The 57223-nt window shown below is 63.8% G+C and carries 47 protein-coding genes and 1 riboswitch (2 of these 48 running past the window's edge); of the genes, 26 read left to right on the forward strand and 21 right to left on the reverse strand.

What is annotated here, in order from left to right; genetic code table 11:
* Together BLP76_RS07690 and BLP76_RS07695 are read left to right on the forward strand one after the other, a co-directional pair.
* Positions 1-1914 carry the 3' portion of a xanthine dehydrogenase family protein molybdopterin-binding subunit gene (locus BLP76_RS07690; protein ID WP_092811209.1) on the forward strand. The gene continues 408 nt to the left of window position 1, outside the view, so 1914 of the gene's 2322 nt are visible here — the last part of the coding sequence; its start codon lies beyond the left edge, outside the window; its stop codon occupies positions 1912-1914.
* A 63-nt stretch (positions 1915-1977) separates the two neighbouring features.
* Complete coding sequence (locus tag BLP76_RS07695) at positions 1978-2904, forward strand: DMT family transporter (RefSeq protein WP_244514494.1); 927 nt, start codon at positions 1978-1980, stop codon at positions 2902-2904.
* An 11-nt stretch (positions 2905-2915) separates the two neighbouring features.
* Here the strand turns inward: BLP76_RS07695 and BLP76_RS07700 are convergent, their stop codons facing one another.
* Entirely contained in the window at positions 2916-3152 is a 237-nt protein-coding gene (locus tag BLP76_RS07700) for an Lrp/AsnC ligand binding domain-containing protein (protein ID WP_092811211.1), read from the reverse strand.
* A 98-nt stretch (positions 3153-3250) separates the two neighbouring features.
* Positions 3251-3361: riboswitch (TPP riboswitch) on the forward strand.
* 55 nt (positions 3362-3416) lie between these two features.
* Between BLP76_RS07700 and thiM the strand changes: the two genes are divergently transcribed.
* The 4 genes from thiM to BLP76_RS07720 are packed head-to-tail and all read left to right on the forward strand — an operon-like array spanning position 3417 to position 6773.
* A complete protein-coding gene (thiM, locus tag BLP76_RS07705; RefSeq protein WP_200170521.1) occupies positions 3417-4238 on the forward strand; it encodes a hydroxyethylthiazole kinase in 822 nt (273 codons plus the stop codon).
* On the forward strand, positions 4235-4888 hold the full coding sequence (gene thiE, locus BLP76_RS07710; protein WP_420867614.1) for a thiamine phosphate synthase: 654 nt from the start codon (positions 4235-4237) through the stop codon (positions 4886-4888). The genes thiM and thiE overlap by 4 nt, the downstream gene beginning before the upstream one ends.
* The gene (gene thiD, locus BLP76_RS07715; RefSeq protein ID WP_092811215.1) at positions 4885-5691 is read left to right on the forward strand and encodes a bifunctional hydroxymethylpyrimidine kinase/phosphomethylpyrimidine kinase; all 807 of its coding nucleotides are present in this window, start codon (positions 4885-4887) and stop codon (positions 5689-5691) included. The genes thiE and thiD overlap by 4 nt, the downstream gene beginning before the upstream one ends.
* Complete coding sequence (locus BLP76_RS07720) at positions 5688-6773, forward strand: TRAP transporter substrate-binding protein (RefSeq protein WP_244514495.1); 1086 nt, start codon at positions 5688-5690, stop codon at positions 6771-6773. Before thiD ends, BLP76_RS07720 begins: the two co-directional genes overlap by 4 nt.
* 7 nt (positions 6774-6780) lie before the next feature.
* Here BLP76_RS07720 and BLP76_RS18770 read toward each other — a convergent pair whose 3' ends face one another.
* From BLP76_RS18770 to BLP76_RS18565, 3 genes are read right to left on the reverse strand one after another with little or no spacing between them, the layout of a single operon-like run.
* Complete coding sequence (locus tag BLP76_RS18770; RefSeq protein ID WP_164879583.1) at positions 6781-6930, reverse strand: hypothetical protein; 150 nt, start codon at positions 6928-6930, stop codon at positions 6781-6783.
* A gap of 7 nt (positions 6931-6937) precedes the next feature.
* A complete protein-coding gene (locus BLP76_RS07725) occupies positions 6938-8140 on the reverse strand; it encodes a YeeE/YedE family protein (RefSeq protein ID WP_092811219.1) in 1203 nt (400 codons plus the stop codon).
* Between the two features lie 38 nt (positions 8141-8178).
* Positions 8179-9180 (reverse strand): sulfurtransferase, encoded by a 1002-nt coding sequence (locus tag BLP76_RS18565; protein ID WP_170130447.1) that lies wholly within the window; start codon positions 9178-9180, stop codon positions 8179-8181.
* Between the two features lie 497 nt (positions 9181-9677).
* Between BLP76_RS18565 and BLP76_RS07735 the strand changes: the two genes are divergently transcribed.
* Positions 9678-10943, forward strand: coding sequence for an OmpP1/FadL family transporter (locus BLP76_RS07735; protein ID WP_170130448.1), 1266 nt, complete (start codon positions 9678-9680; stop codon positions 10941-10943).
* A gap of 175 nt (positions 10944-11118) precedes the next feature.
* On the opposite strand, the gene BLP76_RS07740 is transcribed toward BLP76_RS07735, so the two are convergent.
* Positions 11119-11895: an SDR family oxidoreductase gene (locus tag BLP76_RS07740; RefSeq protein WP_092811223.1), complete on the reverse strand. Its 777-nt coding sequence runs from the start codon at positions 11893-11895 to the stop codon at positions 11119-11121.
* A 150-nt stretch (positions 11896-12045) separates the two neighbouring features.
* Between BLP76_RS07740 and BLP76_RS07745 the strand changes: the two genes are divergently transcribed.
* The 3 genes from BLP76_RS07745 to BLP76_RS07755 all read left to right on the forward strand — a co-directional run bounded on the left by BLP76_RS07745 (position 12046) and on the right by BLP76_RS07755 (position 14940).
* The gene (locus tag BLP76_RS07745; protein WP_092811405.1) at positions 12046-12846 is read left to right on the forward strand and encodes a UDP-2,3-diacylglucosamine diphosphatase; all 801 of its coding nucleotides are present in this window, start codon (positions 12046-12048) and stop codon (positions 12844-12846) included.
* A 10-nt stretch (positions 12847-12856) separates the two neighbouring features.
* Positions 12857-13879: a glycosyltransferase family 4 protein gene (locus tag BLP76_RS07750; protein WP_092811225.1), complete on the forward strand. Its 1023-nt coding sequence runs from the start codon at positions 12857-12859 to the stop codon at positions 13877-13879.
* Positions 13880-13950: 71 nt separating this feature from the next.
* Positions 13951-14940: a threonine ammonia-lyase gene (locus BLP76_RS07755; RefSeq protein WP_092811227.1), complete on the forward strand. Its 990-nt coding sequence runs from the start codon at positions 13951-13953 to the stop codon at positions 14938-14940.
* Here BLP76_RS07755 and BLP76_RS07760 read toward each other — a convergent pair.
* The gene (locus BLP76_RS07760) at positions 14937-15365 is read right to left on the reverse strand and encodes a hypothetical protein (RefSeq protein WP_092811229.1); all 429 of its coding nucleotides are present in this window, start codon (positions 15363-15365) and stop codon (positions 14937-14939) included. The two genes, BLP76_RS07755 and BLP76_RS07760, sit on opposite strands and share 4 nt — an antisense overlap.
* Before the next feature lie 44 nt (positions 15366-15409).
* Here BLP76_RS07760 and BLP76_RS07765 point away from each other — a divergent pair, with 44 nt between their 5' ends.
* A complete protein-coding gene (locus tag BLP76_RS07765; protein ID WP_092811231.1) occupies positions 15410-16591 on the forward strand; it encodes an MFS transporter in 1182 nt (393 codons plus the stop codon).
* Positions 16592-16618: 27 nt separating this feature from the next.
* Here BLP76_RS07765 and dgcA read toward each other — a convergent pair whose 3' ends face one another.
* Complete coding sequence (gene dgcA, locus BLP76_RS07770; protein WP_092811233.1) at positions 16619-17593, reverse strand: N-acetyl-D-Glu racemase DgcA; 975 nt, start codon at positions 17591-17593, stop codon at positions 16619-16621.
* Complete coding sequence (dgcN, locus tag BLP76_RS07775) at positions 17590-18597, reverse strand: N-acetyltransferase DgcN (protein ID WP_092811235.1); 1008 nt, start codon at positions 18595-18597, stop codon at positions 17590-17592. Before dgcN ends, dgcA begins: the two co-directional genes overlap by 4 nt.
* A 124-nt stretch (positions 18598-18721) precedes the next feature.
* Between dgcN and BLP76_RS07780 the strand changes: the two genes are divergently transcribed.
* From BLP76_RS07780 to map, 5 genes are all read left to right on the forward strand, one after another.
* Positions 18722-19849, forward strand: coding sequence for an ABC transporter permease (locus BLP76_RS07780; RefSeq protein WP_092811237.1), 1128 nt, complete (start codon positions 18722-18724; stop codon positions 19847-19849).
* 7 nt (positions 19850-19856) lie between these two features.
* Positions 19857-20678: an ABC transporter ATP-binding protein gene (locus tag BLP76_RS07785; RefSeq protein WP_092811239.1), complete on the forward strand. Its 822-nt coding sequence runs from the start codon at positions 19857-19859 to the stop codon at positions 20676-20678.
* A 2-nt stretch (positions 20679-20680) separates the two neighbouring features.
* A complete protein-coding gene (locus tag BLP76_RS07790; RefSeq protein ID WP_092811241.1) occupies positions 20681-22543 on the forward strand; it encodes an MlaD family protein in 1863 nt (620 codons plus the stop codon).
* Positions 22543-23226: an ABC-type transport auxiliary lipoprotein family protein gene (locus BLP76_RS07795; RefSeq protein ID WP_244514496.1), complete on the forward strand. Its 684-nt coding sequence runs from the start codon at positions 22543-22545 to the stop codon at positions 23224-23226. Before BLP76_RS07790 ends, BLP76_RS07795 begins: the two co-directional genes overlap by 1 nt.
* Positions 23227-23306: 80 nt before the next feature.
* Positions 23307-24056 carry a type I methionyl aminopeptidase gene (gene map / locus BLP76_RS07800; RefSeq protein WP_092811243.1) on the forward strand — a complete coding sequence of 250 codons (750 nt, stop codon included), beginning with the start codon at positions 23307-23309 and terminating at the stop codon, positions 24054-24056.
* 192 nt (positions 24057-24248) lie between these two features.
* On the opposite strand, the gene BLP76_RS07805 is transcribed toward map, so the two are convergent.
* Positions 24249-30635 carry an apolipoprotein A-IV repeat region-like domain-containing protein gene (locus BLP76_RS07805; protein ID WP_170130449.1) on the reverse strand — a complete coding sequence of 2129 codons (6387 nt, stop codon included), beginning with the start codon at positions 30633-30635 and terminating at the stop codon, positions 24249-24251.
* 412 nt (positions 30636-31047) lie between these two features.
* On the opposite strand from BLP76_RS07805, the gene BLP76_RS07810 reads away from it, so the two are divergent.
* From BLP76_RS07810 to BLP76_RS07820, 3 genes are all read left to right on the forward strand, one after another.
* The gene (locus BLP76_RS07810) at positions 31048-31365 is read left to right on the forward strand and encodes an Hpt domain-containing protein (RefSeq protein ID WP_092811247.1); all 318 of its coding nucleotides are present in this window, start codon (positions 31048-31050) and stop codon (positions 31363-31365) included.
* 97 nt (positions 31366-31462) lie between these two features.
* Positions 31463-31783, forward strand: coding sequence for a 2Fe-2S iron-sulfur cluster-binding protein (locus BLP76_RS07815; RefSeq protein ID WP_092811249.1), 321 nt, complete (start codon positions 31463-31465; stop codon positions 31781-31783).
* Positions 31780-32808 (forward strand): NAD(P)/FAD-dependent oxidoreductase, encoded by a 1029-nt coding sequence (locus BLP76_RS07820; RefSeq protein WP_092811251.1) that lies wholly within the window; start codon positions 31780-31782, stop codon positions 32806-32808. Before BLP76_RS07815 ends, BLP76_RS07820 begins: the two co-directional genes overlap by 4 nt.
* A 140-nt stretch (positions 32809-32948) precedes the next feature.
* Here BLP76_RS07820 and BLP76_RS07825 read toward each other — a convergent pair whose 3' ends face one another.
* The 7 genes from BLP76_RS07825 to BLP76_RS07850 form a co-directional block, all read right to left on the reverse strand.
* The gene (locus BLP76_RS07825; protein ID WP_170130450.1) at positions 32949-34166 is read right to left on the reverse strand and encodes a GNAT family N-acetyltransferase; all 1218 of its coding nucleotides are present in this window, start codon (positions 34164-34166) and stop codon (positions 32949-32951) included.
* A gap of 73 nt (positions 34167-34239) precedes the next feature.
* Positions 34240-34818, reverse strand: coding sequence for a hypothetical protein (locus BLP76_RS18775; protein WP_170130451.1), 579 nt, complete (start codon positions 34816-34818; stop codon positions 34240-34242).
* 59 nt (positions 34819-34877) lie between these two features.
* Positions 34878-35927, reverse strand: a complete 1050-nt coding sequence (locus tag BLP76_RS07830) for a YcjF family protein (RefSeq protein WP_092811255.1) — start codon at positions 35925-35927, stop codon at positions 34878-34880.
* Positions 35924-37420, reverse strand: coding sequence for a YcjX family GTP-binding protein (locus BLP76_RS07835; protein ID WP_170130452.1), 1497 nt, complete (start codon positions 37418-37420; stop codon positions 35924-35926). The genes BLP76_RS07830 and BLP76_RS07835 overlap by 4 nt, the downstream gene beginning before the upstream one ends.
* 64 nt (positions 37421-37484) lie before the next feature.
* Complete coding sequence (locus BLP76_RS07840; protein ID WP_170130453.1) at positions 37485-37991, reverse strand: SixA phosphatase family protein; 507 nt, start codon at positions 37989-37991, stop codon at positions 37485-37487.
* 71 nt (positions 37992-38062) lie between these two features.
* Positions 38063-38950 carry a COG3904 family protein gene (locus BLP76_RS07845; protein ID WP_092811261.1) on the reverse strand — a complete coding sequence of 296 codons (888 nt, stop codon included), beginning with the start codon at positions 38948-38950 and terminating at the stop codon, positions 38063-38065.
* Entirely contained in the window at positions 38937-40271 is a 1335-nt protein-coding gene (locus BLP76_RS07850) for a hypothetical protein (RefSeq protein ID WP_092811263.1), read from the reverse strand. Before BLP76_RS07850 ends, BLP76_RS07845 begins: the two co-directional genes overlap by 14 nt.
* A gap of 294 nt (positions 40272-40565) precedes the next feature.
* On the opposite strand from BLP76_RS07850, the gene BLP76_RS07855 reads away from it, so the two are divergent.
* The gene (locus BLP76_RS07855; RefSeq protein WP_092811265.1) at positions 40566-41903 is read left to right on the forward strand and encodes an NAD(P)/FAD-dependent oxidoreductase; all 1338 of its coding nucleotides are present in this window, start codon (positions 40566-40568) and stop codon (positions 41901-41903) included.
* Between the two features lie 5 nt (positions 41904-41908).
* On the opposite strand, the gene BLP76_RS07860 is transcribed toward BLP76_RS07855, so the two are convergent.
* Positions 41909-42286, reverse strand: a complete 378-nt coding sequence (locus BLP76_RS07860; RefSeq protein WP_139163719.1) for a hypothetical protein — start codon at positions 42284-42286, stop codon at positions 41909-41911.
* Between the two features lie 195 nt (positions 42287-42481).
* On the opposite strand from BLP76_RS07860, the gene dksA reads away from it, so the two are divergent.
* On the forward strand, positions 42482-42898 hold the full coding sequence (dksA, locus tag BLP76_RS07865) for an RNA polymerase-binding protein DksA (protein WP_092811269.1): 417 nt from the start codon (positions 42482-42484) through the stop codon (positions 42896-42898).
* Positions 42899-43040: 142 nt separating this feature from the next.
* Here the strand turns inward: dksA and BLP76_RS07870 are convergent, their stop codons facing one another.
* Entirely contained in the window at positions 43041-45002 is a 1962-nt protein-coding gene (locus tag BLP76_RS07870; protein WP_092811271.1) for a flagellar biosynthetic protein FliO, read from the reverse strand.
* A 201-nt stretch (positions 45003-45203) separates the two neighbouring features.
* On the opposite strand from BLP76_RS07870, the gene cckA reads away from it, so the two are divergent.
* The 4 genes from cckA (at position 45204) to alaS (ending at position 53025) form a co-directional block, all read left to right on the forward strand.
* A complete protein-coding gene (gene cckA / locus BLP76_RS07875) occupies positions 45204-47705 on the forward strand; it encodes a cell cycle histidine kinase CckA (protein ID WP_092811409.1) in 2502 nt (833 codons plus the stop codon).
* A gap of 121 nt (positions 47706-47826) precedes the next feature.
* Positions 47827-48480, forward strand: coding sequence for a carbonic anhydrase (locus BLP76_RS07880; RefSeq protein ID WP_092811273.1), 654 nt, complete (start codon positions 47827-47829; stop codon positions 48478-48480).
* Positions 48481-48606: 126 nt separating this feature from the next.
* The gene (gene recA, locus BLP76_RS07885) at positions 48607-49695 is read left to right on the forward strand and encodes a recombinase RecA (protein ID WP_092811275.1); all 1089 of its coding nucleotides are present in this window, start codon (positions 48607-48609) and stop codon (positions 49693-49695) included.
* 660 nt (positions 49696-50355) lie between these two features.
* Positions 50356-53025 (forward strand): alanine--tRNA ligase, encoded by a 2670-nt coding sequence (alaS, locus tag BLP76_RS07890; protein WP_092811411.1) that lies wholly within the window; start codon positions 50356-50358, stop codon positions 53023-53025.
* Positions 53026-53125: 100 nt separating this feature from the next.
* Here the strand turns inward: alaS and BLP76_RS07895 are convergent, their stop codons facing one another.
* The 3 genes from BLP76_RS07895 to BLP76_RS07905 all read right to left on the reverse strand — a co-directional run bounded on the left by BLP76_RS07895 (position 53126) and on the right by BLP76_RS07905 (position 56178).
* Positions 53126-53827 carry a Crp/Fnr family transcriptional regulator gene (locus tag BLP76_RS07895; protein WP_092811277.1) on the reverse strand — a complete coding sequence of 234 codons (702 nt, stop codon included), beginning with the start codon at positions 53825-53827 and terminating at the stop codon, positions 53126-53128.
* A 150-nt stretch (positions 53828-53977) separates the two neighbouring features.
* Positions 53978-55243 carry an NnrS family protein gene (locus BLP76_RS07900; protein ID WP_092811279.1) on the reverse strand — a complete coding sequence of 422 codons (1266 nt, stop codon included), beginning with the start codon at positions 55241-55243 and terminating at the stop codon, positions 53978-53980.
* Positions 55244-55368: 125 nt separating this feature from the next.
* On the reverse strand, positions 55369-56178 hold the full coding sequence (locus BLP76_RS07905; protein ID WP_092811281.1) for an AraC family transcriptional regulator: 810 nt from the start codon (positions 56176-56178) through the stop codon (positions 55369-55371).
* Between the two features lie 133 nt (positions 56179-56311).
* Between BLP76_RS07905 and BLP76_RS07910 the strand changes: the two genes are divergently transcribed.
* Positions 56312-57223: the 5' portion of an MFS transporter gene (locus BLP76_RS07910; RefSeq protein ID WP_092811283.1), read on the forward strand. 333 nt of this gene lie beyond the right edge of the window; the window shows 912 of its 1245 coding nt (coding positions 1-912); it begins with the start codon at positions 56312-56314; the stop codon falls past the right edge of the window.

Below are 57223 nucleotides of genomic sequence, written 5' to 3' on the forward strand. Positions count from 1 at the left end.
TACGAACCTCTCCCGGTCGCGGTCGGGACGGATCGGCTGCTCGAGGCCGATACACCGCTCGTATGGCCGGAGCACGGGACGAACCTTGCTTTCGAGTATGAGGTGGGAGACGCGGCCGCGACGGATGAAGCTTTCGCCAAGGCCGACAAGGTCGCCAGGCTCCGCCTCGTCAACAACCGCCTCGTCTGCAACTATATCGAGCCGCGCGCGATCGTCGCCGAATACGATCCGGGGCAAGAGCGCTGGACGCTGACGGTCGGCTCGCAGGGCGTGCACGGCCTGCGCAAGGCGATCTCCAAAGCGATGCAGGTGGATCCGTCGCGTTTTCGTGTCGTGACGCCGGAGGTCGGCGGCGGCTTCGGCCCAAAAATCTTCGCTTACCGGGAATATCCGCTCGCGGCCAAAGCGGCCGCAGTGCTCGGTCAGCCTGTGCGCTGGGTTTGCGATCGCAACGAGCATTTTCAGTCGGATGCGCAAGGCCGCGACAATATCGCGGAGGCGGCGATGGCGATCGATCAAGACGGCCGCATCCTCGCCATGAAGGTCGATCTCACGGCCAATATGGGCGCCTATCTCTCGCAGTTCGGGCCGTATATTCCGTGGGTCGGGGTCTCGATGACGACTGGGCTTTATGACATCGACATCGCCCATGTGAGCGTCAAAGGCGTCTATTCGAACACCGTGCCGGTCGATGCCTACCGCGGTGCAGGGCGCCCCGAAGCGGCGTTTCTGTTGGAGCGGCTGATCGACGAGGCCGCGCGTGTGGCGGGCCTTGCTCCAGACGAAATCCGGCGGCGCAACTTCATCCGGCCGGAGCAATTGCCGTATGAGACTGTCACCGGACGGCTGTATGATACAGGCGAATTTGCCGGGCACCTGGAACGGGCGCTGGAGGCCTCTGACTACGGTGGCTTCGAGGCGCGGGCGGCAGAAAGCAAGGCGCGCGGACGGCTCAGGGGCATCGGGATGGCGAGCTATGTCGAGGCCTGCGCCTTTGCCGGCTCCGAGCCGGCGAAGGTCGTGCTTGAAGACGACGGCCATGTCGCGCTTTTCATCGGCACGCAGGCGACCGGGCAGGGACACCGCACGGCCTATGCCCAGTTCGTGGCCGAGCGGCTCGGCCTCGATCTCGGTCAGATCCGGGTCCATCAGGGCGACACCGATGCGTTGGAGAGCGGCGGTGGCACGGGCGGCTCACGCTCCATCCCGCTCGGGGGTCCGTCCGTGCGGATCGCATCGGACAATCTTGCGGAAAAGCTCAAGGAGCTGGCGGCCGATGCGCTGGAAGCGGCTGCGGGCGATATCGAGCTCTCCGCCGGAGAGGCGCGGATCGTCGGGACCGACCGGGTGATTTCTTTCGCCGATCTCGCTGCCAAAGCGGGCGACTGCGCCGAGGTGACGGCGATCGGAGAGTTCAAACAGGCGGAAGCGACCTATCCGAACGGCACGCATGTCTGCGAATTGGAAATCGACCCCGAGACTGGCAGCACCCGTATCGAACGCTACACCATCGTCGACGATTTCGGCGTGAGCGTGAATCCGATGCTGCTCGAGGGTCAGGTGCATGGCGGTGTGGCGCAGAGCATCGGCCAGGTGCTTCTGGAGAACACGGTCTATGACGAAGACGGACAGCTTCTGACGGCGAGCTTCAGCGATTACGCCATGCCGCGCGCCTGGGACACGGTTTCCTTCCATTTCGAGACGCGCAACGTGCGTTCCACGCACAACGCCCTCGGCATCAAAGGTGCGGGCGAGGCGGGAACGATCGGTGCGACGCCCGCCGTCATGAACGCCGTTGTCGATGCGCTTTATCGAGAGTACGGCATCCGGCATCTCGACCTGCCGGCGACACCGCTGCGGGTGTGGAATGCCATTCAAGCCGCAAAGGCGGCGCTCCCCGGACAACGAGGCTAGGGTGACCAAAGACGAAGCGGACTGCCGGCTTAAAGCGCGGCAGGGCCGAGGCGGTGGGCAATCGTGACCACAGCGACCCGCGCCATCATTCTCAAGGTCAGCTCGACCATTGCCTTCGCGCTGATGCTTTCCTGCATCAAGCTCGTCGGCGAGCGCGTGCCGACTGGCGAGATCGTCTTCTTTCGCTCCGCCTTTGCGCTCGTTCCGCTTCTCGGCATGCTTGCCTGGCAGAACAAGCTCAAGGAGGCCGTGCGCACCAAAGATCCCTGGAGCCATGCCCGTCGCGGCCTCATCGGGGTGACCACGATGATGCTGTGGTTTGCCGGCGTCCAGCGCCTGCCGCTGCCCGAATCCATGGCGATCAGCTACGGCGCGCCTTTGATGATCGTCGTGTTGGGCGCCCTGGTCCTGCATGAGACGGTACGCATCTATCGCTCGACCGCCGTCGCGGTCGGTTTCGTCGGTATCATGATCGTGCTGTGGCCGCGCTTCGATCTTCTCTCAAGCGGTGAACTCGGCGGGCGGGAATTCGTCGGGTCGCTCTGTGCTCTCGGCTCGATGGTGCTGACCGCGGTGGTGGCGATCCTCATCCGCAAGATGACGGCGACGGAATCGACCTCCGCCATCGTCTTCTATTTTTCGGTGACCTGCACAATCGTGGCACTCTTCACCATCCCGTTCGGATGGGTCATGCCCGACACCGATGAGATGATCCTTCTCATTCTGTGCGGTCTCTTCGGCGGTCTCGGGCAGATCTCCCTGACCGCCGCCTATCGTTATGCCGAGACGTCGACGATCGCGCCTTTCGAGTATGCCTCGATGATCTGGGGCACGATCGCCGGCTATCTGCTCTTCAACGAGATTCCCGGGATGAACGTCGCCGTGGGCGGTGCTGTCGTCATCGCTGCCGGCATCTTCATCATCTACCGCGAGCATCAATTGGGGTTGGAGCGGCGAAAGATGCGCAAATTGTCGACGCCGCAAGGTTGAGGGGGTGAGCCTCAGAACGCCTTGAAGGTGGGAATCGTTTTCGTGTCCTGGATACCTTCGATGACATGCACCTTTTCCTGGACGAAGCGGCCGATATCGTCGTCTGGGTTCAGATAGAACTTCGCCAGAAGGTCGTAATCTCCTGCTGTCGAATAGATTTCTGACGCGATCTCGGCGTCGGCCAGGGCGGTGGCGACCTGGTAGGCCTGGCCGAGCTGGCATTTGATGAGTACGAAAAACGGGGTCATGGCTGTCTCCTTGGCGCGGAGAAAACCGCAACTGTCCGGTCGCGGCAAGGGCCAAGCGGCCGATGCTTGCAAAGCGCCTCCCAGACCACTAGATCGGGAGACGTCTCAGGGGGTGCCGCTGCAATCTGCGGGCGGCTGAGAGGCGATCCGGCCAACCCCTCGAACCTGATCCGGTTAACACCGGCGGAGGGATGGGATGATGCCGAGAAATCCTCGTCGTTCATTTGCTTCCGCTTCGGGCCGGGTCCGAAGTGGGAGAATTTCATGCCTATGACGATCGACGAGGTCTTTGCCGCGCTGACGGATCTCCGGGCGCGCCAGCGTCTCGTCCAAAACATCACCAATTTCGTTTCGATGAGCGTCTCAGCAAATGCGCTCCTCGCACTCGGGGCATCGCCGGCTATGGTGCATGCCGAGGAAGAGGTCGGCGATTTCGCCAAGCTCGCGGATGCGCTCGTCGTCAATATCGGCACCTTGTCGCCTGCCTGGCTGCGCGCCATGAAAAAGGCGGCCGAGGCGATGGGGGAGCAGCAGAAGCCCTGGGTGCTCGACCCGGTGGCGACGGGCGCGACGCCTTACCGAAGCGAGGCCGCGAGCACGCTTTTGTCGCTGCGGCCTACGATCGTGCGCGGCAATGCGAGCGAGATCATGAGCCTTGCAGGCGAGGCCGGTGCACTCGGCAAGGGTGTCGATTCTCTTGCTGCCTCCGATCAGGCCATCGCGGCGGCGAAGGCTCTGGCGCGGACATCGGGAAGCATTGTTGCCGTCACCGGCGCGACCGATTACGCGACAGATGGGGACGAGGTGATTTCGGTCACCGGCGGGCACGCGCTCATGCCGCGCTCCACCGCCCTCGGCTGTGCGCTTTCCGCCTGCGTTGCCGCTTTTTCGGCCGTGCGGCCGCCGCTCGAAGCGGCCACCGCCGGGCTTGCCGTTTATGCCGCCGCCGGGCGGATCGCCGGGGAGCGATGCGTCAACGGGCCCGGGCATCTGCCGGCCGAGCTTTGCGACGCGCTTTTCCGTATGGACAAGGATCTCCTTGCCGCCCATTGCGGTCTCGGAACCGGACGTGGGGAGGAGGAATGATGCGCCACCCCTTCGATCTTTCGCTTTATCTCGTCACCGATCCGAAGCTTTGCGGTCCGCGCGATTTTTTCGAGACGGTCGCTCAGGCCGTCAGAGGCGGTGTGACCTTGGTGCAGCTGCGCGATCCCGACGCCGGCACGCGCGAACTCGTTGCCATTGCGCGTCGCCTCAAGGCCTTGCTGGAACCCTCGGGCGTGCCGCTCATCGTCAACGACCGCATCGATGTGGCACTCGCGGCCGGGGCTGACGGCGTGCATCTCGGCCAGAGCGATATGGAGGGCGCGGATGCAAGGCGGCTGATCGGCGAAGAGCGCATTCTCGGTATTTCCGTCGGCAATGCGTCGGAACACGAGGCGTCCCGAGAGGCTCTTTCCGGCGCCGATTATATCGGGGTCGGACCGGTCTATACGACCGCCACCAAGGCCAATTCCGGAGCGGCCATCGGCTTGGAGGGGCTTGCTGCAGTCACAAGAGCGGTCGGCCTTCGCTCCGTTGCCATCGGTGGAATCGGCGCTTCCAATGCCGCGGCATGCATCGCTGCCGGGGCCGAGGGCGTTGCCGTCGTATCGGCCATCATGGGGGCCGACGACCCGCAAGCTGCCGCCCAGGCGCTTCTTGAAGAAATTCGTACAGCGAAGGACACACAATGACTGCCATCGCACTTTCGATCGCAGGAACGGACCCGACCAGCGGCGCCGGCATCCAGGCCGACCTCAAGACTTTTTCAGCTCTCGGTGTCTATGGCGCGACGGTGATCACGGCCCTGGTCGCCCAGAACACATGTGGTGTGACGGCCATTCACGACGTGCCGGCGGATTTCGTGGCGGCCGAGATCGATGCGGTCTTCTCCGACCTCGCCGTTGGTGCAACCAAGATCGGCATGCTCTCGAAGCCCGAGGTCATCGAGACCGTGGCGGAGGGGCTGACGCGGTGGGAACCCGGTCCCGTCGTGCTCGACCCGGTGATGGTGGCGGCGTCCGGCGACCCGCTCATTGCCGATGAGGCGGTCACGAGCCTGCGCGAGAGGCTTTTCCCGCTTTCCGCCGTGATCACGCCCAATCTGATGGAAGCAGCCCGTCTCCTCGATGTGGAACTCGCGCAGGATTCAGAGGCGATGTTGCGTCAGGCGAAGGCGCTTGCCGATTTCGGCGCCGGGGCCGTCCTTCTCAAAGGCGGGCATGGCAATGGCGATGAAGCCGCGGACCTGTTGTGGTTCGAAGGCGAGGCCCATTGGTTCAGCGCGCCGCGCATCGACACCAAGAATACGCACGGTACGGGCTGCACCTTGTCATCGGCGATTGCTGCCGGGCTCGCCAACGGGCTCGCCCTGCCGGAAGCGGTCGACGCCGCCAAGGCCTATGTCCACAACGCTATCGTCAATGCGGACCTTTTGGAGGTCGGCAAGGGACATGGACCGGTTCACCATTTCTACCGGCAATGGAGGAATGGGTGAGCTCTGGCAACGGCATCAGCCGGCGCAGCCTTCTCGCCGCAGGGGCGGCGGCTGCAGGCGCTGGCGCGCTTGCCCGACCGGCGCTCGCGCAAAGCCGCATCGAATGGTCGATGGTCACGTCGTGGCCGAAGAACCTGCCGGGCCCCGGCGTTTCGGCGGAACGGATTGCACGTGATATCGAGACCGCGTCCCGCGGACGCATGGTCGTTCAGGTGCGTGCCGCAGGCGAGATCGTGCCGGCGCTTGCCGTCTTCGATGCGGTGTCGGAAGGCACAGCCGAGATGGCGCACACCGCCTCCCTGTTCTGGGCCGGCAAGGCGAAGGCCGCTCCCGTTTTTACCGCGGCACCGTTCGGCCTCACGCCCTTGGAGCATATCACCTGGATCGACCATGGAGGCGGCCAGGCGCTGTGGGACGAGCTTTACCGTCCCTTCGGGGTGAAGCCGTTTATGGCAGGCAACACCGGCTTTCAGATGGGGGGCTGGTATCGCGGCGAGATCAACTCGCTCGACGATTTCAAAGGTCTCAAGATCCGCATGCCGGGCCTCGGTGGCGAGGTCGCGCGCCGGCTTGGGGCGACGCCGGTGTCGCTGCCGGCATCGGAGATCCTGCCGGCACTCCAGTCGGGGACGATCGACGCGACGGAGTTTCTCGGGCCCTGGTCCGATCTCGCCATGGGCTTCTGGCAGGTCGCGAAGAACTATTATTGGCCGGGCTTCCACGAGCCGAACGGCACGGGTGAGGGTCTCGTCTCGATCTCCGCCTGGCAAGAGCTGCCGGACGATCTCAAGGCGATCGTGCGCCATGTCCTGGCGGTGGAGAATATTCGCGGTCTGGGCGAGGCCGAATGGGAAAATGCCAGAGCTCTCGAACAGCTCACGCAGGACAAGGGCGTAGTGCTCCGACGGTTTCCTGACGATTTCCTGGCCGCGGCGCGCCAGGCGTCCGACGACGTCTTCGACGAGCTTGCGGAAACCGGCGGTGTGCAGACCGAGATCGTCGAAAGCTACCGTTCCGCGCGGGCACGTATGCAGCCCTGGTCGGAAGTGAGCGAGGCGGCGCTTCTCGCCGCCCGCCGTTGATCAAGTTTTATCGCGTCGACGGGCAGGGCGCGCCGCAAGGGGCGCAGGCGACGACGTCGCTGGTTCCCGTCTGATGCAGAGGCGGTGACAGGAGATGGTCGGCAAGAACGAGCAGGAGCCCGAGCGTGACGAAGCCGAAAAGCAGATAACGCGCCATCACCGCCTCAATTCGCCAGGCCGAAGGCCGGCCGCAGCCGGATGCCGATGAGAGTGCCGAGAAAGGCCGAGGCAAACCAGATCCAGCCGTGCAGGGAGCCTGAGGCGATGCCGCCGAGGAATGCTCCGATGTTGCAGCCGAAGCCGAGGCGAGCGCCGTAACCCATCAGAAGTCCGCCGATGACGGCGGCAAGTGCCGATTTCGCGCTCGGCAGAGGCGCCTTGGCGAAGGAGCCTGCAAGAGCGGCAGCCGCCATTGCGCCGAGCACCAGGCCAATATTCATCACCGAGGTGACGTCTGCGAGAAGCGAGGTGTGCAGCGCCTGATCGCCTTTCGGCCATTGCCAGAACTCATAAGCCGACATGTCGATGCCGATCGCCTGTGCCGCCTTCGCGCCCCACAGAGCGAAACCATAGGTGATCGTCCAAGGATGGCCGGCGATGAGGAGCGTCAGAAGGTTGAGGACGACGAGCGCCCCGCCGGCCCACAGAAGCGGCCAGGGGCCGCGCAAGAAATGGCCTGGCTTCTTGGCCGGGGCCATGAAGTTCGCCCGCTTTTCCATGAGGAAGGTGAGGGCGCCGACGAGCGCAAGGCCCACGAAGATCGCGACCAGCGCACCCGGGACGGTCAAAAACTCGGCGAGGTTGACCGGATCGAAGCCCGGTTGGTCGAGCCACCAGGGAAGCTGAATGGAGCCGACGACCGAGCCGATGATGAAAGCGACGAGTGTGATCAGCATCCGCCCCGAGCCGCCGCCGAGGGTGAAAAGCGTGCCAGACCCGCAGCCATTGGCGAGCTGCATGCCGAGGCCGAAGAGGAACGAACCGACAATGAGCGAAGTGCCGACCGGTGCGATCGCACCTTGGACGGCCAAGCCGGGCACCATCCCGTTGATCAACGGGATGAAAAAGAGCGCCGTGAAGGCGATCACCCAGAGCTGAGCTCTGAGCCCGCGCCCATCGCTCTTCGTCACGCAATTGCGCCATCCGGCGGTGAAGCCGAAGGCGCCATGAAGGAGCGCCGCGCCGAGGCCCGCGCCGATCAAGAAGAGCGAGGCCATCTTTGGCGAGACCTCGTAGCCGATGATCAGCGTGCCGAGGAGAAGGGCGGCCGCTGCGAATGCGAGGGCGGAGCGGTCGATCGCGGCGACGATTTCGGCAGCGGATGCGGGAGCACCGCTCCCCCGCGCCGTTTCAGCGGAGACGGACATTCAATCTCTCAGGTTGTGACGTGGACGGGATGGCGGGCTTAGCCGTTGCCGTTCCACCAGGCCTTGATGTCATCGAGGCGGCTGCGCTCGCTCTCGACCGGATTGTCGGGGTTTTCCGTCCAACCCACCATGGAATCGTCGTAGAGCGTCACGTTGTTGTGGCCGAGCACCTCCGACAGAATGAACCAGTTCATCGAGGCCCAATGCCCGGTGTTGCAGTAGCTCACCACCTCGGCTTTCGACTGTGCAGCAGCCTCCGGCAGCAGCGATGCGGCGACCGTCTGCGGCACGATCTTGCCCGTCGCCGGATCGAAGAAGACCGACTGGTCGAGATTGACGGCGCCTGGAAGGTGACCGAAGCGCTTCGCCGCCGGATGCTTATCCTTGCCCTTGAACTGTTCGGCCGGACGTCCATCGAGGAGAACGGTGGAACCGTCATCGAGATGCGAACGGACGTCATCGCTCGAGACGAGGAGTCCGGGCCGCAATTGCGCCTTGAAATCGGCCGCAACGATTTCGGGCTTATCCGTCGCAAGCGTCGTGCTCGGATCGGCATTCCAGACGCGGTACCCGCCATTCAAGATGGCAAGATGTTCGAGGCCTGCGAGCTTGAGCGTCCAATAAATACGGGTGGCACCACTGAACTCGCTGGAGCTCGAGGCCGCCGGGACGATGACGACGGTCTCGTCGCCGGAAATTCCGAGGCTGCCGATATGTTTCTCGAGAGCCGAAAGCTCCGGGAGCTGACCGGGAACGCCGTCGCGCGTTGCGCGCCAGCCGCCGGGATAGGGCGCGTGCACGGCGCCCGGAATGTGGCCTTCTGCGTAAGGATCAGACCCGTCCGCTTCGCCCCTCGTATCGATAACGACGAGATCGGGCTGGTCGAGATTGGTCTTGAGCCAGTCGACGTCCACGAGAGGCCCGGGCACGTCGCTGGCGTGGGCGTGGCCGACGAAGCTGAAGCACGCGGCGGCCGTGAGAACGATTGCAGCTGCCAGCTCCACGGGAACCAGCCGGCCGAAAAGGCGATGATGGGTCAATGCGACCTCCGAAATGTAACGAGGCGCCGAACCTGGGGGGAGGAGTGGCGCCACCAGCGTCATCGGTGATGACGGAAACTGAGAACGGTTCTCAATGTAGGGCGGAGATAGGCTCCTCCCAAAGCATGCCGATGCGCCTTGCGGCGACAGAGCGCATCTCTGTCCTGCCGGGTGGACAATCGGGAGAATGTTATTCGCTCGCGTCTGGTGAGGCATTCCGATCGGCACTTTGCCGGCACATTTCTGACTTTTCGGAGCCTGGGCGTATGTGCGGGAGGCTTCCGGGAGAAGTGCAGAGATATGCGGAGCTCAAGACGGCTATATCCAAGAAATACTCTTTCACTAGACTTCCGCAACGGCAATCGTGGCGGTTTTGTCACAATCGCTTACCGAAGACACGGTGCACGTCCGGTCTCAGCGTTCCGCGATTGCTTGTCCTAAAGACGCATGGCTTAGTGCTGCCACATGTGAGCCAAACGAATCGGGGGAGGGAGCGAATGCACAAACTGAAGAGGCATCTCGGCCATAGCGTGGCCGCCGCCGCACTGATCGCGGTGACGACGAGCAGCATGGCGCATGCAGGCGCATTCGCGCTGCGTGAGCAGAGTGCTTATGGCCAGGGTATGGCCTTTGCCGGCATGGCCGCTGGGGGCAGCCTGTCGTCGATGTTTTGGAACCCGGCGACATTGAGCGCCGTCATGGGCTTCCAGAGTGAGAGCGTGATTTCCTATATCGCGCCGCGCTCTGATGTCGATGTTCTCTCGCCATTCCCGCAGAACGAAGGGGATATTGCCGAGAACGCGCCCGTGCCTGCTTCTTATTATGGCTACCGGGTGAACGACAAAATCATCCTCGGTCTCGGCATCAACGCGCCGTTCGGGCTTGCGACGAAATACGATTACAACTCGCTCGTGCGCACCAGCGGTATCGCGGGAACGACGGAAGTCTTCACGATGGCGGCCAACCCGGTCGTCGCCTATCAGTTCAACGACTATCTCACCGTCGCCGTCGGCGCAGTCGTGGAATATGCCAATGTCCGTCTGACCGGGCAGGCGCTTCCTGTCTTCGGTGTCTCCGCACTCGACGATGCGGACGATGTCGGCTTCGGCATCACCGCCGGTATTCAGCTGAAGCCGATGGACGGTACGGAGATCGGTATCGGTTACCGCTCCCGCATCGATCATGACATCGAAGGACCGCTCGTCACGCAGATCGGTACGTTCGATGTCGAGGCAGACGGCTTCGATCTGCCGGACAAAGTGAGTGTGGGTCTGCGCCAGCGCATCATGGACGGTTTCCGTCTGACGGCCGGCATCGAATGGGCGAATTGGAGCCGTTTCGAGACTGTGACGCTGAGCGGCGCGCCGGCGGCGATCCCGCTGGGCTTCGAATATGAAGACAGCTGGTATTTCGCTCTCGGTGGCGAATACGACGTCAACCCGGACCTGACGGTGCGTGCCGGTGTGGCACGCGAATTGTCGCCGAACGACAATGCCAACCGCTCCTTCCGCCTGCCGGACAACGATCGCTGGTGGTTCTCCGCCGGTGCGAGCTACCAGGCGACCGAGCGTTTCTCCTTCGACGTCGGTTATTCCTACATCACGGCGGACGACACCGATCTCGTTCCGGCGGCCGCCGGAGGCCCGCTTTCCAACGGACCTTTTGACGGCACCTCGGATGGCTCTGTGCACATCCTGTCGGCGGCTTTGAAGATGAAGTTCGGCGGCCCGCGCACGGAAGAGCCGATCGTCGCCAAATACTAAGACTTCCTAGAAGTCCTGTAATTCGCAAGGGGCCGGGTGACCGGCCCCTTTTTTGTGGCTGGTCCTTTCGTGGCGGCGGGTCAAAGCGCAGCTCTTGCCGAGTATTTCTTCCACTCGGCCGTCGACCTGACCTTCCCCCCGATTTCGTGGATCGAGCGAGGCTGCGTCACCGCGTTCAAAAGGCGATCGGGAGAAGACCTCCGTCGACCCGGAAATTCTGTCCGGTGATGTAACCGGCGTTGGCCGAGCAGAGGAAGGCTGCAAGCTCGCCGAACTCTTCCGGCGTTCCGAAGCGCCCGGCGGGGATTGCGGCAGCCTCGCGCTTTGCCGCCTCGTCCTCGCTGATCCCGGCCTTTTCGGCCTGCCAGGAGATCCCCGCACGCAGGCGGCCCGTGTCCATCTTGCCGGGCAGAATGTTGTTGATGGTGACGTTGTGGGGGACGAATTCGCGGCACACTCCGGCAAGGAAGGCCGTCAAACCAGCCCGGGCACCAGAGGAAAGGTCGAGGCCCGGGATCGGCATCAGCACTGACAGGGAGGTGATGTTGACGATGCGGCCGAAGTCGCGTTCGACCATGCCGTCGGCGACGGCCTGAATGAGTTCGATCGGTGTCACCATGTTCTGGGTGACGCCCTCCAACATGTCCTCGCGTGTCAGTTCGCGGAAGCCGCGGCGGGGCGGGCCGCCATTGTTGTTGATCAAAATATCGACCGTCTTTGCCGCGGCAAGGACGCGCTCTTGTCCCTCACGGCTGCCGATATCGGCGGCGACCGCGGTGACGTCGGCGCCCAGACGGCGGAGATCGCTTGCCGTTTTCTCCAGGCTCTCCGCGTTGCGGCCATTGATGACGAGCCGGCAACCGGCTTTGGCGAGCGCTTCCGCACACCCTTTCCCCAGCCCGCGGCTTGAAGCGCATACGACGGCTGTCCTTCCTTCGATGCCGAGATCCATGGCGTTCTCCTATGTTTGTTGACGTTTTCTAGGGGAGGCGGCTTTTCATTCCAGCGCGGGACGCCCTGCCGCAGCTTTGCGTCGGCCGATGTCACACAACTGATACCTGAATCGGGTTTTTCATGCTTGAAAGACATGGGAAGCACGGCGATGGCTCCGCCAAATCATTTCCGGACATTGTTTCTATCTGACATTCATCTCGGCACGCGCGGGTGCCAGGCCGAGCTGTTGTTGGAGTTTCTGAAGGTGCATGACGCCGAGACGATTTATCTCGTCGGAGATATCGTTGACGGCTGGCGTCTGCGCCGGGGCTGGTACTGGCCTCAATACCACAACGACGTGGTGCAGAAGCTTCTGCGCAAAGGCCGCAAGGGTGCCAAGCTTGTCTATATTCCGGGCAACCATGACGAATTCCTGCGCGGTTATCTCGGCAGCCATTTCGGCGGCATCGAAGTGTGTGACAGCGTCATCCACGAGACGGCCGACGGGCGCCGCTTCCTGATCATTCATGGCGACCAGTTCGACGTCGTCGTGCGCCACGCCAGATGGCTCGCGTTCCTGGGCGACTGGGCCTATGTCACGGCTCTCGGCGTCAACACCTATGTCAATCAGCTGCGGCGTGCTCTCGGCTTCTCATACTGGTCGCTGTCGGCCTGGGCGAAGCTGAAGGTCAAGAACGCCGTGAACTTCATCGGGGCGTTCGAAGAAGCGCTTTCGGCGGAGGCACAGCGCCAGGGGGCCGACGGGGTCGTGTGCGGGCATATCCATCATGCGGCCATCCGCGACGACAACAATGGCATCAAATACGTCAATTGCGGCGACTGGGTCGAAAGCTGCACAGCGGTTGCCGAGCATCACGACGGGCGGATGGAGATCATCCGCTGGTCGGAGATCATGCGGGCCGCCCCTTTAAACGAGCCGCATCACGCTCCGACACCGGTTGCTGCCTGAGCATGACCCTATGAGGCTTGTCATCGTAACCGACGCCTGGTTTCCCCAGGTCAACGGGGTTGTGCGCTCGCTCAAACGGGTTGTCGACATTCTGAGCGAGGGCGGGGACGAGGTCACCGTGATCGCGCCGGAGCGCTTCTCCACACTGCCGATGCCGACCTATCCGGACATCCGTCTTTCCGTGACGACGAAGACGCGTGTCGGCCGCATGATCGAAGCGGCGCGGCCCGATTGCATTCATATCGCCACCGAAGGTCCGCTCGGCTTCCTGGCCCGACGCCATTGCCTGAAGACGGGGCAGCGTTTCACCACGAGCTATCATACCAAGTTTCCGGAATATGTGCGGGCGCGGGCGCCCGTGCCGCTCGGCGCGCTCTACGGGATGATGCGCTGGTTCCATAACGCCGCCGCCGGCTGCATGGTCGCCACCCCCTCTCTCGAGGCTGAGCTCACCGCACGCGGCTTTCACAATCTCATGCGCTGGTCGCGCGGGGTCGATTCCCATCTCTTTCATCCGCGCCCGGGGGCCGACCTCGGATTGCCGCGTCCGGTGTTTTTGAATGTCGGCCGCGTCGCCGTGGAAAAGAACCTCGCAGCGTTCACCTCGCTCGACCTGCCCGGCTCCAAGGTCGTGGTCGGCGATGGGCCGGCCCTTGCCGATCTGAAGGCGCGCCATCCGGACGTGCATTTTCTTGGCGCCATGGAAGGCGAGGAACTCGCTCATGCCTATGCGGCCGCGGACGTGTTCGTCTTCCCGAGCCTGACAGACACGTTCGGCAACGTGCTCTTGGAAGCGCTCGCCTCCGGTTTGCCGGTGGCGGCATTTCCCGTCACCGGTCCAAACGACGTGATCGTGGAACCGGAGATCGGGGCTTTGAGCGAGGATCTGCGGGCTGCGGCGCTTCAGTGCCTCGATCTTTCGGGAGAGGCGGCGCGCGCTTACGCAACGCGTTTCAGCTGGGATGCGAGCGTGCAAGAATTTCGCGAGAACCTCGTCAAAGCACAGGGGCCCAACTGCCAGCTCGCCGCGTGAAGCCGCAAAATCGCGGATACGAGACTTTTCTACCTCTTCAAAGAGGACGAAAAAGGCCTTAAGGGCGATCCATGACCCTGCCGGTTTCCCTCAACGATATCGAGGCTGCTGCCACTCGCCTGCAAGGGCGTGCCATGCGGACGCCTCTCATTGCTGCGCCAGCTCTGTCGGAGCAATTTGCCGCCCGCGTCTTCTTGAAACCGGAATGCATGCAGCGGACCGGCTCCTTCAAATTTCGCGGCGCATATAACGCGCTGATGGCGGCGGGTGATGCCGCTGCGGGTGGTGTGGTCGGCTGTTCGTCGGGCAACCACGCCCAGGGTGTCGCGGAGGCGGCGCGTCTCGCAGGCGTTCCGGCAACGATCGTCATGCCGGAAGACGCGCCGGTGGTGAAGGTCAATCGCACGCGCGCGGCTGGGGCTCGCATCATCACCTACGATCGTGCGAGCGAAGACCGCGAGGAAGTGCTTGCGGATGTCATTCGTCGTGAGGGCGGGTTCCTCATCCACCCCTATAACGACACCAAGGTCATCGCCGGGCAGGGGACGATCGGGCTCGAGATCGTTTCCGAACTTGCCAATATGCGGCTCGTCCCAGACGTCGTCATGATGCCCTGCAGTGGTGGCGGACTTGCGGCCGGCGTCTCGCTCGCGGTCACCGAGCGCGCACGGAACTGCCGCGTCCTTGCGATGGAGCCAGAAGGCTTCGACGATTATGGCCGGTCTCTGGCGGCCGACCAGATCGTCAGAAACGAGCGAACCAGCGGCTCGGTCTGCGACGCGTTGCTGGCGCCCGCGCCCGGGGAGATCGGCTTCGCCATCAATCGCGAGCGATTGTCCGGGACGCGCACCGTGAGCGACGATGCGGCGCTCAATGCCATCGCCTTTGCCTATGAGCGCTTTCGGCTGGTGTTAGAGCCGGGGGGCGCGCTCGCCCTTGCCGCGCTGCTTTCAGGTTCGGTCGATGTGCGCGGTACGGTCGTCGTGCTGGTTCTTTCCGGCGGCAATGTCGACGATGCCGTCCTGGCACAAGCACTCGCCCGTTATCGCTCGGCAGCTTAGTGGTTTTCCTCCGAGGTGCGGTCACGGTCGTCCCGGCTTTCCTCCGAAGCGGCGCCGAAGGGGCGGAACTGCTTCAGTCGCTCAAGGATATCCGCCGTCTGTCCGGCGGTTGCGGCGGCATCGGGGGCCGCATCATGCAGGCCCGCGGCGAGCACCATCAGATCCTGACGCGCCCGTCCCGGCGGGACGTCTCCGGCAATTCGTGTCAATTCGCGCGCAATCTGGCTCGGCTTCAACTGGGTGCGCAGCGTGCTGACATTCGTCGCAAGCCGCGTCATCGCCGCCATCAGCGAGCGGGTTTCGGTGCGCCGCGAACGGCGCACATATTCGTCAAGGAAAGCGCGTCCCTTGGACGTACTGGTCAGTGCCGACAGCATCGTCTCGTACTCGATGTCCGTCAGGCCCTTTTCGATCAGGCGCGCCATGCCTTTTCCTCTTCCAGAACGCGATCGCGTTGACGGGTCCGAAGATGGACCGGAAGAGCTTAGAAAGAGCTAATGACGACGGCAAGCACCGTGCAAGACGCCTTTTCGGACTGAAGAGCGCAGGCTTCCTCGCGGCCGTCTTCTTCGCTCTCGGCGTCTATCTGCCGTTCTTTCCGGTGTGGCTCGAAGCGCAGGGGCTTTCCGACGGACAGATCGGCGTGGCCGTTGCTTTGCCGTTGCTGGTGCGTGCGGTCCTGAGCGGGACGCTCGCCGCGGCCGCCGACCGTCTCGGCGAATTGCGGGTCGCCGCGGCGCTTTATGCCGGCATCGCCAGCCTCATCTTCTTCGCCCTCAACTTCGCCGGTGGTGCCGCAGCGCTGCTTTTGATCTCCTCTGCCGCACTCATCTTCTGGAACGCGCTCGTGCCTTTGGGGGATGCCGTGGCGCTCACCGGCGTGCGCCGGCACGGCAACGATTATGGGCGCATCCGGTTGTGGGGGTCGGTCGCGTTCATCGTCGGCAATTTCGCCGCCGGTCAGATCATTTCGAGCGTCTCGGTAGATGCCGTCTACGGGCTGCAGCTCGCCGCCTTCGCTTTCGGGATCGTTGCCGCGCTGTCCTTGCCGCTTGTCGGGCGGGCTGCAAAGCTTGCCAAGGACGGCGGCCTGATCGCTTTCCCACGGGACCGGCGGCTCGTTCTGACCATCGCTGCGGCCAGCCTCGTGACGGGCAGCCACGGCGCCTATTACGCTTTCGGCAGCCTTTATTGGCGCTCGCTCGGCTTTTCCGACCTCGTCATCGCGGCCCTCTGGTCGCTCGGTGTGGTCATCGAAATCGCGTTGTTCTGGTTCGCAAGGCATTTCGTCGGCTGGGGCGCGCGACGTTTCCTCATTGCAGGCGCCACGGGGGCGATGCTGCGGTGGTCGCTCTTCGCCTTCGCAACCGACGTCTCATGGGCCTTCGTGTTGCAGGTCCTGCATGGCCTCACCTTCGCGGCCACCCATCTCGGTGCGATGATGGCGCTCGCCGCAGTCGCCGAGGCGGGGCACACGGCGAGGCTTCAGGCCGCCTACCAGCTGAGCGCCGGGCTGGTGATCGGCAGCGGCACCCTGGCAGCCGGAATGCTCTACGGCATCGCGCCGTCGCTGCCGTTCCTGCTGATGGCCGCGTTCGGCGCCTGCGCACTTGCGATTGCATGGCGCCTTCCGCGCGGCCTCAAAGCCTAGAGCAATCTCTCGGAGCTTTCTGAAGGCTCAGCCCCAGAGCTGCGGCGTCGGGGGTTCGACCAGCGAGCCCACATAAACGAGGCCGGGCTGGCGATCGCGTGCCAGGAGGAGAGGGCCGTCGAGGTCGACGACGTCGGCATCCTGAGCCAGGATGACGGCCGGCGCCATCGCAAGAGACGTGCCCACCATGCAGCCGATCATGATCAGATAGCCGCGCCGGCGCGCCTCGCGGACGAGCTCCAGCGCTTCGGTCAGGCCTCCGGCCTTGTCGAGCTTGACGTTGACGGCATCGTACTTGCCGGTGAGGCCGTCGAGATCGGCGAGCGTGTGAAGGCTCTCGTCGGCGCAGATGGGCGCCACATGCGGCATCTCCCGCAGCATCTCGTCTTCGCCGGCCGGAAGCGGCTGCTCGATCAGCTGAACGTGAGATTCCGCGCAGGCGCGCATGTTTTCGAGGATGTTGTGCTCGCTCCACGATTCGTTGGCATCGACGATGAGCGGCACACGCGGCATCGCCGCCCGGACGGCGCGCACGCGCTCCGCATCGCCTTCTCCGCCGAGCTTCAGCTTGAGCACGTGATTGTGACCCGCACGGTGAGCCGCGCTTGCCATGTCGCTCGGGCTGCCGAGCGAGATGGTGTAGGCGGTCTCGAGCGGGCGGGCGACCATGTGGCCGCAGCGGTCCGCGGCAGACGTGCCGTCGCGCTTGGCTTCGAGGTCCCAGAGGGCGCAATCGATCGCGTTGCGTGCGGCACCGGCCGGCAGCCGCTGTCTCAGCGTTTCGCGGTCGAGCCCGTCGAGGTCGACGCCGCGGATCTGCTCCGCGACGCTTTCAACCGTTTCCCCATAGCGCGGATAGGGGACGCATTCTCCCCGCCCGGTATGGGGGCCGTCCTTCAGACGCGCGACGATGACCTTCGCCTCGGTGCGCGACCCGCGCGAGATCGTGAAACTGCCGGCGATCGGCCAGGATTCCACGTCGAGATCGAGCGACAGACTCATGCCACGAACTCTTTGAGAAGGCGGTCCACGAGTTTGGCGACGCCGGTGCGGATCGGATCGCAGGCCGGCAGCCCGTAGCGTTCTTCCGCCTCTGCGAGACAGGCTTTCGCCTCGTCGTCAGAGAGCGCCTGCGTGTTGATCGAGATGCCGAGCGGCGCGATCGCTGGATTGGTGAGACGCCCGAGCCGCATTGTCTCTTCAATCACCGCCTCGATCGTGGAAATCGGCGTTTCGACGTTGCGCATCTTGGTGCGCGTCGGCTCGTGGCAGACGACGAAGACGTCCGGCTGGGCGCCGTGCAGAAGACCGAGGCTGACACCGGCGAAGGAGGGATGGAAGAGCGAGCCCTGGCCCTCGACGATCTGCCAGTGGTCCGGCTCGGTCGCGGGCGACAGCCATTCAGCCGCCCCGGAGATGAAATCGGCGACGACGGCGTCGATCGCAACGCCACTGCCGGAAATCATGACGCCGGTCTGGCCGGTTGCGCAGAAGGTCGAGTTGACGCCGCGTCCGTTGAGCTCGCGATCGATGGCGAGCGCTGCGTATTTCTTGCCGACCGAGCAGTCGGTGCCGACGGTCAAGAGCCGCTTGCCCGGACGCTTGGTGCCCTTGCCGGTGGCGAAGCGGCGATCGGCGTGACGCGTGTCGTGGAGCTTGACGCCCTTGCGTTCAGCGGCCTCTCGGATCGCGTCGACGGACGCAAGCCGCACATGCAGGCCGCTCGCGATATCCATTCCGGCTTCGATCGCCTCGACGATCGTCGACGTCCAATGCTCCGGTAACACACCGCCAGGGTTGACGGCGCCGATGATGAGAGTGCGGGCGCCAGCTTCGGTCGCCTCGGCAATCGTCATATCCTTCAGACCCGTATCGGCCTGGCAGCCGGGGAGACGCAGCTGACCGACACACCATTCTCGGCTCCAGTCGACGACGCCATAGGCCGTCTTGGCCGCGAGCTTGTCCGGAACATCGCCGAGGAAAATAAGATAAGGACGCTCAATCATTTGAAATGTGTGGCCTCGTTGCGCTTGTGATGCCCAGTCGGTGCGGGCAAAGTCCGCCCGATGAAGGCCGCACCGTTAGCACGCTGCAAGGGCAGCGTCAGCTGTTGTTACGTCACGTGAGGTTATGACGTCCGATCTCTCTTACGAACTGGTCGGCGAGCGTTTTGTCCTGCGGCCCAAGGGTGTGTGGGCGATCGACCAGGCCGCCAAGCTCGATCGCTCGCTGCAGAAGGCGGCGAGCGACGAGGATAGCCGTGCGCGTCGTCTGGAAATCGATCTGTCCGATCTTGACGCGATCGACACCGCGGGCGCTTTTCTCCTCGTGCGGCTGGAGAAAGCCTGGCGGGAATCGGGCCGGGAGGTCACCTTTGTCGGCGCGGAGGACGGGCGCGAGACCCTGATCGAACGGGTGCGCCTCGCGCTCAAAGACGGCGAGACGCTGCCGCATCCCAAGAAGTCGAACTTCTTCGCCGATGTCGGGGAGACCGTTCTGTCGATCACTGCGGATGCGAGACGCATCGTCAGCATGCTCGGCTCGGTCATTCTCGAGATTTTGCACGTCGCCCTGCATCCGCGCTCCGCGCGGTTTTACGCCATCATCAATCAGATGGAGATGATCGGGCTTCGGGCCGTGCCGATCGTGGTGCTTATGTCCTTCATCATCGGCGCCATCCTTGCCCAGCAATCGGCCTTCCAGCTGCGTTATTTCGGGGCCGAGGTCTTCTCCGTCGATCTCCTTGGCATTCTTGCTCTGCGCGAAATCTCGTTGCTGTTGACCGCGATCATGGTCGCAGGCCGCTCGGGCAGCGCGATCACCGCGGAACTCGGCTCCATGCAGATGCGCGAGGAGATCGACGCGTTGCGGGTGATGGGCATGGATCCGATCAATGTCCTCATCCTGCCGCGCATCCTGGCGCTGTTGATCGTCTTGCCGCTGCTGTCTTTCATCGCCGCGCTCGCGACGCTTGCCGGCGGCATGATGATGCTGTGGCTTTACTCGAGCATCACGCCTGATGCCTTCATCGCTCGCCTGCACGACGCCATCGATATGTCGAGCTTCCTGTCAGGCCTCTACAAATCGCCTTTCATGGCTCTCATCATCGGCCTCATCGCCTGTGCCGAGGGTATGGCGGTCGGGGGCAGTGCGGAATCGCTCGGTCGTCGCACGACCGCCTCGGTGGTGAAGGCGATTTTCATGGTGATCGTCGTCGACGGTCTGTTTGCCGTTTTCTACGCCGCGATCGGCTTTTGAGGTCTTGATGGAGCAGACGACCAACAAAGCCGGGAACCGGTCCGAAAGACGAACCAGCGGCAAGGGCAAAGAGCCGATCATTTCGGTGCGCGGCCTCACCGTGGGCTTCGGCGACAAGCCGATCCTTCAAGATCTCGATCTCGATATCTATCGCGGCGAGGTGCTTGCGGTCGTCGGTGCGTCGGGTGCGGGCAAATCGGTTTTGACGCGCGCCATTCTCGGTCTACTGCCGCGCCGGGGAGGTCAGATCGTTGCTTTCGGACATGATCTGACCAAGGGGGGCAATCCGGAGCTCGAGCGCCGATGGGGCGTTCTCTTCCAGCAGGGCGCCTTGTTTTCGGGGCTGACCGTCGCCGACAACATCATGGTGCCGATGCGCGAATACCTCGATCTTCCAGAACCTCTGATGGAATCTCTGGCGACGATGAAAGTCGAACTCGTCGGATTGCGGGCCGCCGACGGCATCAAATATCCGTCAGAGCTTTCCGGCGGCATGATCAAGCGCGCGGCTCTTGCCCGCGCGCTCGCACTTGACCCGGAGATCGTTTTCCTGGACGAGCCGACGTCGGGGCTCGATCCCATCTCGGCGGCGGCTTTCGACCAGCTTATTGCCGATCTTCGCGAGACTTTGGGTTTGACCGTCGTCATGGTAACCCACGATCTCGACACACTGCACGCCATCGTCGACCGTATTGCCGTGGTCGGAGAAAAACGCATTCTTGTCGAAGGCGACATCGCGGCGATGGAGCGTTTCGACCACCCCTGGGTCCGTGATTACTTTAGCGGCGAACGCGCGCGGGCGGCCGGTCTTTCGGAAGTGAGCCGATAAACATGGAAAGCAAAGCCAACACAGCCGTTATCGGCGCCTTCACACTTGCTGTCCTGGTTGCGGCCTTCGGCTTCATCTACTGGATGGCTGCCGGGGAGGGCTCGCAGGAGCAGCAGCCGCTGCGCATCGTCTTTTCCGGCTCTATCACCGGCCTCACCAAAGGGGCATTGGTGCTGTTCAACGGTATTAAGGTGGGCGACGTGAAGGCGCTGGAGATCGATCCGTCGGATCCCTCGCGCGTCTATGCGCGCGTTTCCGTCGGTGCCAATACGCCTATCAAGTCGGACACCGAGGTCTCGCTCGGTTTCCAGGGTGTGACTGGCGTCGGCTACATCGAGATGGTGGGGGGCTCGGCCAATGAGCCGGACGTGTGGGAGCAGACGGACGATGACGTCCCCGTGCTCGTGGCCAAGCAGTCCAACATGCAGGATCTCATGGCCTCGGCGCGCGAGATCGCCGGGCGTGCGGAATCCACCCTCGACGCCATCGACAAGATCGTCGCGGACAACCGCGACGGCATCAATCGTATCATCTCCAATGTGGACACGTTTTCCGGTGCGCTCAGCGACAACTCGCAGCAGATCTCGAGACTGATCGATTCCGTGTCCAGCGCGGCCGAGGGCATGGCCGGTATGTCGGGCAAGCTCGATGGCATCATCGCCAAGGCGGATGCGATCGTCGCCGCGGTGCAGCCCGATAAGGTTTCGCAGACCGTCGACAATGTCGCCGAATTCAGCCAGTCGCTCGGCGATACGAGCGCGGAAGTGCGCAAGTTCGTCGAGAATCTCTCCGGCGTTTCCGACGATGTGCGTGAGTTCTCCGATCGCATGCGCAATGTCGGAGAAAAGGCCGACCTCCTGGTGAGCGAAGTCCAGGCAAAGACCGGTCCCATTCTCGAGGCGGTCGATCCGGAAAAGCTCGCCCGCACGCTCGACAATATCGACCGGGTGAGTGGAGCGATCGATCCGGAAGAGGTGCGTACCGCCGTCAAAGGCGCGTCGGATCTTGCGGCGACACTGAGCGCCAGACAGGCCGATATCGACCAGTTCGTCACCCGGCTTTCCGCGGTCAGCACGCGCCTCGACGAGGTGGTGGCCGCCGTCGATCCGGAGCGCGTGCGCAGTGTCGTCGACCAGGCTGAGACGATCGTGGCGAGCATCGATCCCGCGAAAATTTCCTCAACCGTCGACAATGTCGATCGCATCAGCGCTGCCATCGATCCGGAGCGTATCCGCACCACCGTTGAAGGCGTGTCCGAACTTGCGGCGACGCTCAAGGCGCGGCGTGAGCAGATCGACGAGCTGGTGACGCGCCTCGCTTCGGTCAGCCGTCAGGCCGACAATGTGCTTGGCGCGGTCGATCCGCAGAAGGTCCAAACGATGGTGAACGATGCCAGCGAGGTCATGGCGAGCGTCGATCCCCAGAAGATCACCGACACGGTCGACAGCATCAACCGGGTTGCGACGACGGTCGATGAATCGCGCGAGGACATTCGTGTCATTATCGCCAATGCCCGGCAGGTCTCCGATCGCCTGGGTGTTCTGAGCGCCAAGGCCGAAGGACTTTTGGGCACGCTCGACGATACGGCTTCGAGCGAAGAGGGGCAGGGGCTGATCGCCCAGGCGCGGGCGACGCTTGCCGAGATCCAGACGGCCGCGGCGACCTTCAACGAACAGGCGAAGACGATCGGCTCCGGGGCGTCGGATTTCTCAAGCCGGGGACTTGCCGATATCCGCCAATTCGTGAACGAGGGTCGGCGAACCGTGTCACGGCTGGATTCGCTGATTTCCGAACTTGAGAGGAATCCGGGCCGCTTGATCTTCGGCGGAGACGATGCGCCCACTTATCGCGGCCAGAGACGGTAATGGCGACGATGATGGCAAAGACCGGTTGGGGCAGAGCTCGCAAGAGCGATTGGATGAATATGCGCAAGGACATCGGTAAGGCCCACCCTCAGTGCGGGTCCCGCTTCGGAGGAGCGGCCGGCGCTGCGGCGCTCGTCTCGCTGTTGCTGCTTGGCGGCTGCGCCGTGCTGCCGAAGACGCCCGATTCCATCTATGATCTGACGGCGCCGCAGGATGTCTCTGTGCGTGCCGGGACATCCGCGCAGATTCTGGTTCCTGTGCCTGCCGCTCTTGCAAGCCTCGACACGACCCGCATTGCCGCGCGTCCAACGCCCGCCGAGCTCGCCTACCTGCCGGGAGCGGCCTGGCCGGACACGCTGCCGCGGCTGTTGCAGGCACGGCTCATGGAGACGCTGCAGAATACGGGGCGTGTGAAAGCCGTCGGCTTGCCGGGGCAGGGGCTCTTGATCGACTATCAGATCGTTCTCGACGTGCGCGCCTTCGAGCTCAGGAACGGCGTCGCCGTCGCCGATTTCAACGTCAAGCTCCTCAACGACCGCAACGGCCGCGTCGTCGCCTCGCGCGTTGTGCATGCGGAAAGCCCCGTCGCAAGCAACGACAATGCAGCGATCGTCGCCGGCCTCAACCAGGCGATGGATCAGGCGTTTGCCGAGATCGCCAGCTGGACGCTGACGAGCGTTTAGGGCGCCGCGTTCAGTCCTCCCGGCGGGAGATCGCCGGTGCTGCCGCCATGTGATTTTTCTTCCCCCACGAGATCCGAAGCGTGACGATCACCAAACAAGACGAACTGGACGGGCTGAAGGAAATCGGGCGGATCGTGGCCAATGCCATGCGCTCGATGGCGAAAGCGGTGGAGCCCGGCATGACGACCAGGGAATTGGACGAGATCGGTCAGGCATTTCTCGAGCGTGAGGGCGCGGTGTCGGCGCCGCAAAGCTGTTACGATTTCCCGGGCGCGACATGTATCAGCGTCAACGAGGAAATCGCGCACGGCATTCCTGGCGACCGGGTGATCGCTCAAGGTGATCTGGTCAATATCGACGTTTCGGCTTCGAAGAACGGCTATTTTGCCGATACCGGGGCGACATTTCGTGTGGGACCCGTCGAGCACTCGCTGGAGCGCCTCTGCAAAGACGGTAAGCGGGCCATGCAGATCGGCATCGCGCAGGTCGGCAGCGGACGGCCGCTCGCGGCCATCGGAGATGCCATAGGGCACTTCGCCTCGCAGCGCGGCTATACGCTCATCCGCAATCTCGCCAGCCATGGGGTGGGCCGCTCCCTGCACGAATACCCCGGGGAAATCGCGACCTGGCCGACGCGGAGCGACAGGCGGCGCATCAACAAGGGGCTCGTGCTCACCGTCGAGCCGTTCCTGTCGAAGGGCGGTCTCTGGGCTGCCGAGGGCGATGACGGATGGACACTTTACAGTGAGCCCTCCGCCCCCGTGGTGCAGTACGAGCACACGATCGTCGCCACCGATCGAGATCCGATCATTGTGACACTACCGGGCTGACGGTCTTTGGGCCTTGCGGGGCCGCAGGTCCGAAAGACTTAAATGGTGCTCCCTCGACGCCGTCCTTAGCGTCGCCTGGCCATAACGTTCCCTGGCAATAGTATCGCCGGGCCTCAAGGTTCTCCTGGCCCCTTGCAGACAACAAAAAGGGCGGCTCGTGGCCGCCCTTTCGTGTCTTCGTGATTGCTTGCTTTAGCTCAAGCGGCCGGCCGCGTGCGCGAGCATGGTGTAGACCTTGCCCGTGTCCGAGGCGAGGTAGCTTTGCGCCATCGCCGGATCCTTCTGGCGCTTCGCCAGCTGGTCGAGAAGCTTCTCGAAATCGGCGATGTAATGGTCGACCGCACGGCGGAATTCGCCGTCGCGCTCGTATTTGCGCCGGATCTCGTCGAACGTCTTCTGGCCCTGGATCGTGTAGAGCCGCCGCGTGAAGACGTTGCGCTCACCCTTGCGATAGCGCTCCCACAGCTCGACTGCGGCCTGGTGGTCGATCGCCCGGGCGATGTCGACGGAAAGCGAGTTGAGGCTTTCCACCATCTGGGAGGGCGAGCGGCCCGGCGTCGCGTTCTGAGTGGCCGGAGCGGGCTGAGGCGTCGGGGCGGAGGCAGGCTCCGGCCCGGTGTCGTATTCGCTTTCGTCGCTCGATGCGCGCCGCAAGAGATCTGCGACCCAGCCGCGACGCTCGCCCTGCGGACGCGGTTCCGGCTTCGGCTCGGGCTGCGGCGCTGCGGGACGGGCGAAACGCTCGCTCCACTGGGTCTGCTGAGCTGCGGGCTGAGCCGGGGTCGGCGTAGACGCAGGCGCTGCCGCAGGTGCCGCAGGGGTGCTTGCCGAAGCCGTGCCAGTGGAGCGCGGCGTGATCGGGGCGCGGTCGGAAGTGCTTTCCGTCTCCAGATTTGCGGCACGAGGCAGGCTGTGCGGCTGCGGTGCTGCCTCGACGGGTTCCTCACGCCGGGGCGCGGTCGCCGCCGGTTGGGCGGTGCGCTTTGCGGCACCTTCGCGGCGCGAGACGATATCGGTCAGAGCCGAGATCGCTTCGATCTGCTCGGTGATGGCGCGGCGCATCGCCTCCGAAGCGTGACGGGCTTCTTCCGGCATGTCCTTGACGCCGCGGCGCAGATCTTCGCGTGCCGATTCAAGCTCGCTCTTCATGTCGCGGGCGGCATGACGCATTTTCTCCGCGGTCTCGGCGAAACGCTCTGTGGCGCTTTCGACGGCCTCGGAGATTTCCGACATGAGCCGCTCGCTTGCCGCGCGGACCTTCTCGTCGGAACCGTTCGTCACGTCGGCGAGGCGTTCGCTCAGTTCAGCGCGGGCCTGTTCCACGCTCTCCACCGTCCGCTGGCCTTCGGCGATGGCGGCAAGCCGCATCGTCTCGAACTGGCTGATGGCGGCGCGGGCCGCTTCCTCGGCCCGACGGCCGAGCGCCTGGGCGATCTGGGCGACGCGCTGTTCGGCCGAGCTCAAGGTCTGCTCCAGCTCTTCCGAAGCGCCGGTGGCGGACTGCGCCGCCCGCGCGCTCAGAGCATCGGCAACCTCGTTGATGCGCTGCATGGCCGCGGTGAGGGTCGTCTCCAGCTCCTGCGAGGTGGTCTGCACCGACATCGACGTCTTGGCGCTCAAGGATTCCGCGAGAGAGGCAACGCGCTCTTCTGCCGAGCCGATCGTCCGCTCCAGCTCCTCCGAGGTGCTGCGGGCCGTATCGGAGGCTGCAGACGACAGGGAGCCGGTGAGGGCGGCAATGCGCTCTTCCGCCTGCGAAAGGTTCTCAGCGAGCTCCTCGACGGCCTGACGGGCCGACATGGCGGCGCGCGTGCTGAGCGAGCCGGAGATGGCGTTGATGCGCTCCTCCGCCTCCGCGAGGCTCGCGGCGAGTTCCTCTGCGGCCTGGCGGGCCGAATCGGACGCCGTGGAGGTGAGGGAGCTTGCGATGGCGCTGACCCGCTCTTCCGCCGCGCCGAGGCTCTGGGCCAGCTCTTCGGTTGCCCGCTGCGCCGACAGAGAGGCACGCGAGCTCAAGGAATCGGCGACCGAATTGATGCGCTCTTCGGCCGATCCAAGCGTGTCGGAGAGCATCGCCGTGAGGCGCGTGAGCTGCTCTTCGACAGATGCCGCCTGGCCGGTGAGGCCCTGCGCCATCGCTTCCAACGCCTCGGTGGAGCCGCTGATGCGGCCTTCCATCGTGCGGTTGGCCTCGTCGAGCATGCGTCCGGCTTCCGACAGCGATTCCGACTGGCTGTCGAATTGCGAGGCGATGGCCGTGATGTCACGCAGCACGTGGGTCGACACGTCGCGCAGCGTCTTGATCTGGTCGGAGAGGATCGAGGTCGAGGTGGAGGTGTCCTGCGCTGCCGCCGAAAGGGCATTGCGCAAGCTCTCCGCCTGGCCGGCGAGGTTGCTCTCGATTGCGGAGAGCTGTTCTCCGCTCGATCCCAGAACCTCGGTCAGCTGAGCGTTGGTTTCTTCCATCCGCGTCAGGAGCGAATCGATATCGGTGCGGAAGCGGGCGTTGGTGCCGGTAACCGCATCGATGATGTTGTGGGAATGCGTGCTGAGATTGGAAAGAAGCGCGCGGGCGCTGTCGTCCAGGCGGCTGAGTGATTCCTCGCTCGTCGCGCGGATGGCGTCCGCCGTGTTGCGGCTGCGGTCCTCCATGCCCTCGAAGAGGCTGTCGCGTTGCCGTTCGAGATCCTCCATGAGGCCGGAGCGACGGCTGTCCAAGGCTTCGGTGAGATCGCGGGTGCGCCCTTCCAGGCCTTCCACGAAGCTCTCCGCCTGCGTGCCGAAGGTGTCGGTGAGGATGCGGTTCTGGTTCTCCAGGCCGTCGATGACGAAGCGTCCGCGGTTCTCGATCGTCTCCACCAGGATCGAAGAGCGCGAATCGATGACCGAAGCGAGCTCGTTCTGGCGCTGGGTCAGCATGCTGTTCAGCGTCTCGGTCTTCTCGTTGAGCGCGTCGCTGGTGCCGGTGAGCGTCGCCTGCAGCGAGTTCGCCCGGTCGGCAAAACTGTGCTCCACCGCCATCAGGCGCTCGCCGAAGCTTGCGTTCACGTCGATCATGCGGCTGGCGATCGTCTCGCTCAGCTCCTGCGTCTTGTTCGTCAGCGTCTCACCGAGTTCGCCGAGGCGTGCGTCGAGGCTCGTCGTCATCTCCGACTGGCCCTCGTTGAAGGCCGTGGCGATTTCGCGGGTCCGCGCCACCAGCGTGTCGCTGATCTGGCGTGCCCGTGTGTCGAGCGCCGTGTTGATGCGCCCGAGGCGGTCGTCGAGCGTCTCTGAGAGGCCGTCGGCACGTTCGCCGAATTCCTGCGTGACCTCGCCGATGCGCGCCGTGACGCGGTTTTCGAAGTTCGACAGGCGCGCCGACACGGCCATTTCGATCGTCTCGGCCGAAGAGGCGAGGCGGATCGCAACATTCTCGGCGCTTTCCTTGAGACGCGTCTCGAACCCGCCGAGGCGGCCGTCGAGGGTCTCTCCGACCTGAGCGACGTGACCGTCGATCATGGCGCCGAGAGCCTGGCCACGCTCGCCGAGCACCGTCGACAGCATCGCCGTCTTCTGGTCGAGCGTTTCCGAAATCGTATTGCCGCGATCGTCGAAGAGGACATTCAAGCGTTCGACATTGCCGTCGACGCTGCGCTGCAGTCGCTCTGAGACGTGCTCGCCAGTTTCCTCGAGACGTCCGGCCGAGGCCCGCAACGTGTCCTCGATGTCGGACAGGCGGCCCGTCAGGCGGTCGACATTGCTGTCGAGGCTGGAGCCGAGCCGTTCCGAAACGCGCTCGCCGGCTTCCTCAAGCCGGGTCGCCGAGGCGAAAACAGAGGTTTCCATCTCTGAGAGACGGCCGGCGAGGTGCTCAACATTGACGTCGATGTTCTGACGCAGACGCTGGCCCGCGCTGTCGCTCGCCTGCTCGAGACGGCCGGCAGAGTTGCGCAGCGCGTCTTCCATCTCCGCGACGCGTCCGGCGAGGCGATCGGCATTGCCGTCGAGGCTGGTGCCGAGGCGTTTGGCGACGTCGTCGCCGGTCTCCACCAGGCGCTCGGCCGATCCGCGCACCGAATTTTCCATTTCCGAGAGCCGGCCTGCGAGGCGTTCGACATTGACGTCGATGTTCTGGCGCAAGCGTTCGGCCACACCGTTGCCGGCTTCTTCCAGGCGGTCGGCAGAACTCCTGACGGAATCCTCCATCTCCGAAAGACGCCCGGCAAGACGATCGGCATTGCCGTCGATGCTGGCGCCGAGGCGGCGGGCGACATCGTCGCCGGTTTCCACCAGGCGCTCGGCCGATCCGCGCACCGAATTTTCCATGTCTGAGAGGCGGCCCGCGAGACGCTCGACGTTGACGTCGATATTCTGGCGGAAGCGTTCAGCCACGCCATTGCCAGCCTCTTCAAGCCGCTCGGCCGAGCTCTTGACGGTCTCTTCCATCTCGGAGAGGCGTCCCGAAAAACGCTCGACATTGATATCGACGTTCTGGCGCAGGCGTTCGCCGACATTGTCGCCGGCTTCTTCCAGGCGAATGGCGGAGCCTTTGACCGTCTCTTCGATCTCCGACAGACGTCCCTTGAGGCGATCTGCGCTCTGATCGAAGCCGGTTTCGATGCGGCCAACCTGCTCTTCCACGGTGCCGGCGACACGTTCGCCGGTCGTCGACAGCCTGCGTTCCGCATCCGTCAGGCGCTGCGTGACGCCTTCGAGCTCGGTGTGCATGGCAACCGAAATCGACTTTCCGGTCTGACCGAGCTGGTCGATGACATTGCGCGAACGGGTATCGAGTGTGTTGACGACGATGTCGCTCGCGCGTTCCAGCCGGCTCGCCGTTTCCTCGGTCTTTTCTCCGATGCGGTCGGCGATGGCATCGCCACGCGCGCCGAGCTGCTCGACGAGTTCGTCGCCGCGGATGGTGATGCGCCCGGCGATATCGGCTCCCGTTGTGCCCAAGCGGTCATTCAGCGCATCGGCGCTCGCCGTGATGCGGGCGGCGACATCCTCACCACCAGTCTCAAGGCGCGAAATCAGCTCTTCGCCGGTTGAAGAAATCCTGTCGGTGAACTGCCGGCTCGACGTCGTGATCCGCCCGCTCAGCTCTTCGCTGCTGGACAGGAGGCGGCCGGTCATTTCTTCGCTGCTCGTGACGAGCCGGCTGGTCAGCGCTTCGCTGGTTTCCGTGAGCTGGCGGGTGAGGTGGTCGCTGCTCGAGGTCATACGCTCGGCAAGCTCTTCGCCGCGGCTCGACATGCGTTCGGCGAGTGCGGGCCCATCGACGAGGATGGCATTTTCGATGCGCTGGCTCGACTGCCCCAGATTCTCGAGAAGGGCGGTGGAGCGTTCCGTGAGCGTATAATTGAGCCGGTCCTGCGCCTCGACGATGCGGTCGTTGAGTTCGCCACCCTTGGAGGCGATGAGCTCGTTCAATCCTTCGCTGGCGGCGCGGATGCGTTCCAGAAGCTCGCTGCCGCGTTCGGTGAAGCTCTCGGTGGCTTCCGACTGGCTGCGGTTCAGCCGGCCGACGAGTTCTTCGCCGCGGTGGTCGATCGTGTCGCCGATCTGGCCGCTTACCTGATTGATGCGCTCCAGCAGGCTCTCGGTGCGGCTCGAAATGGACGTGGCGAAATCGTCGCCCGCGCGGGACAGATCGACGGTCACGTTCTTGGTGCGCTCGACGAGAAGGTCGGCAATGCGGCGCGCCGCTTCATCGGCGGTGGAGAGAATCTGGTCGCTGGTCTTGGCGAGATCGGAGGTGAGCGTCTCGTGCGCCCCGCCCATTGCCGCCTTGATGCGATCGGCGTTCTGCAGGATCGCCTCGCGCTCGTTGACGAGCTCGTCGACGAGACGGCGGACGCGCATCTCATTGTCGGTGTAGGAGCGCTCAAGCGAGGCGACTTCGTTTTGCACCAGCACTTCGAGTTCGCTGGCGCGCGCCAATGCCCGCTCGATGCCGTCGCCCATGGAGGCGACTTCACGGCGGATTGCCTGACCGACGGTGACGATCGATTCCTTGGCGATGTTTTCAGGCTCAGCAAGGCGAAGCGCCACCTCGGTCATGGTGCGCGAAACGATGCGCATCTCCTGAGAGCGCCAGATCATCAGCGCCATCACCCAGAAGAGGAGGACCGGAACGACGATTGCGACGCCGAGAGCGACGAGATGCGGCGCCTGGCGGAGCTGCTCGATCGAATCGAGCGCTGCGATCTGGTCGCGCCACAGCGCCATGCCGAAGGCCGTGCCGAGGCCGGCCCAGACGGCCGACATGAGAAGCGCGGTCCAAAACGGCGCGTAGGAAGGCCGTCTCTGCAGGGCGTAAAGAAGATTGCCGATGGAACGGACGTCGTCATTGGCCGCGCGTCGCGCTTTGCGCTCGCTGCTGCGCGACGATTCCGTCTCGGCGCGTTTTTCGGCTTTGGTGGGCGCTTCCGTCTTCTTGGAGCGGCCATTGTTGGCCGGCACGGGCTTCGCCGCCGCCGCACCTCCTGAAGCTCTCGCTGGACTGTTCGCCGCGGCGCCGAAGTCGATCCTCAGCGCTTCTTCGACCGCCGACAGAGCCGCTTCGGTCGATTCCGCTTTTGGTATTTTACCCATGACATTCGCTCCGGTCCGTACGCAACCACTCCAACGGACGCCGTGCCAGTCTCTGCCGGCATGCGAGGGTGACATATGCAGGGGCCACCCATTCTGGACGATTCCTGCCACCCCCTTGGCTGTAGAACCGCCGCCGCCCGATACCGAACGCAGCCGTGTCGACCAAGACACAGCTGCGCCTTCCCATCAAAATGGGTGAATGCATCCTAATATTTATGTAACGGCCTGAGAAGCCGGAATCACGGGATTTCCCGTTTCTGTGCACTTGTTTCATGAATAATATGAATGTGCTGCAGCCTATCGTGCATGTAGCGAGCTAAGATTCGGGCTATTTTGGGGCACATGCGTGGCGGAAGCGGACGCCACCCAGGCCTTGGGGGCAAAACCATCCGCTTCCACGAAGGAACAGGCCATGGCGGAGGATGCTGCGGTCCTCAATGAGGCCCATCTCGACCGGCAGACGATGCACAACGAGGCTTTGAAGGTTGAGATCCTGTCGCTTTTCGTCACCGAAGCGGACCGGCTGCTCAATCAGGTCAAGGAGGCGAAGACCTCTTCTGCGCGAGGCGAGCGCGTGCACGCCCTCAAGGGGCTTGCCCGCAATGTCGGGGCCGAAAGGCTGGCTTTGGCGGCCGCACGCACCGAAGAACGGCTGAAAGCGGAGGGCTGCGACCTTGCGCCGCTCGAAGCCGCCGTGCAAGAGGTTGTGCGATATCTCGCCCGAACCTGACCTTGGGGTCACCTGCGACACGCGGGCACCCGTTTTGTGCCCTTCTTGACATCGCCCGCCGCGTCCCTAAACCCGTGCGGCGCAACACGGATCGATCATGCCAAAAATCATTTTTATCGGTTTGGACGGCGACCGCCACGAGGTGGAAGCCGAAAATGGCTCCACTGTGATGGAAGCCGCTCTCAAGCAGGGCCTTCCCGGAATCGAAGCTGAATGTGGCGGCGCCTGCGCCTGCGCGACCTGCCATGTCTTTGTCGCCGAGGAATGGTTCGAGCGCACCGGCTCTCCGGAGCCGATGGAAGAGGACATGCTGGATTTCGCTTACGATGTTCGGCCGACCTCGCGCTTGTCCTGTCAGATCAGGGTTCGTGACGAGTTGGACGGACTCGTCGTCACCATTCCGGAGCGTCAAGCATGACTGGAACGCTTGTTGAAACCGACGTCGCCATCATCGGGGCGGGACCCGTCGGGCTTTTCGCCGTTTTCGAGCTCGGACTGCTCGATCTGAAATGCCATCTGGTCGACATTCTCGATCGCCCGGGCGGCCAGTGCGCCGAGCTCTATCCTGAGAAGCCGATCTACGACATTCCGGGCTGGCCGGAGATTTCGGCGCAGGGCCTCATCGAAAAGCTCATGGAGCAGATTGCTCCCTTCAATCCGGAGTTCCATTTCGGCGAAATGGTCTCCGAGCTCGAGCGCACCGAAGATGGCGGTTTCCTTCTCAGAACCGATGCCGCGACGACGATCAAAGCGAAGGCGGTTGTCGTTGCTGCCGGTGGCGGGTCGTTCCAGCCGAAGCGTCCCCCGATCCCGGGCATCGAAGCCTATGAAGGCAGCTCCGTCTTCTATGCGGTGCGGCGGATGGAGGATTACCGCGACCACGATCTCCTGATCGTCGGCGGTGGCGATTCGGCCCTCGACTGGACCTTGAACCTGCATCCGATCGCAAAGAGCGTGACGCTCGTCCATCGGCGCCCGGAATTCCGCGCCGCGCCGGATTCCGTCAACAAGATGTTCGCGCTTCAGGAAAAGCACGAGCTGACGTTCCAGCAGGGGCAGGTGACTGCGCTCAAAGGCGGAGACGGAAGCCTGGAAGCGGCCGTCCTCAAGACGCCGGATGGGGAGATCGAAGTCTCCTGCACGCGCATGCTGCCGTTCTTCGGGCTGACGATGAAGCTCGGCCCGGTCGCCGAATGGGGTCTCAATCTCCACGAGAACCTGATCCCGGTGGATACGGAGAAGTTCCAGTCGTCCGAACCGGGCATCTTCGCCATCGGCGACATCAACACCTATCCCGGCAAGCTGAAGCTGATCCTCTCGGGCTTCCACGAGGCGGCTTTGATGGCGCAGGCCGCCAAGCACTACATCGCACCGGACGAGCGCGTCGTCTTTCAGTACACGACGTCCTCGTCGAAACTGCAGAAGAAGCTCGGCGTCATCTGAGATGGCGAGCCCCGTCGGCCGCTGCGAAGCGGGCGAGGGGCAGTTTCTTGCGATTGGGGAAAATTGGCGGCTTCGGCCGCCTTTTTTGTGGCCTGATCTCTGTTCCGCGGAGCGGCGCTACCGGCTGCGCGTGAAGCCCGCTAGAGGCGCAGCATCAGATTGGCCAGGCGCGAGCGCAAAGGCAGAGGCAGAGCGTAATACAAACGCTTCAGCCGCGGTTTGCCGTAGCCCAAGACGGCGCGCAGGTAAAATCCGCCCCGCCAGCTCAGCGGCACGCCGAAATCGTGCACGAGGACCTCACCTGTCTCCCATTCGTGCTTGTTGCGGTAGCGTGGCGGGAGCATGTCGTAGCGCGTGATGCCGTTCTGAACGCACCAGCGCAAAACCATCTCCGTCAGAACGTTGCCAGGGCCGAAGCGGCCGTATTCCGGCGCGAAGGCTCCGAGAAAGAGGAGGTAGTCGCCCCCCAGCCGGTAGGCGATCTCTGTGGCGACGGGGCGTCCTCCGACCGTCAGGCGCGCGGCGGTCATTCCGGTTTTCACGTCGGCTCCACCATGACGCTCGGCGAAGGCTTCCAGGCACTGATTGGTGCGCTCGTCCAGGAATGCGCGGCTTAGAAAGCCTTTCTCCGTCAGCCATGCGCGCTTCATCTCTGTCGCCTCGCGCAGCCATTGCCGCGTCGTCGGACCGTCGGGCGCCACTTCGAGGCGGAGCTCGCCTTCTTCGGCGAGGGCGACGATGCGCTTTTTCTGGTGGCGTTTGACTTTTCCTTTGCGGCCGGCAAGCGCCGTCTCGACGTCACCTGAGGAGAGGTCGACAAACGGTGCGCCGTCTTCCTCGCCCAGCGCGACGGTCTGCGGCGGCAGCACGGCGGCGAGTGCGGAATCGGCCCGCACGCGCTCCATCAGAATGAGATCGATGCCGGCTCGCTCCATTTCGGCGAGAGCCGGTGCGAAGAGCGAGGCGGCCTCGTTTTTGTGCTCGACCAGAATGTCTTCGTATTGCGCGACGGGGGCGCCGGCGGTCTGCGTCAGCTTCAATGGGCCGATCTTCCAGAAGGCGAGAGGCCAGATCAACACGACCTGGCCGTTGCGGCGAACGACGACGCATTTGAAGCCGACCTTCGGATCGCTCGCAAAATGCTCCGCCCATATCGCCAGATGCTGCGGGGTCTGAAAAATGCGGCCGCGAGGAGAGGCGTCGATCAGCCTTTGCCAATCGGACGTGAGCGACAGCAATGCGGCCGGACCTTCCACGATCGTCGCGTCGAGCGCTGGCGTGGCTGTTGGAGCGGGAGGCTCTGCCTGATCTTCAGTTTCCGACTTAACGACGAGATCCAACGATTGTGCGGTCGACATGCGGTTTCCCCCTCCGGTGGCCGGAAGGTGAGGCTGAAACGTGAAGATTCCCGAAAACCGGTCCCGCCGTCCGCTATTTGTTACCGGGTTCGATCGATCCTGTGATGGCCGGATCGTAGATCGGCAGCGAATCGGAGCCGGCTCTCGCAAATCCCATTGCTGCAACAGGAATAGAGCGTCGCGAGTTCGGATCATAGAGCGAAAGGAGGATGGTCATCTTGCCGTCGCCTGCCGGCTCGGCATCCAGGAGCCCCTGCAGTTCGCCGCGCATCAGCTTCAACATGAAGCCTTCGCCGTCGCGCTCGCCGACGATATTGGCGCCGTCGCCTTCCGCGCCGTCCATGAACGAGCCGAAAAAGCGCTTCTGGTCGCCGTTGTAGCGCAGCCTTGCGTAAACAGGCGCGGAGAGCGAACCGGTCCAGCATTTTCCGGTCATGCCGAACGCCATCATGCTGCGGCTCGGATCACCGTTCAGCGCGCAATGGAAGCGGAGGCCGCTTTCCGGACCGATCAAAAGACGGCCGCTGCCGCGCCATTCGCCCCCGAACCGCTCCATGAAGGCAACAGCGTCCTCATCGGCGGCTGCGGCCGGCTGAGGGGCAAGCGCAGGAATGCAGATTGCAAGAGCTGCAACGAAAAAAGCGCGCAACATCAATGGCTCCGAATGTGGCGTGGCCTGAACTGACGATCAGCCTAGGAGCCAAATGACAATCATTCGTTAACCCTACGAGCATTTCGTGGGGATGTTGCGACGACCTCCTGGCGCGAGGCCGAAAATGAAATCAGATCGCCAGCCAGATCCTTGAGGCGGGGCCGCGGCTGCGCCACGAACGGCACCGGGCGACAAACATCGAGCGCGGACAGGCCGATGCGGGCCGTCATGAGGCCATTGACGACGCCTTCTCCGAGCCGCGCGGAGAGGCGCGCTGCGAGGCCCTGACCCACCACCTGCTGCAAGAGCGTGTCGCCGATGGCGATCGTTCCCGTCACCGCGAGATGGCTGACGACGGCACCCGTCAGGCGCATCAGACCGATCACACCGGGTCGGCCGCCGTAAATGGCGGCGACGCGGCGAATGAGGCCGAGGCAGGCAATCAAGACATAGGCCACGTCGATGAGCGCACGTGGGCTGACTGCCGTGACCACGGAGACGCGCTGTGAGGCGCTCGAGATCGCCTGCTTGGCGCGCTGGTCCAGTGTCGCGACGAGATCGCGCTCGGCAAGGCGAATGAGATCGGAACCATCCATGACCGCGCCGAGATGCTCCTTGAGCTGCCGGCGACCCTGGGCGGTATCTGCCCGGTCGGCGTATTGATGGATCAGCTCTTTAACGACTTTGCGCGCCTTGTCGGGATCGTTTTCTTCGTAGGCGGCGTCTGCTGTCAGGCGCAAGCGGGCGATCGCCTTGAGCCGCGCGAGCCCAAGGATTTCCCGGCCGATGATGGCGCCGAGCGCGAGAAGAAAAAGACCAAGACAGACAAGGCCGACCCAGCCGAGCCAGTCGGCGCGTGTGAACAGACTGCGAATGAGATCGTCGATGGCGATGCCGACGGCGAGCGACAGGAGCGCTCCAGCCGATGCGACGATGAGCCGGCCCCAGCGGATGCCGTTCTTCTTGGGCTCGATGATGGTCGAGACGGCCCGGTCGGCATCCGTTTCCTCGGGGTCGAGCTCCTCCCAGACCTCTTCCTCGATCTCGGCTTCGCCGGGCTCGTCGAGGCGGAAGGCTTCCGGGGCGCGGCGGGTCTCCGAGGCAGTCATTGCAGCCGGTCTCCGACAAGAAATTGCAGGGCCTGATCGAGGCGTATGTGCGGCAGTGAGAGTTTCAGGCCGGTTTCACTCCGCTCCACCCGGGGCGGGCGGAAGCGCAGATAGCGCAGCGCCAGGGTGTCGTCGTGGGCTTCCTCTGCAAGGTCCCTCGGCTTCGACTGGAACTGCCGGGCGGCTTCGAAAATCGATTCCGGATCTTTCGGCAAGTCCCCGGGAAACAAGGCGATTTCGCTCGCGCCGTCATAGACTTCACCGGCGACTTCTTCGCCTTCGAGTGGCACTCCTGCGATCGCGGGAAGCTTGCGGCCGCCACGGGTCACCGTGACCTCCCGGGTGGCGCGGACTGCCGCCATCGGCATAACGCTGACCTCGGCACCGGCAAATTCCGCGCGTTTTGCGGCCTTCTCGGTCAGGCGTGCGAGCAGGGCGCCGAGATTGTCGTGGTCGGAGCGATGGACATGGTCGGCCTTCGTCGCCGCGAACAGGATCTTGTCGATCCGGCGGCTCAAGATCGAAGTCAGCCAGCTCGCACGACCAGGCCGGAAGCAGGCGAGGACGTCGGCCAGCGCCTGTTCGAGATCACGCAAGGCCGCCGGACCCGCATTGAGCGCGGCCAGCATGTCGACGAGCACGATTTGCCGGTCGAGCCGGGCGAAATGGTTGCGGAAGAATGGCTTCACCACATGCGTCCGGTAGGATTCATAACGGCGCGCCATCATGGCGGCGAGGCTGTCCTGCACCGGTTCGCGGTCGGGCGCGATATCGAGCGGCGAAAAAGTGAGGGCGGGGGAGCCTTCAAGGTCGCCAGGCATCAAAAAACGACCGGGCGGCAGCATCGAAAGCGCATATTCGTCGGCACGGGCCGCGCGCAGATACGACGTGAAGGCGCCGGCGAGCTCCTGCGCCTTCAATTCATCGGCCGGCGCGTCGGGATCGACGCCCTGCAGACGGTGGTGCCATTCGGCCGCGAGCTGCTGGCGATGCGGTTCGCGCGACATGGCAACGGCCTCTGCCGACCATTCGCCATAACTCTTGTTGAGAAGAGCGAGATCGAGAAGCCATTCGCCAGGATAATCGACGATATCGAGATCGAGCCGGCCCGGCCCGAAGGTCCGTTTCCAGGTGCTCGCCGATTCGTATTCCAGAGTGACGCGCAATTCGCTGATGCGTCTCGTCGAGCGCGGCCAGATGCGGGCATCGACGAGATTGCGCACATGCGATTCGTAATCGAAGCGTGGGACGGCGTCGTCGGGCTGCGGCTGCAGCTTGGCTCCGGCGAGCCTGCCAGAGGCGTAGGCGTCGAAGAGCGGAAGCCGCCCGCCATGGATGAGATTGTGAACGAGTGCGGTGATGAAGACCGTTTTGCCGGCACGCGACAGGCCGGTGACGCCGAGCCTCAGGGTCGACGGGCCGCCGAGCACGCCTTCCAGGAGATTGTCGAATGCGTATCTGGCTTCGTCGGCGAGGGTGATGATGGATGCCACTGAGTTCAGGCTCGTTTTGCGCGCTTTATATGGGCAGAGGCGGTCGCTGGTGCAAAGCGTGCCGTCACGACGTCAGATCGGCCGGCCTGACATATCCCGTCAGGCGTCCCGAGCCCGTCTTCAGCTCCGCCCAGGGCGCGTCGAATTCCAGGATCGAGAGAGTGCCGCTCGGATATTTCACCGCGAGACGCGCCATGTCGTGCGATGCTCCATCTCCTGCAAGGCTCAAGGCCGCTTCATAGGTCATCGGGTTGTGCCCGACGACGAGACAGCACCGGGCCTCGCCCGCCTCGTTTCGAAGCACCGCCTGATAATCGCCGTCATTCTCTTCGTAGAGAACTTCCGGGAAACGCACGTCCTCCGGCAGCTGCAGGCTTTTGGCGACGAGTTCGAGCGTTTCGCGGGTGCGCTTGGACGGCGAGCACAACACCAGGTCCGGCGCCAATCCCTCCGCAGCCATAAAGGCGCCCATCGCCTCGGCGGCTTCGCGGCCACGCGCATTGAGCGGGCGCTCGAAGTCGGTGCGGGCGCCGGAATGCCAATCCGACTTGGCGTGACGTAGGAGGAGCAATTTCGGCATCATTGCGACTTAGACGAAACGCGGAGGAAGGAGCAAGCTTCACCTCATTCATGGTGCGGCGTCTATTGTCGCGCAGCCGCAGTTTCGCTTGCGTCGGTATCTGGCGCATCCGTGACGAGACGGTAGTCGGCAAGCTCTTCCAGAGTGAAAAGATAAAGCTGGTTCTTCGGCGTTTCCATGGCGTGGATCCAAACGCGTGGGTCGACGCCGAAGTCGATCAACAGGGCCTGGGCTTCGGCAGAAACCCTTTGTGCGTGGTCGAAGCCATCGGAAAGCGAGCCGAGCGCATCTGCGCCCTTCATCGCATAGATCTGATGAACGCCGATCCAGGCCTTCTTGCCGGCATGGCGTTCGACGCCTGATGCGAAAACGAGGGGGCAGGAGGAGGCGCAATACCCCTCGGCTGCAATCCGGGTGTTGAACTCATGCTCGCGGATCTGGCGAGCCATCGACATGGCGTCGGCAACTGAGCCGCCCGGCGAGTGAAGCAAGACTTCTGTCCCGGCGGAGAAATCATTGTCCTGGAGGAAGCGCTCGAACTCTCCGGCGCTGCCCGGCACGATGGTGCCTTCGATGGAGATCGTCTCGTCGTTGAGTGCACGGAAGCGAACAGGCTCGGCCTCCTCGAAACTGCGGGGAGGTTGTCGCCTTGGTGCGCCATCGCGATCGGGGGAGACCGGCCGCGTCTGCGGCAGATAGGGGCGGACCTGATCGCCGGGGGCGGGGCGCGGCATGGTCACCGGCTCTCTGGCCGGATTGACGAAAGGATCGGCCCGACGTTCATCGACGAGCGCTTTCAGGTCGAAGCCGACCATCGCCACGGAAAGTGCCACGAGGCCGAAGAAGACGCCTTTGAGGATCGTGCCTTCCGGCAATTGCCGGATGCGTTCGGCAAGCCCCGCCTCGGGCGCCACGGCCTCCCCAGCATTCGAGGGCTCAGGAGCTGACATTACCATGGCCGCCTTGCTGGGAGGGTGCGCTGCCTTTCGGTGTCAACGTGGTGATGTTGCGTGGCTCCGTCGTCTCGGGGTCGCGGGCGGTTGCGGCCGTCGCTTCCGCGGGCGCTAAGACTGCGGGCTCGGCCGTCCGGGCCGGGTCGGCGGCACGCATGCGCTCGTAAAGCCGCATGGCCACGAGCATGTCTCCGGCCGTCATGGCGTGCTCGTCGATATCGGGGTCTTCGTGATGGCGAATCGCGCCGTGTACGGCGACGAGCATCAGAACGAGGACGGCGGGCAGAAGGTCGATGGAGATCGCGCCCGCCCAGGAGGGCAGGAAATCGCTCGCATAAAGCAGGACGGCTTCAGGCGTCGACAAGGGCACGAAACGCTTCGGCTGAACGTGTGGCTCAGAGAGAATGTTGTCGGCCGCCGTGGCAAGCGCTGCCGATTGCGCCTGTACGGCCTGCGCCACATTGCCGACGACCGCGGTCTGGCGCTGGCGAAGATCCGCGTCGCCGCCGTCGGCCACGGGGGCGATGAAGTACAGCGACAAATCCTCTGCGGCGCGTTTGACGGCAGGGGCGACCGAGGTCTGCTGCAAAGATGCGATGACGCCGGCCAGCGAAACGGCTTCCTCGGCGAAGGAATTGGCGCGCGGATCGATCGGTCCGGAGGCCGAGACCAGGCGGCGCATCGAGGCGAGGTGCTCGCTGCCCTGATCGAACAGGCTTTTCACACGTTCGCGCGAGGCTGCCACCTCATCGGCAAGGCCCCGCAATTGCTGCGACATCTGATTGAGAAGCTGCACCACCGTTCCCGACCCCGAGGTGCCGGTGAGCGCGCCGGATGAACGCTCTTCATCGGCGAGGCGGGAGAACCTTTCGGCGGCCATCTGGATGTCGGGCAGAAGCGATTGGGCCGCGAGCGCGTTGTTGTGCGCCGCGTCGAGATCCTGGGTGTAATCCTCCACCGTGTTCGCGAGGTGCTGTTCCAGTGCCGCAGAGCCTGCGAGGGCCGCGGCGTTCAGCCAGGACGACATGGCGACGATCATGATCGAGCCGATGCCCATCGCTGCCCATAGAGCCCGTCTTCCGCCGCGTTCTCGCATGAGAGGGAGAAAGCGCATGAGATAGGTCCAGAAGGCGTAGATGCCGACGGAGACCGCCGCGGAATAGATGATCGCCCCGAAGAAGACGATCGAGGCGGAGCCGTCGAGGAGCCCGCGAACACCCAGATAGGTGTAGACGCCGGACGCCAGCGCCAGGACGGCGAGGGTGACCTTGGTGGTGAGTTCGAGGCGGTCGATGCTTTCGCGCAGAGCTCGCGCCATGCGGCTTCCCCTTTGTCGCAAAGTAGACGGTGCCGCATATCCGGCCGAGGGGCCCGTGCGACGCGAACGAAACGTGTTCTGTGGCTGCGGTTTATCTGGGGCCGAAGAGGAGCCGCTTCCAGAGCGCGGCGAACAAACGCTCCATCGACCTCCGCCAGCGCATTCGCCGCAAGCTTTCGATTTGCCAGGCAGGGGGTTGCGGCAGTAGGAGCTGCCTTAAAAGGACGCAATGCTGCCGGCTGCCGCGCAATGAGGCAATCTGGGCCGATGGCGCCAGCCGCAGGGTGAGGTGAGATGATGACGATCGGTGCCCAACCGCATGCCGAGAGCTGGTACGCCAACAAGGAAGAAGGGCCGGTCTTCCCGGTCCTGGAAGGAGAAGAGGAGGTCGAGACGGTGGTCGTCGGTGGCGGTCTCGCCGGCATCACCACCGCGTTCTGCCTTGCGCGTATAGGAAAGAGCGTTGCTCTTCTGGAGGCGAACCGGGTCGGCTGGGGTGCCTCCGGCCGCAATGGCGGCTTCGTCTCGCCGGGCTATGCCCAGTCGATCTTCGCCATCGAAAAGCAGCTCGGTCTTCCGAAGGCCAGAGCGCTGTTCAACATGGGTCGGGCAGGGACGCAGTTCGTGGCGGAACGCCTCGACGAATTCGGGCTGCAGCATCTCGTCGGTGGGCGCGGATGGCTCAAATGCGTGCGCTATCCGGCTGAGGACGCACTGAAAGAGCGCGCGGAACGGATGGCGCGTGATTATGGCGTTCATTACCAGGTGTGGCCGCGCGAAGCGGTGCGCGAGACGCTTGAGACCGACCGTTATTTCGGAGCTCTCCACGATCCGGAGCCATTTCATCTCGACCCGCTCGCCTACAGCCGCGCGCTTTCTGTCGCCGCAGCGGACAGCGGTGCCAGGATCTACGAGGCGAGCCCGGCGACCGGCTTGTCGCGCGAGAGCGGCGGCTGGCGCGTCACCACACCCAAGGGAACGCTTCGTGCGCGCCACGTCGTGCTTGCGGGCAATGCGACGCAGGTCGGTCTCTATCCGCCGCTCGAACACGCGGTCCTGCCGGTTTCGACCTATGTCGTCACCAGCGAACCTTTGGGCGACCGGCTCGACAAGGCGATCCATTTTTCCGGCTGCATCGGCGATACGCGCCGGTCGAGCGACTATTACCGTATCGTCGGCTCAGGCGATGACCGCCGCCTCCTGTGGGGCGGACGTATCACCACGGCCCGCAGCGAGCCGAAAGAGCTCGCTCGGATGCTGACACGGGACATTTTGTCGATTTATCCCCAGCTTGGCGCGTTCCGCACCGAATATGCCTGGGGCGGCCTCATGGGCTATCAGCGCAACAAAATGCCGGTCATCGGGCTCCTTGCAGGCGCACGCGATGCCGGGCTGTGGGGTGTGACCGCATTCGGCGGCCATGGCATGGGGGCAACTGCCACGGGCGGCAATCTCATTGCCGCAGCGATCGCCGCGGGCGACGAGAGTTGGCGGGCGTTCGAGCCGTTCCTGCCGGCCTGGATCGACCGTCTCGTCGGCGGCCGCAACATCTTCGGCCAGGCCGCGACTCAGTTGGTCTATTGGCAGCTGCGTCTCATGGATCGCTGGCAGGAATCCCGGGGCAAGTTGTGACGGCTTCAGGCCGCGCGGGCGTGCTGACCGATGCTCTTTGGCGGATGGGTGCGCGTCGACCTCTCCGACTGGGCCGGAAGGCTTTTGTCGCTCGCAGCTGGCGTCTTGAAGACGAGGCCTGCCTCGGAACTCAGGCGGGCCGTCGCGAGAGCCGCGAGTTCAACGCGCAGGAGATTCGCGAAAGCCCGACGTTGCGCCTCCAGACGCTCGACTTCGATTTCGCTCGTCACCTTGCGCCGCACGGCGCGAAGGGTGGCGATATAGGTTCGCGCCGCCTCGTTGAGGGCCGTGCCGTAGGCCTTGGCTGCGAGCTTTCTTCCGGCTTGCAAGGCCGTGCGCTGCTGCGCGATCGCATCGGTGACCATCGCTTCGGCTACAGCCATGGCGTGCAAATGAGCCGCAGAAGAGTTCGCTTGATTGTCCATAAAGGGAGAATGCCGATGACACGGTTAACGTGAGGTTAGCCATGGCCTTTGACCCTACGTCATATCAAAGGTTCATATTCGAACGCTTGCGCGCCAGTGGTCTTGACCGTATAGGGCACGCCAAGGGCAGACGCGGCACTGCGGGGAAGACCGATGGTGTTGGAGGCAGAGAAAATCTATTCGCCAAGCGAAGATGAGCCGTTCATGAACGAGCGCCAGCGCGAATATTTCCGTAAGAAGCTGCAGGCTTGGAAAGAGGAGATTCTGGCCGAAAGCCGGGAGACTCTGCAGGCTTTGCAGCAGGAAAACCAGAATCATCCCGATCTTGCAGATCGGGCGTCGTCGGAGACGGACCGCTCTATCGAGCTCCGTGCCCGCGACCGGCAACGCAAGTTGATCGCCAAGATCGATGCTGCGTTGCGGCGGATTGAGGATGGCAGTTACGGATTTTGTGAAGAAACCGGCGAGCCGATCAGCTTGAAGCGGCTCGACGCCCGGCCGATCGCCACTTTGTCGGTCGAAGCGCAGGAACGTCATGAGCGTCGGGAAAGGGTCTACCGCGACGACTGAGGTCTGTGCGGCAGCGAATTCTCATTCAAAGGCGCGAGAATCAAACACCCGGCTGAGCGATCAGCCGGGTGTTTTACGTTTGGGCGGGTGTTTTACGTTTGGGATTGTGCGACAGCGCGGGCACCCTTGCGGGCATCCGGGCTTAACGGTTCTTCAGATCGCCCGTCAGTTCGCCCAAAAGGCGCGCCATCTCGTCTTCGAGCTGTTCCTGCTCGGACGCCCATTTGCGCTTGGGCTCGAAGGCGACGACGCTTGCCGATTCGTCGTTTTCAAGATTGGCGGTCGAGCGACGCTCCCGCTGCTCCTCGTCGTTTGCCTGATCCTGGTTCTCTCCCGTCTCCGACGAGAAGGGAGCTGGAGCGATCGCAGGCGCTTCCGGTGCGAGCCGTTCTTCGACCCCATGAGCGTCGTCTCGGTGGATTTCCGGCACTTTTGCCATCACCGAGATTTCGTCGTCGCTTTCGACCTTCGAAACCGCCTCAGGCTTTGCAGGTGAAACGCCGGGGCCTTCCGGTTGCGCGCCCGCCGTCACCTGTTCGCTCGCTTCAGTGCGTGCCGTCACATGTTCGGACAATGCGCTTTCCAGCTGGCTTGCAATCTCCGCAATCGTCGTTGGCTGCGGACGTTCGTCTCTCGGGCTTTGGGCATCGGCCGCTTCGAGCGGAGCGCCTGACCTTTTTTCCCCGGTCATGGAAATCGTCGGCCACGTCATATGCGCCGTGGCCGTCCGTGCCTCTCCCTTATCCTCGTTGAGGGCAGCGGGAACGTTGAGAGCAGAGCGGTCTGCCCCTCCCGGCCTTGCATCGGTCGCATCGCTGCGCTGGGCTGCGATCTCGCCGAAAGCCTCGCCGATCTCCTCTTCGAGAGAGCGGGTATCGGGCTTGGAAGGCTCGGTTTCGGCAGTCTCGGTCTTGGAAGTCTCGGCCTTGGCCGGAGCGACCTCCTCGGTTGCTTCCTTTGAAACCCGGCGGATGTTCTGGAAAAAGCTGACGGTCGCTTTTTCTATTGCAGCGGTTTCCTGAGGCGCGGCGACCAGCTCCGGTTTCGGGTCGGCCGCTTCCTGATCCACAGCTGCTCTGCTGAGGGGCGCTTTGTCCTGCTGAGGAGCGGGCCGCTTTGCAAAAGGAAGGGTGTTGGAGGGCGCCTGACCGGCCGGCGTCTCGTCCGGTACCGGCTGTCCTGGCTTCGGGGCGGGACTGAAGAGACCCGACAGCATCCGCGCCCTGAGAGCTAGCGGCATGTCCCCGAAGGGCGTCTCTAGCGCGGCCTTGTTTTCCTCTTTCGAGGCGTCTGCCGAGGGGCTCTGCGCCGGCGGATTCCTTAGCTCGCGGCCTTTCGTGGCGGACGCGTCTTGGCGTGGTTCTGCCTTGCCGCCCCCGCTCCTCGCCGAAATCTCCGCCGAGGAAGGCGCCGGGATGTCGTCCTCGTCCATTCCGAAGCGATAGGCCTCGGGCACGGCGCGCCTTGTGCGAACCGGTTCGGCCTCAGTTTCCGCAACCTCTGCGGCCTCTGTGCGCGAGCCTGCCGGGTTCGGCGCAAGCGCCGCTGCCTGCGCAGCCCCATGCGCGGGGCCGCGTTCGGGGCTATCTCCGGGGGCATGTCCGGGTCCCTCTGCAGAGGCCCGGCCGATCGCGGGCGATGGCGCACGCGGTTCGGCCGGGGGAAGCGTATTCTGCCCCATCGGCTGCGAGGCGCTCGAGGTCTCGGGATACTCGCCACTGCTCGGTGCCGGCGGGCGATGCGATCCTGGAAAGCCTGGCATCTGGGGTGCAACCGAAGGGCCGCCCGGCCGCCGTGGTGTCGGCTGGGCCGAAGGCCGGCCGCGCACGATCTGCGATTCGACCACGATGTCCGCCGGGCCGCCGATCATCACGAGATGTTCGACCTGATCGCGCCGGATCAGCAGCAGGCGGCGCTTCTGGTCGATAGCATGGGTTTCCATGACTTGCAGCCGGGAAACCCGCTGCGCGCCCGCGCCTCGCCCTGGAACGATGCCGCGCCGGGTGATCCAGACGACAAGACCCAGGATGACGAGAAGGACGGCTATGGCGATGAGAATGGGACCCGCAAATGCCCCTGTCGAAAGATCGGTTAAACCGCGCATGGACGCCTCCTTGACTTACGCTACACTCAACCCACGCGGTCGATATGGCACGATAGCCCGGATATTAAGGCTTTTCAAACGAAGCTGTGCCTTGCGAGTCAGTTGCGAGCTCTCGTCAAGGCTGTCACAAGTCTCGCAAAGGCCTGCGGCGTGGTTCGCCGAATCGGCTAATCTCATCGAATGGCCGTAACCAGCGATACCATGGCAGACAGGCAGAGCACCGAGGCTGCAGAAGCCGGAGAACGGCGCGACAGCATGATGCGCATTTTACTCTTGTCGCTCGGACTTCTCGTCGTGGCGGGGTCCTACCTCTTCGTCCCACCGGAATGGACCGATACCGTGGTGCTCGTGTGCCTGGGTGTCCTTTCAACCGTCGGCGTCATGTGCCTGTTCATGGCAGCCGGGGGTCTCATCCGTTTCGTGCGCTCCCGGGTCATCGACACACGCGTGCCGGGTCTGCCCGAACAGCTCTTCGAGGCGATCGGCGAGGGCGCCTTGATCGCCGACAGCGCTGCGGGCGCCATCAAGGCCAACCGCGCTTATTATCGCCTCTACGGCGAGGAGAGCGGCGATTTGCGCTCCATCGAGCGCCTTTTCGCAGAAAGCCCCGATGCTTCGGAGGCGATCTATCGTCTTTCCGGGGCTGCCGAAAAAGGCCGTCGGGCGATGGAAGAGATCCGCATGCCGGGTGGTATCGGCGGGCAGGCCGGTTCCGCACGCTGGTACCGCGTCAAAGTGAACCCGATTGCGGGGCGGTCTGAGCTCGCCTTGTGGCTCATCTCCGACATCACGCGCGAGCGGGAGCATCAAGAGAACATCTTCCAGGAATTGCAGAACGCGATCGATTATCTCGATCACGCACCTGCAGGCTTTTTCTCCATGCAGCCGGACGGCCGCATCCGATATGTCAATGCCACCTTGGCGGAGTGGCTCGGCATCGATCTCGCGGATTTCGAGCCGGGTGCGGCAGAGATCGGCGATTTCGTCACGGCTGAGAGCCTCTCGGTTCTGGAGGCTTCGGGCCAGCGCGGCGAAACCGCGACGGAACGGCTCGAGATCGATCTCGTGCGGGCGAACGGGACACGCAAACCCGTGCGTTTGCTGCACCGCGTGCCGGTTTCGGCCGACGGCACGGTGGGCGCCTCACGCACGCTCGTTTTGGAAGTGGGGCTTGCCGACGGGGATGCCGGGCTTGCGGCCGAACGGCGGTTCACCCGCTTCTTCAACAACACGCCGATGGCGATCGCCTCCGTCGACCATAGCGGGGCGATCAATCTTTCGAATGCGCGGTTCCTGAAACTCTTCCGCAAGAGCGGTCCCGCCCGCATCGAGCTGACGAGCGTCGTGAAGGCCGCCGACCGCCCCGCGCTCAAGGCCGCCCTGCATGCGGCGATCAACGGGCAGAGCGATATTTCTCCGGTCGACGCGCAGTTTGAGAGCGACGAGGAAAGAAGTGCGCGCTTCTTTGTCAGCCCGATCGTCGAAGGCGAGCCCGGCGAGGACGCGGCGATCGTTTATGCGCTTGAGACGACCGAGCAGAGGGCGCTCGAGGCGCAGTTCGCGCAAAGTCAGAAGATGCAGGCGGTCGGACAGCTCGCTGGCGGCATCGCGCATGACTTCAACAATGTGCTGACTGCCATCATCGGCTTCTCCGACCTGCTGCTGTCGAACCATCGGCCGTCCGACCCGGCGTTCGAAGACATTATGAATATCAAGCAGAACGCCAATCGTGCCGCGGGTCTGGTGCGGCAGCTCTTGGCGTTCTCCCGCCGGCAGACGCTGCAGCCGCGCGTCATTCGCCTCGACGAGGTGTTGTCCGATCTCACCGTGCTGCTGGACCGCCTCCTTGGCGAGACCGTCGAGCTGAAGACGGATCACAAGAGCGGGCTGTGGCCGGTGAAGGCGGACCTCAACCAGCTGGAACAGGTGGTGGTCAATCTCGCCGTCAATGCGCGCGATGCCATGCCGAGCGGCGGCACGCTCACGATCCGCGCCAGCAATCTGGCGGAAGACGAGAGCCATCGCTTCCGCCAGGACGGCTTCCGGCCCGCCGATTATGTGCTGATCGAGATCACCGACACCGGCACCGGCATGCCGCCGGAGGTGATGGAGAAGATCTTCGAACCGTTCTTCTCGACGAAGGAGATCGGCAAGGGCACCGGGCTCGGCCTGTCCACGGTCTACGGCATCATCAAGCAGACGGACGGCTTCATCTTCGTCGACAGCGAGCTTGGGAAGGGCACGACTTTCTCGCTGCTTCTTCCGCGCTATGTGGCGGAACGCGAAGCGGAGGAGGAGGTCGCCTCGCCAAAGTCCGAGCCGACCGATCTCACCGGCAGTGCCACGATCCTCCTCGTCGAAGACGAAGAGGCCGTGCGCGCCTTCGCCTCGCGTGCGCTCGCTGCGCGCGGCTACGAGGTGCACGAAGCCGCGTCCGGACCGGAGGCGCTTCGCATCATGAAGGACATGGACGGTGCCATCGATCTCGTCGTTTCCGACGTCGTCATGCCTGAGATGGACGGGCCGACGCTCCTGAAAGAGCTGCGCAAGACCAATCCTGCCTTGAAGATCATCTTCGTCTCCGGATATGCCGAGGACGCTTTCGCACGGCATCTGCCCGAGAACGAGGATTTCCACTTTCTGCCGAAGCCTTTCTCGCTCAAGGATCTGGCGATCACGGTGAAGCGTGTCCTGCAGCCTTAGCGGGCGGGCAGGTGCCTGACGGAGGCGGTTCGATTGGACGGGGGGCAGATCGGGTGAACTGTCGTTCTCCCTTGCCTGTTCATACGTTTTCGGCGAATCCGCCGGCCTAGAGGTGTGTCATATGCGTTTTCCCGAGCGTCTCCTTCAGGGCTATCAATCTTTCCGCGATGGCCGACTGCCCATCGAGCAGCATCAATATGCCGAGCTCGCAGAGGTCGGGCAGAGCCCGGAGATCATGGTCATCGGCTGCTGCGATTCGCGGGTTTCGCCGGAGGTCATCTTTGATGCCCGGCCCGGCGAACTCTTCGTCGTGCGCAACGTGGCCAATCTTGTGCCGCCCTATTCGCCATCGGCTTCGCAGCACGGTGTTTCCTCGGCGATCGAATTCGCCGTCGAGGCATTGAAAGTGAAACACATCGTCGTTCTGGGGCATGCCCGCTGCGGCGGCATCCGCGCTTTCGCCGATGATGAGGTCGGACCGCTGTCGCCCGGCGACTTCATCGGCAAGTGGATGTCTTTGATTGCACCGGCGGCCGATGAGCTTGGCCCGCGTGGCGCTGAGCCTCTCGAGGATTACCTGCAGCGGCTGGAGCAGGTGTCGGCGGTGAAGACGCTCGAGAATCTGATGACGTTTCCGTTCGTCCAGCGGCGTGTGGAAGGACGCTCGCTCGAACTCCATGCGGCCTATTTCGCGGTTGCGACGGGACTTCTGATGGTGCGGCGCCCGGACAGCGATGTGTTCGAGCCGATCAGCACGGCGAAGCCGGGAAACTAAGCTCTCTGGCTTGCTTCTTTAGGCTCGGTAAGCCGGGATCCCGCGGTGTTGACCGCGTAGAACAAATAGAGTACGAAATTCTCTGAGGAGCGGGTAGTCATCCGCTGAACTTTAGAGGATAGTCCGATGGCGAATCCGTTGCGCGTACTCGAAGGAGGCAAAGAATCCATGGATCGAACCAAGGCTCTGGACGCTGCTCTCAGCCAGATCGAGCGCTCCTTCGGCAAGGGGTCGATCATGCGGCTCGGCCAGGAAGGGCAGGTCGTCGAGGTTGCCACGATCCCGACCGGTTCGCTCGGACTTGATATCGCGCTTGGCATCGGCGGTCTGCCGCGCGGACGCGTGGTTGAGATCTACGGGCCGGAATCCTCGGGTAAGACGACGCTGGCGCTGCACACGGTGGCGCAGGCGCAGAAGAAGGGCGGCATCTGCGGGTTTATCGATGCCGAGCATGCGCTCGACCCGATCTATGCGCGCAAACTCGGCGTCAAACTCGACGATCTCTTGATCTCGCAGCCGGATGCCGGCGAGCAGGCGCTCGAAATTGCTGACACGCTGGTGCGGTCGGGCGCCATTGACGTGCTGGTCGTCGATTCGGTCGCGGCCCTTACGCCGCGTGCCGAGCTTGAAGGCGAGATGGGCGATTCGTTGCCCGGAATGCAGGCGCGGCTGATGAGCCAAGCGCTCAGAAAGCTGACGGCCTCGATTTCGCGCTCGCATACGATGGTCATCTTCATCAATCAGATCCGCATGAAGATCGGCGTCATGTTCGGCAGCCCGGAAACGACGACGGGCGGCAATGCCTTGAAGTTCTATTCGTCCGTGCGCCTCGATATTCGCCGGATCGGCGCCATTAAGGACCGCGACGAGGTCGTGGGCAACCAGACCCGGGTCAAGGTGGTGAAGAACAAGCTCGCGCCGCCGTTCCGGGAGGTCGAGTTCGACATCATGTATGGCGAAGGCATTTCCCATACGGGCGAACTCCTCGATCTCGGGGTGAAGGCCGGGATTGTCGAAAAGTCCGGCTCCTGGTTCTCCTACGACAGCCAGCGTCTCGGTCAGGGCCGGGAAAACGCGAAGAACTTCCTGCGCGAAAACGAGGATGTCGCCAACGCCATCGAAAAGGCGATCCGCGAGAATGCCGGTCTCATCGCAGATGAGCTCCTGGATGGTCCGCGCCAGGAGGAAGAGGGCGGCAAGGCGGCCAAGGCCTGAGGCTGGACGGCCTTTGTTTCCATGGCTTTGCTTCGATCGGCGGGCCGTCGGGATGAACCGGGTCGGGGATGAACGGGCAGGATCTGTTCATCAGGATATCTTCATAGAGAGCCCGCTTCTGGCGGGCTTTCTGGTTTTTGGTGTTTCTAGTTTCGGTCTTGGGCGATCTGATTGACCGCGATGCTTGCGGTCGTTTTTCGCCCCGGGATGCAAGTCCTCGGTCCATATCGAAACGACGTGGAGCGCAGCTTTCCTGCGGAGTTTCCTCGTAAGGGCCTTGCGGGCGCGGGGCTCTTCTGGTGGCTTGCGAGCGGTGTGGCCATCCGGAATGTGGCCGGAGATCGGTTGCGGCCGATGGACGCCGATGGTGGCGGGTGGTTGGTTTCTCCCCTGGCGAGAGCCTGCATTCGTGGCGTCTTGTCTGACTGACGCGGGAGTTGCACCGCTGGAGGCGGTCCGGTGTTGTTTGGCGCTGGGTTGAGCCATGTGGACAGTTCTCCGGCCCATCGCTAAAACCACCGCCTGCGGGCTTTCGGTGATCCAACGACGGCGGTGATCCAATGACGACGGTGATCCGACGACAGCCCGGAAATTCCATTACTTCGGTGCCGGCCGTAGATGTTCGGTGGCCATGAGGTCCAACCACAGGTGTTTCGCCAGATGATCGGCGTCAACGAGATCCGCTCTGCGTTCCTCGACTATTTCTCCAAGCACGACCACGAGATCGTCGCTTCCGGCCCGCTCGTGCCCCGCAACGACCCGACCTTGATGTTCACCAATGCGGGGATGGTCCCGTTCAAGGACTTCTTCACGGGGCGGGCGAAGGCCCCGTATCAGCGCGCCGTCACCTCGCAGAAATGCGTGCGGGCGGGCGGCAAGCACAACGATCTCGACAATGTCGGTTACACGGCGCGCCATCACACCTTTTTCGAGATGCTTGGGAATTTTTCCTTCGGGGATTATTTCAAGGAGCGCGCGATCGAGCTCGCCTGGAACCTCGTCACCAAGGAATTCGAACTCGACCCCAAGCGGCTTCTCGTCACCGTCTATGCGGACGACGAAGAGGCGTTTTCGCTGTGGCGCAAGATTGCGGGCCTTCCAGAAGAGAAGGTCATCCGCATCGCGACCTCGGACAATTTCTGGCAGATGGGCGAGACGGGACCCTGCGGTCCCTGTTCGGAGATTTTCTACGATCACGGCGCGGATATCCCCGGAGGCCCTCCGGGCTCGCCCGACGAGGACGGCGACCGCTTCATCGAGATCTGGAACCTCGTCTTCATGCAGTTCGAGCAGGTGGCAGGCGGAGAGCGCCACGACCTGCCGCGGCCGTCGATCGATACGGGCATGGGGCTTGAGCGGATCGCGGCCGTTCTGCAGGGCGTGCACGACAATTACGATATCGATCTCTTCCGGCACCTGATCGAGGCCGTGGAAGGGGCGACGCGTGCCAAGGCGACGCTGGAGAATCGTGCAAGCCACCGCGTGATCGCCGATCATCTGCGCGCGACGAGCTTTTTGATTGCAGACGGTGTGCTGCCTTCAAACGACGGCCGGGGCTACGTGCTGCGTCGCATCATGCGTCGGGCCATGCGCCATGCGCATCTTCTCGGCGCCGAGGAGCCGGTGATCTATTCGCTGGTTCCGACTTTGATGCGCGAGATGGGTAGCGCCTATCCGGAGCTGATGCGCGCGGAGGCTCTCATCACGGAGACGATCCGTCTCGAGGAGAGCCGTTTTCAGCGCACGCTGTCACGCGGGCTCAGCCTTCTCGACGAGGCTGCCGGCTCGCTTCACGAAGGCGACATGCTCGACGGCGAGACCGCCTTCAAGCTCTACGACACGTATGGATTCCCGCTCGATCTGACGCAGGACGCACTCAAGAACCGCGGCATCCATGTCGATCTCGCCGGCTTCAACGAGGCGATGGAACGCCAGCGCGCCGAGGCGCGGGCAAGCTGGGCGGGCTCCGGCGAGGCTGCGACCGAAGAAGTCTGGATGGCGCTCAAGGAAGAGCATGGCGCCACTGAATTTCTCGGCTACGGCACGGAAACGGCCGAGGCCGTCACGCTCGGCTTCGTCAAGGACGGCGAGCGCGTGTCGGAGCTTGGGGCCGGCGACGTGGGCGCGGTCGTCGTCAATCAGACGCCTTTTTATGGCGAATCGGGCGGCCAGGTCGGCGACACCGGCGTCATTCGCAGCGAGGCGGGCGGCGTCTTCCACGTGGAAGATACGCAGAAGAAGGCGGACGGGCTTTTCGTGCATTTCGGGCGGATGGAGGAGGGCAAACTCGCCCTCGGCGACAATGTCCGCATGATCATCGAAGGCAAGCGGCGCACGACCATCCGTGCCAATCACTCGGCGACGCATCTTCTGCATAAGGCGCTGCGCGATACGCTTGGTCCGCATGTCGCTCAGAAAGGCTCGCTCGTCGCGCCCGACCGGCTGCGGTTCGATTTTTCGCATCCGAAGCCTATGAGCGAGGAGGAGCTGCGGCTCGTCGAGGAGCGCGCCAATGCCGTCATCTTGCAGGACGCGCCGGTGACGACGCGGCTGATGGACCGCGAAGCGGCAATTTCCGCGGGGGCCATGGCGCTCTTCGGCGAGAAATACGGCGATGAAGTGCGGGTCGTCTCCATGGGGACGGAAATCGGCGGGGATAACGGCGAGACAAAGCCCTATTCGGTGGAACTTTGCGGCGGCACTCATGTCGGCGCGACGGGCGAAATCGGCCTCGTGAAGGTTTTGAGCGAGGGGGCGGTTGCCGCGGGTGTGCGCCGCGTCGAGGCTCTGACGGGCGAGGCTGCGCGTCGCTATCTCGCCGAGCAGGACAGGCGGGTGAAGGATCTCGCCGGTCGCCTCAAGGTGCGGCCCGAAGAGATTGTCGAGCGTGTCGACGGTCTCATGGAAGAGCGCAGGCGGCTTGAACGCGAGCTCGCGGAAGCGAAGAAGCAGCTCGCCATGGGTGGCGGCAAGGCGGGCGCCGAGCCGGTGAGAGAAATCGGCTCGATCAAGCTGATGGCGCGACTTGTCGAAGGCGTGGCGCTCAAGGATCTCCGGGGCATCGTCGATGAAGGCAAACAGGCGGTCGGTTCCGGCGTCGTCGCCATTGTGGGTGTCAATGACGGTAAAGCGGGCCTCGCCGTCGGCGTCACGAGTGATCTGACGGACAAATTCAACGCCATCGACCTCGTGCGGCTCGGGTCTGAGGCCTTGGGCGGCAAAGGCGGCGGCGGACGTCCGGATATGGCGCAGGCCGGGGGGCCGGATGCCGGCCAGGCCGAAGCTGCACTCGCAGCCATCACCGCGCGGGTCGAAGAACTCGCGGCATAGCTCTGTTCTGCCAAGAATGCGGGGCGGCGTTCTCGAAGAACGCCGCCCCGTCTTTCAGGCTGTTGCGGTGAACAATTTTCGACGGGCTAGTTGTGGTGGTCTACTTTTGGCGGCGGTTTTCGGCGATCTGCCGAAGACCTTCCTGATCGACGATCGTCACCTTCTGGCGCCCGCTCTTGACGAAACCTGCCTCTTCCCATGAGCTCAAGAGCCGGCTGACGGTGTGAAGCGTGGTGCCGGTCATCTCCGCGATATCCTGGCGGGTGATCGGGAAATCGATTTCGACGCCATCTTCGGTCGGGCGTCCTGCCTGTTCGGTGAGGCGCAGTAGCGCCTGCGCCACGCGCTGCTCGACCTGCTGTGTGGCCATTTCCACGACGCGGGCCTGCGTTTCCTGGAGGCGTGCGCCGACTGTGCGCGAGGCGTTGTCGGCAAAGGCTGGAAAACGCGCCGCAAAATCGGCCCAGAGATGGGTCGGCCAGGTCAGCACCACGCAATCAACGGCGGCCACGGCGCTGGCGGGATAGGATTTGCGGCCAATCGCCGGCGCGATGCCGAAGAGCTCTCCTTCGTTGATGTAGCGGGTGATCACCTGGTCGCCGCTGGGCGTGGTGCGGACCACGCGCACATGTCCGTTCAGGAGAAGGTGGAACGAATGCGCATCCGCCTCCTGCTCGAAGATCGTCGCCTCGCGGGGATAGCGGGCGGAGCGAGCTGTCTTGAGGATGACGTCGAGATCATCCGGCTGCAGCCCTGCAAAGAGCGGCAGATCCTGGATGAGCGACCGATCGAGAGCGGGCAAACAGGTCTCCCTCGCAAACCGCGGAACGCAGTGCCGGTCTCCGTTCTAAACGGCTTGAGCGGCGGAGGAAAAGCGGTTCGCGAAGAAGTTCTGCCGCATCGGAAGACAATGCGGGGGCAGGCGAGGGGAACACCGCTCGTTTTGACGGCCTCACGGCGTCGCGTGTCGGCGTCGTCCCCACAGGATCGGTGCGTAGCGGAGCGCGAAGGCGAGAAAGGCGAGGCTCCAGACGAGGCCGCCGAGCGTGATGAGCGCGGCATAGAGGCCGATCGCGAAGGTCGCGGCGATTCGGAGGACGGCGCCTAGGCTGACGGCTCCATAGAGCGCCCGCGTCCAGCGGTCCGCGTGGATTGCGCGCCCGGTATGGCCGAGGCTTGCGCGCGTCATGATGGCAAGCGTCATGGTCCCGACCGCGCCGGCCGTCAGGGCGTGAACGGCAGCGCTTTGCGTGATGAGTGTCGGCGCAAGAATGGAGCCGCCGATGAGGACGAGCGAGATTGCGAGCCAGAGATAGCCGAGATGCAAGACGAGGACGATCGGCTCGCCGAAGGTGGCGTGTCCGCGCCAGCGTGACAGGCGCAGACCGAGAAGGAGGCCTGCCGCGAGCCAGAGGATGCCGGTCGTAACGGCATAGGGGAAGGCGATCCAGGCAGGGATGGCCGCAAGCGTTGCGAGAAGCGCGATCTTGTCGATCTGGCCGAAAGGCGCGGGCAGGTTTTTGTCGCCGCTCTTCACGAGCCAATTGCGCGTGAAGCTCGGGGTTACGCGGCCGCCGATGAGGGCGATGAGAAGCGCGATCAGGCCGAGTGCCAGACGCACGGCGTAACCCGGTGTGAGAAGCCCTGCGGCCTCCGCATGAAAAATTGCGTTGGCGAGGGCGAAGACGGAGAGAATGACGGCGACCGGCATGTTCTTCCAGTTCTTGCCGGCAATGACCTCGCGGACGATGGCGAATGCGAGGGCTACGGGAAAGGCGAGGTCGAGCACGAAAGCGAGCGCAGGTGCTGCGACGAAGGCTGAGGCGATGCGCCCGAGAAGCCAAAGGGCGACGAGGCCGAGAAGCGGCTTCCCGCTTAAGGGGAGGCGGCCCGTCCAATTGGGTACGGCCGTCAGAATGAAGCCGGCGACGATGGCTCCGACATAGCCGAAGATCATCTCGTGTTCGTGCCAGGAGAGGGCGTCGAAGGGGCCCGTGGGGCTGCCGCCCGCAAAATACATCCACAGCCAGAACGGGATGGCGAGGCCAGCGAAAAGCGTGCCGGCGAAAAAGAAGGGCCTGAATCCGTAAGACAGGATAGGGGCGACGTCGAGGCTGCGGCCGCGCGTGTCTTTGTTGCCGACGCCCTCCGCCCGCTCGCGGCGCGGAACGGAATGGTCGATGAGGGTGGCGTTAATCCTGTCGGTGATCGGGCACATGGTCGTCTCTCGCTTGCTTGCCCCAAGACTAGCGGGACCGGACAGAACGTCTTTGCGCTTCGGCAAATTGCGGAAGGGGAGGTCGGACGGCAAAGTGGGCGCTTACGAGGACCTCTTCGCTGCTCTCAGTTTGTCGCGCCGAGGCTTCCTTCGGCGGGAGCGGCCTGACGCTCTAGATAGGTTCGGGGCGGCGTGCCGAGAACGCGCTTGAACATCGTCGTGAAGGCGGCCGGATTGTCGTAGCCGAGATCGATCGCGACGGCCGTCACGGCCTCGCCGGCGGCCAATCGCGGTAAGGCTGCCATCAAACAGGCCTGCTGACGCCAGGCGACGAAGCTCAAGCCCGTCTCGCGGCGAAAAAGGCGCGTGAAGCTCCGCCGCGACAGACCGAGAGTTTCACTCCATTCATCGATCGTGCTGTGCGGCGTTGGACGAACCAGGATAGAGCGGCAGAGCCGCAACAGCGGGTCGGTCTTGGGCAGGGGCAGCGACAGCGGCAAGGTCGGAAGGCGGTGCATCTCGTGTTCGACGAGCCGCATGAGAGCGGCGTCGCGCTCGTTGAGCTCGCCGTCTCGCGGCAGTGCCACCGCTTCGGTGAGGAGGTTGCGCATGAGAGGCGAGATGCCGACGACCTGACAGCGGGCCGGCATCGCTTCGGCGGCCTCGGGGAGGAGATAGAGGCTCTGGATCTTCACTCGACCCAGCATGTGAACCTCATGGATCACCTGGGGCGGGATCCACATGCCGCGCTCGGGCGGCATCACCCAGGCGCCGTCGCGAGTGACCATCATCACGACGCCGGTCGAGCCGTAGAGGAGCTGGCCTCTGCGATGATTGTGCGGCGCGATGATCTGACCGTCCCGATACTCGGTGCCGAGAGCGATCACGCGGCGCGGAATGTCATCCGCGAAAGGGAGAAGGGGAGGATTTTTCAAGATCGTGGCCCAGTCTCGTAGGACAATGACCCTAATGCGGTGGCGGGCCGCCGTCGATGGGGCTTGCTAGGCGGTCTCCCCAAAAGCCGGCAGTCGCCGGCTGAAATCCGCACAGGCTCGAAAGGCCCCCCGAATGACCTCCGTCACTGCCTCCCGTTCCGGTTCCGGCGGCACCGCCTTTGCGGTGCTGGGCGCGGCGAGCTTCTGCCATCTTCTCAACGATATGATGCAGTCGCTGGTGATTGCGGCCTATCCGATCTTCAAGTCGGAGTTTGACTTGAGCTTTGCGCAGCTCGGGCTTCTGACGCTCACCTATCAGGCGACCGCTTCGATGCTGCAGCCACTCGTCGGTCTCTATACCGATCGCCGGCCGCAGCCCTATTCGCTGCCCGTGGGGATGAGCTCAACATTGTGCGGGCTCCTCGCCCTCGCATTTGCCTCGAGCTATCCGGGCCTTCTCGTCGGCAGTGCGCTTCTCGGCATCGGCTCCTCGATCTTTCATCCGGAATCGTCGCGGCTGGCGCGTCTCACCTCCGGCGGTGCCCATGGTCTTGCACAGTCGATCTTTCAGGTCGGCGGCAATGCTGGCGCCTCGCTCGGACCCATCGTCGTCGCGTTTTTCGTTCTGCCGCGCGGCCAGGAAAGCATTGCCTGGTTTGCTCTGGTGGCGCTGTGCGGGATCATCGTGCTGACGCGGCTCGGCGGCTGGTACAAGCGTCATGCCGAGCGCCGACCGGTGGCGCGGCGGGGCAGTGGCGAAGAGAGCGGGCTCGGCCGTCGCGAGATCGCGCGTGCGCTTGCGCTCCTCTTCGGTCTGATCCTCTCGAAATATTTCTATCTCGCGAGCTTCACGAGCTATTACGTCTTCTACCTGATGCATCGCTTTGGGCTGCCCCAGGGCGAGGCGCAGCTCTACCTGTTCGTGTTCCTCGCGTCTGTAGCGGCAGGCACGTTGATCGGCGGGCCGGTGGGCGACCGCATCGGGCGCAAGGCGGTGATCTGGACATCGATTGCTGGTGTTCTGCCCTTTACGCTCGTTCTGCCC

The sequence above is a fragment of the Afifella marina DSM 2698 genome (genome assembly GCF_900102695.1).
Classification (GTDB): domain Bacteria; phylum Pseudomonadota; class Alphaproteobacteria; order Rhizobiales; family Afifellaceae; genus Afifella; species Afifella marina.

Excerpts from the sequence above, each read along its gene's own strand:
- alaS (WP_092811411.1), top strand. The coding sequence starts at position 50,356 with ATGATCGGCGTCAACGAGATCCGCTCTGCGTTCCTCGACTATTTCTCC.
- BLP76_RS07780 (WP_092811237.1), top strand. The coding sequence starts at position 18,722 with ATGACGTCCGATCTCTCTTACGAACTGGTCGGCGAGCGTTTTGTCCTG.
- BLP76_RS07745 (WP_092811405.1), top strand. The coding sequence starts at position 12,046 with ATGGCTCCGCCAAATCATTTCCGGACATTGTTTCTATCTGACATTCAT.
- BLP76_RS07845 (WP_092811261.1), bottom strand. The coding sequence starts at position 38,950 with ATGTCAGCTCCTGAGCCCTCGAATGCTGGGGAGGCCGTGGCGCCCGAG.
- dgcA (WP_092811233.1), bottom strand. The coding sequence starts at position 17,593 with ATGAGTCTGTCGCTCGATCTCGACGTGGAATCCTGGCCGATCGCCGGC.
- BLP76_RS07765 (WP_092811231.1), top strand. The coding sequence starts at position 15,410 with ATGGACCGGAAGAGCTTAGAAAGAGCTAATGACGACGGCAAGCACCGT.
- BLP76_RS07870 (WP_092811271.1), bottom strand. The coding sequence starts at position 45,002 with ATGCGCGGTTTAACCGATCTTTCGACAGGGGCATTTGCGGGTCCCATT.
- cckA (WP_092811409.1), top strand. The coding sequence starts at position 45,204 with ATGGCAGACAGGCAGAGCACCGAGGCTGCAGAAGCCGGAGAACGGCGC.
- BLP76_RS07805 (WP_170130449.1), bottom strand. The coding sequence starts at position 30,635 with ATGGGTAAAATACCAAAAGCGGAATCGACCGAAGCGGCTCTGTCGGCG.
- BLP76_RS07855 (WP_092811265.1), top strand. The coding sequence starts at position 40,566 with ATGATGACGATCGGTGCCCAACCGCATGCCGAGAGCTGGTACGCCAAC.
- BLP76_RS07860 (WP_139163719.1), bottom strand. The coding sequence starts at position 42,286 with ATGGCTGTAGCCGAAGCGATGGTCACCGATGCGATCGCGCAGCAGCGC.
- BLP76_RS07725 (WP_092811219.1), bottom strand. The coding sequence starts at position 8,140 with ATGTCCGTCTCCGCTGAAACGGCGCGGGGGAGCGGTGCTCCCGCATCC.
- thiM (WP_200170521.1), top strand. The coding sequence starts at position 3,417 with ATGCCTATGACGATCGACGAGGTCTTTGCCGCGCTGACGGATCTCCGG.
- BLP76_RS18775 (WP_170130451.1), bottom strand. The coding sequence starts at position 34,818 with ATGTTGCGCGCTTTTTTCGTTGCAGCTCTTGCAATCTGCATTCCTGCG.
- BLP76_RS07700 (WP_092811211.1), bottom strand. The coding sequence starts at position 3,152 with ATGACCCCGTTTTTCGTACTCATCAAATGCCAGCTCGGCCAGGCCTAC.
- recA (WP_092811275.1), top strand. The coding sequence starts at position 48,607 with ATGGCGAATCCGTTGCGCGTACTCGAAGGAGGCAAAGAATCCATGGAT.
- BLP76_RS07815 (WP_092811249.1), top strand. The coding sequence starts at position 31,463 with ATGCCAAAAATCATTTTTATCGGTTTGGACGGCGACCGCCACGAGGTG.
- BLP76_RS18770 (WP_164879583.1), bottom strand. The coding sequence starts at position 6,930 with ATGGCGCGTTATCTGCTTTTCGGCTTCGTCACGCTCGGGCTCCTGCTC.
- BLP76_RS07810 (WP_092811247.1), top strand. The coding sequence starts at position 31,048 with ATGGCGGAGGATGCTGCGGTCCTCAATGAGGCCCATCTCGACCGGCAG.
- BLP76_RS07750 (WP_092811225.1), top strand. The coding sequence starts at position 12,857 with ATGAGGCTTGTCATCGTAACCGACGCCTGGTTTCCCCAGGTCAACGGG.
- BLP76_RS07820 (WP_092811251.1), top strand. The coding sequence starts at position 31,780 with ATGACTGGAACGCTTGTTGAAACCGACGTCGCCATCATCGGGGCGGGA.
- BLP76_RS07880 (WP_092811273.1), top strand. The coding sequence starts at position 47,827 with ATGCGTTTTCCCGAGCGTCTCCTTCAGGGCTATCAATCTTTCCGCGAT.
- BLP76_RS07850 (WP_092811263.1), bottom strand. The coding sequence starts at position 40,271 with ATGGCGCGAGCTCTGCGCGAAAGCATCGACCGCCTCGAACTCACCACC.
- BLP76_RS07825 (WP_170130450.1), bottom strand. The coding sequence starts at position 34,166 with ATGTCGACCGCACAATCGTTGGATCTCGTCGTTAAGTCGGAAACTGAA.
- thiD (WP_092811215.1), top strand. The coding sequence starts at position 4,885 with ATGACTGCCATCGCACTTTCGATCGCAGGAACGGACCCGACCAGCGGC.
- BLP76_RS07740 (WP_092811223.1), bottom strand. The coding sequence starts at position 11,895 with ATGGATCTCGGCATCGAAGGAAGGACAGCCGTCGTATGCGCTTCAAGC.
- BLP76_RS07830 (WP_092811255.1), bottom strand. The coding sequence starts at position 35,927 with ATGACTGCCTCGGAGACCCGCCGCGCCCCGGAAGCCTTCCGCCTCGAC.
- BLP76_RS07785 (WP_092811239.1), top strand. The coding sequence starts at position 19,857 with ATGGAGCAGACGACCAACAAAGCCGGGAACCGGTCCGAAAGACGAACC.
- BLP76_RS07760 (WP_092811229.1), bottom strand. The coding sequence starts at position 15,365 with ATGGCGCGCCTGATCGAAAAGGGCCTGACGGACATCGAGTACGAGACG.
- BLP76_RS07755 (WP_092811227.1), top strand. The coding sequence starts at position 13,951 with ATGACCCTGCCGGTTTCCCTCAACGATATCGAGGCTGCTGCCACTCGC.
- BLP76_RS07795 (WP_244514496.1), top strand. The coding sequence starts at position 22,543 with ATGGCGACGATGATGGCAAAGACCGGTTGGGGCAGAGCTCGCAAGAGC.
- dksA (WP_092811269.1), top strand. The coding sequence starts at position 42,482 with ATGGTGTTGGAGGCAGAGAAAATCTATTCGCCAAGCGAAGATGAGCCG.
- BLP76_RS07900 (WP_092811279.1), bottom strand. The coding sequence starts at position 55,243 with ATGTGCCCGATCACCGACAGGATTAACGCCACCCTCATCGACCATTCC.
- thiE (WP_420867614.1), top strand. The coding sequence starts at position 4,235 with ATGATGCGCCACCCCTTCGATCTTTCGCTTTATCTCGTCACCGATCCG.
- BLP76_RS07735 (WP_170130448.1), top strand. The coding sequence starts at position 9,678 with ATGCACAAACTGAAGAGGCATCTCGGCCATAGCGTGGCCGCCGCCGCA.
- BLP76_RS07790 (WP_092811241.1), top strand. The coding sequence starts at position 20,681 with ATGGAAAGCAAAGCCAACACAGCCGTTATCGGCGCCTTCACACTTGCT.
- dgcN (WP_092811235.1), bottom strand. The coding sequence starts at position 18,597 with ATGATTGAGCGTCCTTATCTTATTTTCCTCGGCGATGTTCCGGACAAG.